This is a genomic window from Xenorhabdus sp. PB30.3, assembly GCF_963895965.1.
GTDB classification, from domain to species: domain Bacteria; phylum Pseudomonadota; class Gammaproteobacteria; order Enterobacterales; family Enterobacteriaceae; genus Xenorhabdus; species Xenorhabdus stockiae.
On the sequence record NZ_CAWQMW010000123.1, the window covers coordinates 1 to 43,722 of the forward strand.

At 44.7% G+C, this 43,722-nt stretch carries 37 protein-coding genes; 19 read left to right on the forward strand and 18 right to left on the reverse strand.

Translation table 11 applies throughout. From position 1 onward, the window contains the following. Positions 1–133: 133 nt before the first annotated feature. Positions 134–841, forward strand: coding sequence for an acetolactate decarboxylase (gene budA / locus AACX38_RS09690; protein WP_099122415.1), 708 nt, complete (start codon positions 134–136; stop codon positions 839–841). A gap of 72 nt (positions 842–913) precedes the next feature. Here budA and AACX38_RS09695 read toward each other — a convergent pair whose 3' ends face one another. Beyond that, on the reverse strand, positions 914–1,909 hold the full coding sequence (locus AACX38_RS09695) for an MBL fold metallo-hydrolase (RefSeq protein WP_228864101.1): 996 nt from the start codon (positions 1,907–1,909) through the stop codon (positions 914–916). A gap of 218 nt (positions 1,910–2,127) precedes the next feature. Continuing rightward, the gene (gene soxR, locus AACX38_RS09700) at positions 2,128–2,595 is read right to left on the reverse strand and encodes a redox-sensitive transcriptional activator SoxR (protein WP_099122416.1); all 468 of its coding nucleotides are present in this window, start codon (positions 2,593–2,595) and stop codon (positions 2,128–2,130) included. Positions 2,596–2,812: 217 nt separating this feature from the next. On the opposite strand from soxR, the gene ygfZ reads away from it, so the two are divergent. Beyond that, a complete protein-coding gene (gene ygfZ / locus AACX38_RS09705) occupies positions 2,813–3,781 on the forward strand; it encodes a tRNA-modifying protein YgfZ (RefSeq protein ID WP_228864102.1) in 969 nt (322 codons plus the stop codon). 26 nt (positions 3,782–3,807) lie between these two features. Here the strand turns inward: ygfZ and cbl are convergent, their stop codons facing one another. Further along, entirely contained in the window at positions 3,808–4,767 is a 960-nt protein-coding gene (cbl, locus tag AACX38_RS09710) for an HTH-type transcriptional regulator Cbl (RefSeq protein ID WP_228864118.1), read from the reverse strand. Positions 4,768–5,041: 274 nt separating this feature from the next. Here cbl and ssuC point away from each other — a divergent pair, with 274 nt between their 5' ends. From ssuC to ssuD, 3 genes are all read left to right on the forward strand, one after another. Next, positions 5,042–5,851, forward strand: a complete 810-nt coding sequence (gene ssuC / locus AACX38_RS09715) for an aliphatic sulfonate ABC transporter permease SsuC (RefSeq protein ID WP_099122419.1) — start codon at positions 5,042–5,044, stop codon at positions 5,849–5,851. Further along, on the forward strand, positions 5,848–6,663 hold the full coding sequence (gene ssuB, locus AACX38_RS09720; RefSeq protein WP_228864103.1) for an aliphatic sulfonates ABC transporter ATP-binding protein: 816 nt from the start codon (positions 5,848–5,850) through the stop codon (positions 6,661–6,663). Before ssuC ends, ssuB begins: the two co-directional genes overlap by 4 nt. Positions 6,664–6,749: 86 nt before the next feature. After that, positions 6,750–7,946, forward strand: a complete 1,197-nt coding sequence (gene ssuD, locus AACX38_RS09725; RefSeq protein WP_228864104.1) for an FMNH2-dependent alkanesulfonate monooxygenase — start codon at positions 6,750–6,752, stop codon at positions 7,944–7,946. A 221-nt stretch (positions 7,947–8,167) separates the two neighbouring features. On the opposite strand, the gene AACX38_RS09730 is transcribed toward ssuD, so the two are convergent. The 8 genes from AACX38_RS09730 to sfsA all read right to left on the reverse strand — a co-directional run bounded on the left by AACX38_RS09730 (position 8,168) and on the right by sfsA (position 15,799). Beyond that, positions 8,168–9,124: a sulfonate ABC transporter substrate-binding protein gene (locus AACX38_RS09730; protein ID WP_099122422.1), complete on the reverse strand. Its 957-nt coding sequence runs from the start codon at positions 9,122–9,124 to the stop codon at positions 8,168–8,170. A gap of 203 nt (positions 9,125–9,327) precedes the next feature. Next, a complete protein-coding gene (gene panC, locus AACX38_RS09735; RefSeq protein ID WP_099122423.1) occupies positions 9,328–10,185 on the reverse strand; it encodes a pantoate--beta-alanine ligase in 858 nt (285 codons plus the stop codon). 104 nt (positions 10,186–10,289) lie between these two features. After that, a complete protein-coding gene (gene panB / locus AACX38_RS09740) occupies positions 10,290–11,081 on the reverse strand; it encodes a 3-methyl-2-oxobutanoate hydroxymethyltransferase (protein WP_228858876.1) in 792 nt (263 codons plus the stop codon). 261 nt (positions 11,082–11,342) lie between these two features. Continuing rightward, entirely contained in the window at positions 11,343–11,825 is a 483-nt protein-coding gene (folK, locus tag AACX38_RS09745) for a 2-amino-4-hydroxy-6-hydroxymethyldihydropteridine diphosphokinase (protein ID WP_099109975.1), read from the reverse strand. A gap of 1 nt (position 11,826) precedes the next feature. Next, positions 11,827–13,185 (reverse strand): polynucleotide adenylyltransferase PcnB, encoded by a 1,359-nt coding sequence (gene pcnB / locus AACX38_RS09750; protein ID WP_228864119.1) that lies wholly within the window; start codon positions 13,183–13,185, stop codon positions 11,827–11,829. Positions 13,186–13,476: 291 nt separating this feature from the next. After that, entirely contained in the window at positions 13,477–14,379 is a 903-nt protein-coding gene (gluQRS, locus tag AACX38_RS09755) for a tRNA glutamyl-Q(34) synthetase GluQRS (protein ID WP_099122426.1), read from the reverse strand. A gap of 57 nt (positions 14,380–14,436) precedes the next feature. Next, on the reverse strand, positions 14,437–14,892 hold the full coding sequence (gene dksA, locus AACX38_RS09760; protein WP_099109972.1) for an RNA polymerase-binding protein DksA: 456 nt from the start codon (positions 14,890–14,892) through the stop codon (positions 14,437–14,439). A gap of 196 nt (positions 14,893–15,088) precedes the next feature. After that, a complete protein-coding gene (sfsA, locus tag AACX38_RS09765) occupies positions 15,089–15,799 on the reverse strand; it encodes a DNA/RNA nuclease SfsA (protein ID WP_228864105.1) in 711 nt (236 codons plus the stop codon). A 99-nt stretch (positions 15,800–15,898) separates the two neighbouring features. Here sfsA and hrpB point away from each other — a divergent pair, with 99 nt between their 5' ends. Both hrpB and mrcB read left to right on the forward strand, forming a co-directional pair. Further along, positions 15,899–18,409 carry an ATP-dependent helicase HrpB gene (hrpB, locus tag AACX38_RS09770; RefSeq protein ID WP_228864106.1) on the forward strand — a complete coding sequence of 837 codons (2,511 nt, stop codon included), beginning with the start codon at positions 15,899–15,901 and terminating at the stop codon, positions 18,407–18,409. A gap of 34 nt (positions 18,410–18,443) precedes the next feature. Then, positions 18,444–20,924, forward strand: coding sequence for a bifunctional glycosyl transferase/transpeptidase (mrcB, locus tag AACX38_RS09775; RefSeq protein WP_228864107.1), 2,481 nt, complete (start codon positions 18,444–18,446; stop codon positions 20,922–20,924). Positions 20,925–21,001: 77 nt separating this feature from the next. Here the strand turns inward: mrcB and AACX38_RS09780 are convergent, their stop codons facing one another. Further along, positions 21,002–21,745: an NAD-dependent epimerase/dehydratase family protein gene (locus tag AACX38_RS09780; protein ID WP_228864108.1), complete on the reverse strand. Its 744-nt coding sequence runs from the start codon at positions 21,743–21,745 to the stop codon at positions 21,002–21,004. Between the two features lie 222 nt (positions 21,746–21,967). Between AACX38_RS09780 and AACX38_RS09785 the strand changes: the two genes are divergently transcribed. Continuing rightward, positions 21,968–22,708, forward strand: coding sequence for a sulfite exporter TauE/SafE family protein (locus AACX38_RS09785; protein ID WP_228864109.1), 741 nt, complete (start codon positions 21,968–21,970; stop codon positions 22,706–22,708). A gap of 50 nt (positions 22,709–22,758) precedes the next feature. Here the strand turns inward: AACX38_RS09785 and hemL are convergent, their stop codons facing one another. Then, positions 22,759–24,042, reverse strand: coding sequence for a glutamate-1-semialdehyde 2,1-aminomutase (gene hemL / locus AACX38_RS09790; protein WP_228864110.1), 1,284 nt, complete (start codon positions 24,040–24,042; stop codon positions 22,759–22,761). Positions 24,043–24,267: 225 nt separating this feature from the next. Between hemL and erpA the strand changes: the two genes are divergently transcribed. After that, entirely contained in the window at positions 24,268–24,612 is a 345-nt protein-coding gene (erpA, locus tag AACX38_RS09795) for an iron-sulfur cluster insertion protein ErpA (protein WP_099109965.1), read from the forward strand. Between the two features lie 313 nt (positions 24,613–24,925). Here the strand turns inward: erpA and AACX38_RS09800 are convergent, their stop codons facing one another. The 3 genes from AACX38_RS09800 to mtnN all read right to left on the reverse strand — a co-directional run bounded on the left by AACX38_RS09800 (position 24,926) and on the right by mtnN (position 27,208). Beyond that, the gene (locus tag AACX38_RS09800) at positions 24,926–25,333 is read right to left on the reverse strand and encodes a glycine-rich domain-containing protein (protein ID WP_228864111.1); all 408 of its coding nucleotides are present in this window, start codon (positions 25,331–25,333) and stop codon (positions 24,926–24,928) included. A gap of 286 nt (positions 25,334–25,619) precedes the next feature. Continuing rightward, entirely contained in the window at positions 25,620–26,420 is an 801-nt protein-coding gene (btuF, locus tag AACX38_RS09805; protein ID WP_228864120.1) for a vitamin B12 ABC transporter substrate-binding protein BtuF, read from the reverse strand. An 89-nt stretch (positions 26,421–26,509) separates the two neighbouring features. Then, a complete protein-coding gene (gene mtnN, locus AACX38_RS09810) occupies positions 26,510–27,208 on the reverse strand; it encodes a 5'-methylthioadenosine/S-adenosylhomocysteine nucleosidase (protein ID WP_099109962.1) in 699 nt (232 codons plus the stop codon). Positions 27,209–27,466: 258 nt separating this feature from the next. On the opposite strand from mtnN, the gene dgt reads away from it, so the two are divergent. After that, the gene (gene dgt, locus AACX38_RS09815; RefSeq protein ID WP_228864112.1) at positions 27,467–29,014 is read left to right on the forward strand and encodes a dGTPase; all 1,548 of its coding nucleotides are present in this window, start codon (positions 27,467–27,469) and stop codon (positions 29,012–29,014) included. On the opposite strand, the gene AACX38_RS09820 is transcribed toward dgt, so the two are convergent. Further along, on the reverse strand, positions 28,998–31,355 hold the full coding sequence (locus AACX38_RS09820; RefSeq protein ID WP_099122440.1) for an ATP-binding protein: 2,358 nt from the start codon (positions 31,353–31,355) through the stop codon (positions 28,998–29,000). The genes dgt and AACX38_RS09820 overlap by 17 nt on opposite strands. Positions 31,356–31,408: 53 nt before the next feature. Here AACX38_RS09820 and rlmD point away from each other — a divergent pair, with 53 nt between their 5' ends. From rlmD to AACX38_RS09865, 9 genes are all read left to right on the forward strand, one after another. Further along, the gene (rlmD, locus tag AACX38_RS09825) at positions 31,409–32,752 is read left to right on the forward strand and encodes a 23S rRNA (uracil(1939)-C(5))-methyltransferase RlmD (protein WP_228864113.1); all 1,344 of its coding nucleotides are present in this window, start codon (positions 31,409–31,411) and stop codon (positions 32,750–32,752) included. 9 nt (positions 32,753–32,761) lie between these two features. Beyond that, positions 32,762–34,999, forward strand: coding sequence for a GTP diphosphokinase (gene relA / locus AACX38_RS09830; RefSeq protein WP_228864114.1), 2,238 nt, complete (start codon positions 32,762–32,764; stop codon positions 34,997–34,999). Between the two features lie 6 nt (positions 35,000–35,005). Further along, positions 35,006–35,836, forward strand: coding sequence for a nucleoside triphosphate pyrophosphohydrolase (gene mazG, locus AACX38_RS09835; protein ID WP_370630629.1), 831 nt, complete (start codon positions 35,006–35,008; stop codon positions 35,834–35,836). Positions 35,837–35,846: 10 nt separating this feature from the next. Next, positions 35,847–36,137 (forward strand): YciI family protein, encoded by a 291-nt coding sequence (locus tag AACX38_RS09840; RefSeq protein ID WP_228864115.1) that lies wholly within the window; start codon positions 35,847–35,849, stop codon positions 36,135–36,137. Between the two features lie 212 nt (positions 36,138–36,349). Continuing rightward, positions 36,350–37,987, forward strand: a complete 1,638-nt coding sequence (gene pyrG, locus AACX38_RS09845; protein ID WP_099122443.1) for a glutamine hydrolyzing CTP synthase — start codon at positions 36,350–36,352, stop codon at positions 37,985–37,987. A gap of 76 nt (positions 37,988–38,063) precedes the next feature. After that, a complete protein-coding gene (eno, locus tag AACX38_RS09850; protein WP_099122444.1) occupies positions 38,064–39,365 on the forward strand; it encodes a phosphopyruvate hydratase in 1,302 nt (433 codons plus the stop codon). A 353-nt stretch (positions 39,366–39,718) separates the two neighbouring features. Then, positions 39,719–41,104, forward strand: a complete 1,386-nt coding sequence (locus AACX38_RS09855) for an SLC13 family permease (protein ID WP_099122445.1) — start codon at positions 39,719–39,721, stop codon at positions 41,102–41,104. Positions 41,105–41,254: 150 nt separating this feature from the next. Continuing rightward, positions 41,255–41,533: a type II toxin-antitoxin system TacA family antitoxin gene (locus tag AACX38_RS09860; protein WP_099122446.1), complete on the forward strand. Its 279-nt coding sequence runs from the start codon at positions 41,255–41,257 to the stop codon at positions 41,531–41,533. Next, positions 41,533–42,057 (forward strand): GNAT family N-acetyltransferase, encoded by a 525-nt coding sequence (locus AACX38_RS09865; RefSeq protein WP_228864116.1) that lies wholly within the window; start codon positions 41,533–41,535, stop codon positions 42,055–42,057. The genes AACX38_RS09860 and AACX38_RS09865 overlap by 1 nt, the downstream gene beginning before the upstream one ends. A 45-nt stretch (positions 42,058–42,102) precedes the next feature. Here the strand turns inward: AACX38_RS09865 and AACX38_RS09870 are convergent, their stop codons facing one another. After that, positions 42,103–43,587 (reverse strand): aldehyde dehydrogenase family protein, encoded by a 1,485-nt coding sequence (locus AACX38_RS09870; RefSeq protein WP_228864117.1) that lies wholly within the window; start codon positions 43,585–43,587, stop codon positions 42,103–42,105. Between the last annotated feature and the right edge of the window lie 135 nt (positions 43,588–43,722).

The window sequence follows — 43,722 nt, forward strand, 5'->3', positions numbered from 1 at the left end:
GACAATGACTTAGTGCTAAGGATATTAATCTATGACATGACAATGTTCTAAAGTTATTATTTTGATCTATCTAAGATATATCTAATATAACCAATAGATTTTAAATTGCTGATAATAGCAAGGGAGAGGCCATATGAAGAGCCTGATTATAAATCAGTATTCCACCATGCATGCTTTGATGTCAGGGGTATTTGATGGAATGTTTGCAATAGCAGAAATCAGTCAAGGCGGCTCATTTGGTATTGGTTGCTCACATGCGCTGGCAGGTGAAATGATCGCACTGGATGATACCTTTTTTGAAATTCAGGGAGCAGGTAATGTACGTCGGTTTAGTGAGTATGACCAGCTTCCTTTTGCTCAGTTGACATACTTTAATCCCAGTGAGCAGTTTCCCGTTTCGGATATCAGCAAAAAAGATCTTTATTCAGAATTGTCGGCTCAGGTAAATATTGATAATATTTTTGCTGCTGTAAAAATTGAAGGAATATTTAAAAAGGTCTGGCTACGTCGGACTAATTATCAGAAAAAACCATATAAGACTTTTATTGAAGCGATTGTCGAACAATCAGAAGAAACATTACACAATGTCTCTGGTGTGTTGGTTGGTTTTTGGACGCCTGATATTTTTCACGGTATTTCTGTTGCGGGGTTTCATATTCATTTTATCGATGATGAACGAAAAAATGGTGGGCATGTTTTTGATTTTGAGTTGCAAAGTGGTCTGTTAAGTTATGAGCCAAAACAGAATATAAATATTCATTTGCCAGATAATAGTGAATATATTAATGCTGATCTCACTGTTAATGATTTGGATGAAGCGATCAGAAAAGCAGAAGGCTGATTAAAAATTCATTGTTTTATTATTTATTCATGGAGGGAAAGCTCGAAATTTCTCCCTCCATTATATTATTAATTATTTAATTTTTAGAGTGGTTGTATATTCAACAGGAACCCAGTCATATTTTTGTTGATTCTGACGAAGATGACCTATCCCCGGGAATGGCAAATGAGCGGCACCAATTAGCCATTTTTCATCTGACGCTTTTTTAAAGATCGATTTACGTGCTTCAATGGCTTTATTGTTATCTATATCAAATTCAATCGAAACTTCCGGATGTTCCAATTGTACTGCGTAAAAATGTATCATATCCCCCAAAATCAGCATGTTATTTTTACCTGAATTCAGCAGGTATGAAGTATGCCCCGGGGTATGACCAGAAGTCGATATTGCTTTGATACCGGGGATAATGTTCTCCCCGCTTTGAAAAGTACGCAGTGCTTTTTTTGCAACATACGGTTCGATGGCATTCAATGTTTGAGTGATAAATGAACGATTTATTTCAGTGGCTGAAGCGATGGTTTCAGGTGCTTGCCAGAAGTTTTTTTCTTCCTCAGAAATATATAGGGTCGCATTCGGGAATACAATTTCACCACTCGGGGAGGTGATGCCACAGGCGTGATCCGGGTGCATGTGTGTCAGTAATATTGCTTTAACCGATTCTGGCTGATAACCAGCGGCACGGATATTATTCACAATATTTCCCGCAGTAGGGCCAAAGCAATTGCTGCTACCCGCATCAATCAATATCAAACCTTCTTTGGTGTTGACAAAATAGGCTGTGATCGCGGTTTGAATACCCTCTTTATTTTCAATCTGGAACGTCCGTGTAATCAGACTTTTGATATTGTTGATATCAAGCCCTTTCAATAAAGAAGGAGAAAGGTCAACATAGCCATCATAAACAGCTGTCACCATTAAATCGCCAAGCATATGGTGGTAATAACCGGGCACCTGATTTACAGGTTGCTCAGCAGGTTTGGCCAATGCGGTGGGGGTCGCTGTTGTTGTTATGAGACCTGTTAGTGCTAATGTTATTGCGAGATATGATGTTTTTAAAATATTTTTCATTATGTGCTCCGAAGAAATTTAACGGAATAAAATGGTATTAATTTATGCAGCTTTAAAATTATTTCAGGGAAATAGAGTAGGGAGATAAAATAAAATCCTGATAAATTAATTACAGAGGATGATATAAAATAAAAAAATAAATAACATGGGTTTATTGAGTCAAAAATAGATCTTCCATTATTAAAAAAGATAATTTTTTTGATAAGTTATTTTTTACGTCAGTCATATTCTTGTTCAAACATTCTTGCTCCTGTTCCCGTTTCTCCCAGAATATCATTTGGGTTGCGCAACGGGCATTCTGTCAGGGAAAGACATCCACAGCCAATGCAACTATCCAGATAGTCGCGTAGATGGGTTAATTTTGTGATGCGTTGTTCCAGCGTATCTCGCCATTGTGAGGAAAGTATGCGCCATTGTTCGGCTGTCAGTTTACTGTTAGGAGGGAATTGGCTAAGGACTTTCTGTATTTCTTTTAATGGGATGCCGGTGCTTTGTGCGACTTTGATGATTGCGATGTAACGCAGTACAACAGCGGGAAAGCGGCGCTGATTTCCTGAATTACGTGAACTTTTTATTAATCCTTTCGATTCATAAAAATGCAGTGTTGATATCGCCACTCCACTACGTTTTGCTACTTCTCCAACCGTTAATGCCCTATTAATATCAATATGCTTATTTTTTTCCATTTCTATTGACCTCAGGTTAACTAGAGGTTTTATAGTGATATTTGATTTTTTTGTCAAATTTAAAAAGGTTGTATTGTTATTACATATTTTGAAAAGGGTTGTATTTTTTATTTTTATTTCATCTGTGCCTATCAGCATTATTGTTTTTCTTCTTCAATATATGACTGTTATTGAAATATAACGGATATAAACAGAATATTTATCGACAGGAGCCATTATGGTCAGCCAAATTCTTCCGAAGTCACCTTCCCTTTTCCCAGCGCATTCAGCCAGGCTTCCATTGACACTTATTTCTCTTAATGACTGGGGATTGGTTACTGTTACGGGGATGGATAGCCAGAAATATCTTCAGGGGCAACTGACTGCCGATATCAATATTCTGGCTGAAAACCAGCATGTCCTGACGGCTCACTGTGATGCCAAAGGAAAAATGTGGAGTAGTCTGAGGTTATTCCATCGTGATAAAGGATATGCCTATATTGAGCGTCGCAGTGTAATTGAGATACAGCTTGCTGAATTAAAGAAATATGCGGTGTTCTCTAAAGTTGTGGTGGCTGAGGAAACGGAAAGTCTGTTATTCGGCGTTGCGGGTGAAAATTGCCGGACTGCATTGGCAGTATTTTTCCCTGTTTTACCAGATGTGAATAATACGGTTATTCAGCATGGTGCGACTACGTTACTTTATTTTTCATCACCGCAGGAGAGATTTTTATTAATCACAGATACTGTGATGGCCGCAGAGTTAATGGAAAAATTTCCGGCGCAGCTAAGTGGTAGTGAACAGTGGCTGGCATTAGATATAGAAGCTGGTTTTCCAGTGATTGAGGCTGCTGTCAGCGCACAGCTCGTTCCTCAGGCTGTTAATCTCCACAATATTGAAGGTGGTATTAGTTTTGAAAAAGGGATGTACATGGGGCTGGCGACAATTGCCCGCACCAAATACCGTGGTGTTAACAAACGGGCCATGTATTGGCTGGCCGGTGATTCCAGTTATCTTCCGGTGGTCGGGAGTGAATTAGAATGGCAGTTGGGTTCCCGTTGGCGTAAAACCGGAATGATCCTCTCTTCCCTCAGATTGGCAGATGGTACCGTTTGGGTTCAGGCAGTACTGGGTAATGAGATGGAGGCTGGCAGTATATTCCGTTTGCCGGGAGATGCCGGTTTTTTGTTTACCCTTAAAAATTAGTTAATTTTTAAGGGCTTTCCAATGTCTCAAATTTCAAAATCAAGCCAGGTCGGAATATTTTTATTACCTGCAACGACGCTGTTTTTAATTTTATCCAGCGATAAATCAGGGTTACACAGTAGTATGAATTCCCAGAGATAGTCACGTTGTAACTGGCCATGTTTAACTGCCATCCAGACCGTGTTGGGGGAGAAAAGGTGACGGGCCTTGAGTGTGACTAAATCTGGATCAAGGTTATGCTGGCTGGCAGTTTCAGCAACTATTCCGATTCCCAGCCCCAGTTTTACGTAAGTTTTGACTACGTCAGAGTCCTGCGCACTGAGGACGATATCTGGGTTGAGCCGCGCATTGTGAAATGCTTTATCAATCTGAGAACGCCCGGCAATACCATATCGGTAAGTGACTAATGGGTAAGTTGCCAGTTGTTCCAATGTAATATCAGTGCTCCAGACCAGTTCATGTTCCGCAGGAACCAGTAAAGAGTGATGCCAGTCAAACCATGGAAATGCAGTAATATTGCTATTCTGGGTCAGCATTTCTGATGCAATACCAATATCTGCCTCACCGTTAAGTAACATTTTCATGATTTCTGTGGGCGAACCCTGATTAAGTATTAACCGGATCCCCGGATAGATTTCACGGAATACTTTTATCACTTGGGGAAGGCTATAACAGGCTTGGGTATGAGTAGTGGCAATGGTCAGTACTCCCTGATGCTGTCCGGTAAAGTGTTCAGCTAATCGTTGAGCCTTGTCAGCATCATTAAGTATGCGGCGCGCAATGGTCAGCATCTCTTTGCCCGGCTCTGTCAGCCCAAGGAACCGCTTACCATGACGAATGAATAACTCAACACCTAACTCTTCTTCCAACTCGCGAATATGACGGCTAATGCCTGATTGTGATGTATAGAGCACTTTTGCCACTTCCGTCAGGTTAAAATGGCAGCGTTCTGCTTCACGGATAATTCTTAGCTGTTGAAAGTTCATTGCACCAAGGTTGTCAGAAAAATATTTCGTCAATATAGAAATATATTCTCTGGCTAGTAAATAATTTAATTATAAAAGTTATTCTTTTAAGTAATAAATAAATTGTGAATCATGAACCAATAGTAATATACCTGTCGCGCATTACACGCTGTGTGTTGCGTTCTATTGCCACTTTTTAGATTTACAAAGTAAAAATATTTATTTCTCTTCATTCGCTTCGAGATTTAAAAATGAAATAACTGATTCTGATCCTGGCTGCATAAGTGGGGTTTCTATGCGTATTTTCTTTTTAGGTGGTAACCGGACATCGTTATCTAAGTCTCGTTTCCTGCCTTGGTTGCTACCGGGATTACTTGTTGTGTGCTGGCAAGTTGCTGGTTATGAAGGCTGGCTATCGGATCGTATATTGCCCCCACCTGAAAAGGTACTGCAAGCAGGATGGACGTTACTGCAAAACGGGGAACTCTGGAGCAATCTTTATATCAGTACCTGGCGTGCTTTGAGTGGGTTTGCCATTGGTGGCAGCTGTGGACTCGCATTGGGGGTGATAACGGGGTTGTCAAAAACCGGGGAACGCTTGCTGGATAGCACGGTTCAGATGTTGCGTAATGTTCCGCATTTGGCACTGATCCCGCTGGTTATTTTGTGGTTTGGTATTGATGAGCGTGCCAAAATATTTTTAGTTTCTCTGGGGACTTTCTTCCCTATCTACCTTAATACATCTCATGGGATCCGACATCTTGATCGGGGATTAATTGAGATGGCTCGTAACTATGGGCTTAATGGCTGGCGTTTGTTCTGGCAGGTTATTTTACCGGGAGCAATGCCTTCGATCCTCGTTGGTGTTCGTTTTTCACTCGGTTTAATGTGGCTGACCCTGATTGTTGCTGAAACTATTTCTGCTGATGCCGGAATAGGTTATCTGGCGATGAATGCCCGTGAGTTTTTGCAGACAGATATTGTGGTATTGGCGATTATTCTGTACGCGCTGCTGGGTAAACTGGCTGATATGGTGGCATATGGGTTAGAAGTCTGGTTACTGCGTTGGCATCCGTCATGGCAGACAGGAGGAAGAAACTCATGAAGCATCTGTCGTTAGTTCAGCAAGGGTTAAGTCTTACTCTGGAGGGTGTCAGCAAACAGTTTGGTGAGCGTGAAATCCTTAAATCTCTTAATTTATCCATCCCAAAAGGCCAGTTTGTGGCTATTGTCGGACGTAGTGGCTGTGGCAAAAGCACGTTACTACGCCTGCTGGCGGGGCTGGAATCTGTTTCCGCAGGTAGTCTGAGTGCTGACGGTGATCCCCTGAGTGCATCTGAAAGTGAAGTGCGGATGATGTTTCAGGATGCGCGTCTGCTTCCCTGGAAAAAGGTGATTGATAACGTCGGGCTGGGTCTTAGTGGTAACTGGAAATCGGAAGCACTGGCAGTACTGGAAGCTGTCGGTCTGGCTGATAGATCAAATGACTGGCCTTCGGCATTGTCGGGAGGACAAAAACAGCGTGTGGCTTTGGCTCGAGCGCTGATTCACCGCCCCCGTTTATTATTGCTTGATGAGCCGTTTGGCGCACTGGATGCCCTGACCCGTCTGGAAATGCAGCAGTTGCTAACGCGACTCTGGCAGCAGTATGGGTTTACCGTCATTTTAGTGACTCATGATGTTCATGAAGCCGTTCTGATCGCAGATCGGATCTTACTGATAGAGCAGGGGGAGATCGGTATGGATCTGGAGATCCCTCTTGGACGTCCCAGAACAATTACGATGCCAACGCTATCAGCATTGGAAGCTCAGGTTCTTGAGGCGATTATGGCACCGGGTGAGCAGGGGAAGCATGATCGCCATTCGGATTGGCTGCATTCCGGTAAAACGGGTAACCCTGAAAGTGCTGCCAGATAATCAGGCATCGTAATAATTACGAGCAATCATATAAAAGAAAAATAAATAAAAATCTATCCGCGACACTATCTATCAAGGAAAACACAATGACAGTTTATGGCAATAGTGACATTAATCTCTTCTGGTTCTTACCTACCCACGGTGAGGGGCGTTATTTAGGTACTGCCAAAGGTGGGCGTGCTGTTGATCTTCCTTACCTGCAACAAATTGCTCTGGCTGTGGATAGCCTTGGTTATCACGGTGTTTTGATCCCAACCGGAAGAGGCTGCGAAGACCCGTGGCTGGTGGCTTCTGCTCTGGTACCCGTCACCCGTAATCTGCGTTTTCTGGTCGCGGTACGACCGGGATTACAGCCACCTTCACTCGCTGCAAGAATGACTGCCACGCTGGACAGGCTTTCTGAGGGGCGGGTTCTTATTAATGTCGTGACCGGTGGTGATCCGGTGGAAAATAAAGGTGATGGTATTTTCCTTAGCCATGCTGACCGTTATCAGCTGACCCGTGAGTTTCTTGATATTTATTCCCGTATGCTGGCGGGTGAAAAAGTGGATTATCAGGGGAAACATTTACAGGTAGAAGGGGCAGAATTATTGTTTCCGCCTATCCAGAAAAATGGCCCTCCGCTCTATTTTGGTGGTTCTTCTGAAGATGCGCTTGATGTGGCAGCACAACAGGTTGATACCTATCTGACCTGGGGAGAGCCACCTGAACTGGTTGCGCAGAAACTACAACAGGTCCGTGAGCGCGCAGAGAAGCAAGGCCGGACACTGGAATATGGTATTCGTCTGCATGTTATTGTCCGTGAGACAGAAGAGGAAGCATGGGCTGCTGCTGATCGCCTGATTGCTCATTTGGATGATGAGACTATCGCTCAGGCTCAGAAAATTTTTTCCCGGATGGATTCTGCCGGACAGGCACGGATGAATTCACTGCATCAGGGTTCAAGGGATAATTTACGGATTGCGCCGAACTTATGGGCTGGTGTTGGTCTGGTTCGTGGTGGTGCAGGAACGGCATTGGTCGGAAGCCCTGAACAGGTAGCTGAACGGATCCGCGAATATCAGGCATTGGGGATCAGTAATTTTATTTTCTCCGGCTATCCTCACCTCGAAGAAGCACATCGGTTTGCCGAATTGGTCATGCCATTGCTGAAAATAGATTCAGTGCAGGTAAACAAGGCGAATTCAGCGCTCCGTTCTGCCAAAGCAGGCGCTTTTGGTGAAAGCATTGGGGGCGCTGAGCGGCCTGTCACAGAGGAACCTCAGAAAGAGTATGCTGAATAAAAGTGCTAGATCGTGGATAAGCAAGATTATCAAGCATGAAGACTGAAAGGGATAATTCAGGCATCCGTTGCCGCTCCCTGTATAGGGAGCATTGGCAAACGTAAAAATGGGGTTATCAATCGGTGTGGCTGTGGATTCGTCGTACTGAATAGTGATGATGGCCATTCGGATCTATCAGGGTACTCGTCAGGGATGACTTCAGACCCCAATCAGACGGTCAACTATGGTGTATTGACCGGAATATTATCTAAAGACCAGCTTGCACTACGAACATTTATTTTTACAGGCAATAATCTGAGACGGGTAAAGGTATCAGCAAGAACCTGTTGCTGGTTAAAAACAGTCGGAGTCATACGCTCAGCACCATAAGTAAAACGTGCAAGCGTCCGTTGCCAGATAGCTTTATCAAGTTTCGTGGCGTTAGCAAGAATGGTAGCAGCTTCGTCAGGATGCTGATTTGCCCAGTCACTGAGAACAACTAATTCCTGAATGATTTTTTCCGCTGTTTGCGGATAGGTATCAACAAATTTACGGCTGGCAAGATAGAACGTGTAATGAGGTACCAGCCCTTCACCATTAGTTATCTGGCGTGCTCCGGTATTGATTTCTACTTCGGACAGGAAAGGGTCCCAGGTAGCCCAGGCATCAATGGCTCCGCGCTGGAAAGCGGCACGGGCATCGGCGGGGGGTAAATAAACCGGTTTAATATCCTTATAGCTCAATCCGGCTTTTTCCAGCGCCGCGGCAAGCAGATAGTGCACATCAGAACCCTTGTTTAGCGCAACGCGTTTTCCCTTCAGGTCCTGAATAGTTTTAATGGCTGAGTCTTTCGGAACCACAATAGCTTCGGTTTTCGGGTGAGCAGGGGCGTAGGCGAGATAAACTAAATCGGCTCTTGCTGCCTGAGCAAAAACAGGGGGAACATCACCGGTTGATGCCAAATCGATACTGCCAACATTAAGCCCTTCAAGCATTTGTGGCCCGGCAGGAAATTCTACCCAGCGTACCTTGATACCTTCTTTTTCTAATGCATCATCCAGTGTTCCACGGGATTTTAGCAATGTAAAAATATTCGATTTTTGATAACCAATAGTAATTTGCTGAGGTTGTGTAGCCAGTGCATTGCCAGAAAGGGCGAGTAATAACAGTAAACTGCTAAAGCGTAATTTGTGTGCCATGCTTGATTTTCCTTGTTAACCGGATGCATTGATAGAGACGGGGATAACGGTATAGAAAGATAACAAAGCTGGTTTATGAATATTAAATAATAAAATTGCGTTTACTAGTGCTGATTTTGAATAACGACCAGTCAGACAGCTGTTTTCATATGAGGATGTGGATCGTGTCGGCGCGACTGCTGATACACATCCTCGAAGCAAAATTAAGCGGTTAAATCAACCTGCTGATTATCAATCAGGCGTGTTTTGCCTAACCATGCTGCCATCAGGATCACCGCTTTTTTACTCTGTGGAGTCAAGGGTTGCAGATTTTCTGCATCACAGATAAACAGCTCATCCGGTATAAAACCTTCTTCACGCAGATCCGTGGATATTATCTCAAGCAGTTGTTCAATATTTCGCTCGCCACTTTTCAGTTTTTCGGCGGCACGCTGCATAATCTGGTTTAATTGCGGCGCTATTTTTTTCTCTTCTGTAGAGAGAAGGCTGTTGCGTGAGCTTAAGGCCAGCCCCTTTTTATCACGGACGATAGGCACAGAAACCAGAGTGATATCATAAGCCATGTCAGTGATCATTTTGCGGATAATCTGTAACTGCTGAAAATCTTTTTCACCGAAATAGGCCAGATCCGGCTGGGTCAGGTTGAACAGTTTGCTGACAACCGTGGTGACTCCCCGGAAATGCCCCGGGCGGCTGGCACCTTCAAGCATATGAGAGAGTTCAGGGACTTCAACAAAAGTTTGGCTGCCATTCAAGCCATGCGGATATATTTCGTTGGCATTGGGAGCAAACACTATATCGACATTACGACGGCTCAGTTTTTCGCAATCTTCCTGTAGGGTACGCGGATAATTGACTAAGTCATCTTCGCGATCAAATTGCATCGGATTAACAAAAATACTCACAATTACTACATCAGCCTGAGCCTTGGCGGTATCAACCAGAGCCATGTGACCATCATGCAGATTACCCATTGTAGGGACAAAGGCAATTCGTTTTCCTGCCTGACGCCAACGGCGAATTTCACGGCGTAAAATGGGGATTGTTTCTATGATCAGCATTGCTCTACTCCTTTAATTAGCAGTCATAATTAGCAATCATGCTGGGTTATACTCGTTATTTTTCTGAAAACTTACTGTTTTTCTGGAAATCTCGCGGGTATAAATCAGTTGAATGAATGAGCTTGGTCAGGGTACGTGCCATTTTCTACCTGTTCGATGTACAGGCTGATGGCATCTCGTATGTTGCCGGTCTCTTTAAGGAAGTCCTTAGCAAATTTGGGTGGTTTGGCGGTAATGCCTAAAGCATCATGCATAACGAGGATCTGACCATCTGTATGGTTCCCCGCACCAATGCCAATAACCGGAATTTCCAGCGCTTCGGTGATTTTACGGCCCAATTCTGTTGGTACACACTCCAGCACTAATAGCTGCATGCCTGCTTTTTCCAAAGCGATGGCATCGTCGAGCAGTTGCTGAGCTGTCGCTTCATCACGCCCCTGAACTTTGTAACCTCCCAGCACATTAACGGCTTGTGGAGTCAGGCCCAGATGTCCGCAAACAGGCACAGAGCGCTCAGTCAGCATTTTTACTGTTTCACACAACCAGCTTCCGCCTTCAATTTTGACCATGTTGGCCCCCGAACGCATTAATTCAGCCGCATTATTGCAGCTTTGCTCCGGTGTGGCGTAGCTCATGAAAGGCATATCTGAGATGAGAAAAGTTTGGGGAGCACCGGTGCGGACGCTTTTGGTGTGGTAGGCAATATCTTCAACAGTAACCGGTAAGGTGGAATCAAACCCCTGAACGGTCATGCCGAGTGAATCACCAATAAGTATGACTTTGATGCCCTGTGCAGCAAAAAGGTGAGCGAAGCTGGCATCATAGGCTGTAATTGTTGCGAACTTACGTTTCTCTTTTTTTAACTGGCTAAGATGAGCCAGAGATGTGGGTTTCATTGTTATCTCCTGAATATTCATACCCGTTGTTGGGTATAGAGCCTTGTCCATTCGGGTATCTAAGCTGATACCCGCTGGAACAGGTTCTGATTATCCAGAAATAGGCCATGATTGTATGAGATATTGCGTTACTTTTCCTTCGTATACCCGTCGTCTTTTATGTTGTCTCTTTGTTGGCTGGGCAAATTCGCTGCCGACGAATTTGTCATTCCCTTGCTGCCTCGATACAACTTGAAATTCATTGGGTACAAAACTGCTGTGTTACAACCAAAACGTCAGGCCATTTTCTGGAACATGTTTTAATCGTTCTGCTAATGTTTCTTTATCAGGAAACACAAGATCCGGGGCTATTTCTGCCAGCGGATAAAGCATAAATTCACGCTGTTTTAAACCGTAGTGGGGAATGGTCAGGCGTTCAGTATTAATAATGTGATCACCGAACAGCATAATATCTAAATCAAGCGTTCTTGGCCCCCAACGTTCGTCTTTACGAACCCTACCTTGTGCCAGTTCTATTGCCTGAGTGTGATCAAGCAATATTTCCGGTTGTAAATTTGTATCTAATGCAACAACCAGATTGAGGTAATCAGGCTGATCCTGTGGCCCCATAGGCTTAGTCCGATAAAATGAGGAACGGTTAATAAACGTTGTATCAGGGATCGATTTAAGTGCAGCAAGTGCATTATTAACTTGCTGCAAGGGGGAGGCCAGATTACTGCCAATGGCGATATAAACCCGGGTCATACTAGTTGTTGTTCCTGTTATGACGAAGGTGGTTGCCACGGCGGTGACGGGTTCTGCGACGAACGGGCTCGCAGCCAAGCTCGGAGATCATGCCCCGCTGCTGTGATGCGGTAGATTGCTGGAATTCTGTCCACCAATGTACCAGTTCTTTCAGCTCATGGCGTGGCTCAATGCTGGCGCGTAATTCTAATAAATCGTAGGCTGCCCGGAATTTCGGGTGCTCCATTAATTTATTTGCCCGTTTACCCTGACGGCGCGGCAGACGAAGCTGCAACAGCCAGATATCACGCATTGTTGTGGTATGACGCTTCGGAATGGCGATAGAACGACACTGTTCATCAAGAATATCATTCATGGCCAGGGCGAAAGCATCGTAATACTGTAAGCCCCCTTCCTGAGTCAGCTTCTCGGCATGTTCAATCAGTGGATACCACAATATTGCCGCAAATAGGAAAGCCGGATTGACCCGTTTGTCGTTCTGGAGACGGTAATCGGTATTCTTTAATACCTGTTCCAGCAGTTTTTCCATCGGCGAATCACCGGACTGGGTGAAACTGCGCTGGATTAACGGGAATAGTGGCTCAAACAGCTGGTATTCACACAGTAGTTTATATGTGCTGTAACCGTGCCCTGATTGCAGTAGCTTCAGGGACTCTTCGAACAGGCGCGCTGACGGAATATCCCGTAGCAGGAATGCCAGACGAGGGATTGGCTCTGCCGTGTTCTTTTCGATGGTCATGTTGAGCTTGCTGGCGAAGCGGACTGCACGCAACATCCGCACTGGATCTTCCCGATAGCGGGTTTCCGGATCACCAATCAGGCGTATGATCCCTTTTTCCAGATCCGCCATTCCACCGACATAATCCCGTAATGCGAAATCTTCAATCCCGTAATAAAGGCTATTAATTGTAAAATCACGGCGTGCAGCATCTTCTTCCACAGAACCAAAGATATTGTCTCGCAATAGCATTCCGCTCTGGGCTTTATGAGACTGATTACGATCATTGCTTTCAACTTGTTCATGTGGCCCACGGAATGTGGCAACTTCAATAACATCCGGCCCGAACATAATGTGAGCGAGACGGAAGCGACGACCAACAAGACGGCAATTGCGGAATAATTTGCGAACCTGTTCAGGGGTAGCATTGGTCGCGATATCAAAATCTTTGGGTTTTTTATGCAACAGTAAATCACGGACACCGCCGCCGACTAAATAAGCCTCAAAACCCGATTTATTCAGGCGATATAAAACCTTCAATGCATTATCACTGATATCTTTACGTGAAATAGAATGCTGTTCCCGTGGAATAACGGCAATTGGGGAATCAGAAGGTTTTGCCTTTCCGGATTTATTCTTCATTTTGATGTTTTCAGCATTTGATGAAGATGTGCGATTCACTCTGCGGCGTTTAGGCAGAGTGCTGCTCTTTTTATGAGCAGGATGGTCAGATATGGTGACTGGCCTTTCACTGGCTGCCTGTATTTCGCGTTTTATCTTGGTTTCGCGGATCAGCAAATTACGGCAGAAAGTTGCTACTCGGTTAAAAATGGTACACCTCGATAGTGACGGATAAAATTAAAACAAAAACAGCCGCTAATCATAACTTACTGGGCATTCTTTGAGAATGCTTGCAGTATCAATAGAAACACTTTATTTAAATTGTCCATTGATTATGTCCTGAGGCGGAACATGATTTATATTCCAGCCAATAATTGCCTGTTTTAGCAGTTGTTCCGTGGTGATATCCTGCCAGCCAGCAATCGTTGGCTGGTTTAAAAATGATAACGCTTCCACCAGCAATGGACGTGGATCATCAAGAGGGATCGGTTTTGCATGATTTTGCTTGGAAAGTTTATTTCCCTCTTTATTTAATACAAGAGGCAAATGTACATAATCCGGTGTTGTAAAATTCAGATACCGATATAAGGATATTTGGCGAACCGTAGGTTCAATCAAATCTGCTCCTCTGACAATTTCAGTGATGCCTTGATAGTTATCATCAATAACAACGACAAGATTATAGGCGAATAATCCATCTTTGCGATGAATAATGAAGTCCTCTTCAGCCATTTTTACCGGTACGGTAACATTACCTTGTAATTTGTCGTAAAAATCATACACAGGGTGATCCTGTTTCAGGCGAATAGCGGCATTATGGGCTGGCAGTTGTAGATGCTGGCAGTGAGCATCATAAAATCCGCCCAGCTGATGAATGCGCTGGCGGGTGCAGGTACAGTAATAACTGTTTCCCTGCTGCTGCAACTGAGCAAGTATCGCCCGATAAGCCTCATGGCGTTGGGACTGGTACAGCACTTCTCCGTCCCAGTGAAGCCCATAGTGCTCTAAGGCACGCAGTATTCTACCCGCTGAACCGGGAATTTCCCGTGGCGGATCAATATCATCAATACGCATCAGCCACTTACCGTGGTGAGCACGGGCCTGTAAATAGCTACCCAGAGCTGTCACCAGAGAGCCAAAGTGGAGATCGCCAGATGGGGATGGTGCGAAACGCCCGACGTATAATGAGGAGTGTTCGGATTCAGATTGAGTCATGTCAGGATCAGATGAAAGGTATATACGGCGCCTTTCAGCGCCGTACTCACCTACCCATTAGCCAGCCATTTGCTTTTCGCGAATTTCAGCTAACGTTTTACAGTCAATACATAAATCAGCTGTAGGACGCGCTTCCAAACGACGGATGCCGATTTCAACCCCACAGGATTCACAGAAGCCAAAATCATCATCTTCGACTTTTTTCAGCGTTTTTTCGATCTTTTTGATCAACTTACGTTCACGATCCCGATTACGTAATTCAAGACTGAATTCTTCTTCTTGCGCCGCACGGTCAACCGGATCAGGGAAGTTCGCTGCCTCATCTTGCATATGAGATACAGTACGGTCTACTTCATCCCTGAGTTGATTGCGCCATGCTTCCAGAATGAGCTTGAAATGCGTTAACTGGGCATCGTTCATGTATTCTTCGCCAGCCTTCTCTTGGTAAGGTTCTACCCCAGCGATGGCGAGAATGCTCAAGGACGAGGTTTTACGTTTTTGCCCTTCTTGCATAATGCTTCTCCTTACACACGCACTATCAAACGAGCCCCCTGACAGTAGGGGGAAAAAAATAGGCCGCTATAAATAGCAGATGACTGCGAGGTTGGCAATTATTCCTACCATTAGTTTTGCAATGGTGTGAAGACAGCCGTGTTTACTGCCTAAATATGCTGCAAAACTCACCTCGTCAGCATGATCTGTTTACAAATCATCCCATTGATACAAAAGGCAATTTGTGACTTAGAACCATCCTGTTTTCTGTCATGCTGGCCCCGTAACAGATTACTTCGACCCCTAAATTGCATGCTTGTTCCAAAAGAAAAGCATAATCGTGGTCAATATGTTTTGCTGCCATAACGTGACTAATGCCGGAATGTAGCACGGCAAAGCACAGGACAGCCCGCTGTCCCTGTTGTGCTATCAATGATAGTTCACGTAAATGTTTTTGCCCACGAATTGTCACAGCATCAGGAAAATAACCATTATTTCCCTGCAACAGGGTGACGGATTTCACCTCAATATAGCAGTTAACTTTTTGTTTTGACTCTAACAATAAATCTATCCGGCTTTTCTCTTTTCCATAGCCCACTTCACGGCTGACTTTTTCGTAACCGGATAATTCTGAAATGAGATCGTTTTCAATGGCCTGAAAAACCAGATCGTTGGCTCTGAGGGTATTGACACAAATCCAGTGCCCGTCCTGAGTCTGTGTCAGTTCCCAGCTATTGGGATATTTACGTTTTGGATTATCAGAGGTGGAATACCAAACGGTATCACCCGGTGTTGCGCATCCGGTCATTGCTCCGGTATTGGCACAGTGTATGGTCAGCGTTTCACCTTCCGGAGTCAGAACATCGGCCAGAAAACGTTTATAACGGCGAATTAATGTAGCGTGCTTTAGCGGTGGTGAAAATTCCATAAACTTTCCTTTATACCTGAACCAACAGTTTCATCATGACTTAACCTGCACGGAGTCACATGAACTAAAATTAAACGGAAACTGAAATTAAAGTCGCTAATGCTACAATGGCACCCATTGAAAGTTAATCATTATGGTGAACCTTTGTTATTACCCATTTATGACGTTGTGGACTCAGTCATAGCTCAGCTGGAAACTTCAAAACAGGTATTACTGCATGCCCCGACCGGTGCCGGAAAATCAACCGGACTACCGCTGGCAATTCTCAACAAGTCACGGTTTAGTGGGCGGATCATCATGCTGGAACCCCGGCGTATTGCGGCACGCAGTGTTGCGGAACGTCTGGCAGAACAATTGAACGAGCCTGTCGGCAGAACGGTGGGTTACCGGATGCGTCAGGAAACAAAAGTCAGTGTTCACACACGTCTTGAAGTTGTCACAGAAGGTATCCTGAACCGGATGTTGCAACAGGATCCTGAATTGAGTGATGTCTCTCTCGTTATCCTTGATGAATTCCACGAACGTAGCTTACAGGCCGATTTGGCTTTAGCACTGTTGTTAGATGTACAGGAAGGATTACGCGATGATTTGCGTATTCTGGTGATGTCTGCAACGCTGGATAACCAGCGCCTTTCTTCTTTATTACCAGAAGCACCGGTTGTGGTCTCCGAAGGTCGTAGTTATCCGGTAACGAGAAGCTATCATTCCCTGCCTGCTCATCTGCCTTTTGAGCAATCAGTGGCGTCAACAGTATTACGTTTGTTGCAGCAGGAGCCGGGGTCATTACTGCTGTTTTTACCCGGTGTGAGGGAAATTCAGCGGGTGCAGACTTACTTAGAAGAAAAAATCGGTAGCGATACATTATTGTGTCCGCTATATGGCGCGTTATCGTTAACAGACCAACGAATGGCGATAATGCCCGCTCCGGCCGGAAAACGTAAGGTTGTACTGGCGACCAATATTGCAGAAACCAGCCTGACTATTGAAGGTATTCGTCTGGTGGTGGACAGTGGTCTGGAACGTACCAGCCGGTTTGAACCCCGGACAGGATTAACCCGTTTGATCACTCAGCGTATCAGTCAGGCATCAATGGTGCAGCGGGCGGGGCGAGCCGGCAGGCTGGAAGCGGGCGTCTGCTGGCATTTGTTCAGTCAGGAACAGGCTGAACGGGCAGCGGAACACAGTGAACCTGAGATTTTGCATACCGACTTGAGTAGCTTGCTGCTTTCGTTACTACAGTGGGGATGCCGTGACAGTACTCAACTACGCTGGCTGGATAATCCACCACAGGCCGCACTGGCTGTTGCCCGTACTCTGCTTGTACGGCTGGGAGCACTGGATGATAAGCAGCAGTTAACCGCCCGTGGCTGGCAAATGACAGAATCGGGTTGTGAGCCTCGCTTAGCCGCCATGTTGTGTCTGGCTAAAGAGCAGTATGACAGACAGGATTCAGATCGGGGAATATTGGTAACGGCAGCAAAACTTGTCGCAATCCTTGAAGAACCACCACGTAGGGGACAGATGGATCTCACTCATTGCCTTAACACATTTCAACCGAACTGGCAGCAACGGTCAAAACAGTTACTCAGGGAACTGGCGGGTAATAATATGGCAAATGCTGCCGATAGTAATGTGAAGTATATACCTGAGTTACTGGTACAGGGCTTCCCCGACAGAATTGCAAAAAACCGTGATAATCTCGGGCGATTCCAACTGGCTACAGGTCTGGGAGCTATGCTTGCGCAGGAGGAGCCGCTTTCGGGGGAAACATGGCTGGTGGTTCCTTTATTGCAGCAGGGTAATAAGATGCCGGATGCACATATTTTGCTTGCATGTCCATTAGATATTGAGCAAATCATCCGGCAATATTCTTCTTTGTTTACAGAACAGACAGCTATTGAATGGGATGATAATAAAGGCACTTTGCGGGCATGGAAGAGACTGAAATGTGGACGATTGACAGTCAGATCACAGCCTTTGGCAAAACCTTCAGATGCCGAATTGCAGGAAGCTCTGCTGAACTGGGTTCGGCAGGAAGGTCTGGTAGCGCTGAACTGGTCACAGGAAGCATTGCAGCTGCGTGTTCGTTTACAGCGGGCGCAGGAATGGCTGCCGGAAACACAATGGCCTGCGGTTGATGATGAAGCGTTATTGGCTTCTCTTGAACAGTGGCTACAACCGGTGCTGGAAGGTGTGAGAAATTTGAAAGGATTGCAGCAGATTGAACTGTCAGCTGCTCTGGTGAGTTTACTTGACTGGCAGCAACGGCAAGTACTGGATAATGAATTGCCTACTAATTACACTGTGCCAACCGGAAGCCGGATTGGTATCGAATATTTTTATGATAAACCTCCCGTACTATCCGTAAAAATGCAGGAAATGTACGGAGAACAGCAAAATCCGGCTGTGGCAAAAGGGCGTGTACCTGTCGTTGTTGAGCTATTGTCTCCGGCTCAGCGGCCGTTGCAAATCACGCAGGATCTTGCAGCATTCTGGCAGGGGGCTTACCGTGAAGTGCAAAAAGAGATGAAAGGGCGTTATCCAAAACACTTATGGCCCGATGATCCGGCAAACACAGCACCGACAAGGCGGGTAAAAAAATATATTTAGTTATTAAATAAAGCATTTAACTGGAGAATTCGGTATGTCTGATGATGATCGTCAGCCAATCGGACGTAAGGGTAAAAAATCAAAACATCGTCGTGGGCGTCAGGCAAACAAACGTCATCGGCGGGATGACTATGATGATTATGAATATAATGATGTTGAAGACGAAAATGACACCGATGATGAGGAGGAACTCATGACGAAGAAAGGGAAGAAATCTCCTCAGGTAAAAAAAGGAAGTAAATGGATCTGGCTGCTGTTATTGAAAATCTTGATTGTGCTGGCAGTACTCATTGGCATATATGGTTTTTATCTGGATGGCAAAATCCGCCATCGCATTGATGGTAGAGTGTGGCAGCTCCCTGCGGCGGTATATGGCCGTATGGTAAATCTTGAACCCGGCATGAATTACAGTAAGGTCGAAATGATTCGGTTACTGGAAGGCATGCAATATAGGCAGGTGACTAAAATAACCCGCGCAGGTGAATTTGTGGTCAGAGGCAATAGCATTGAAATGCTGCGTCGGCCATTTGATTTTCCTGATGGCAAAGAAGGCCAGATTCAGGCTCGTCTGACTTTCGATGACAATCAGTTAACCAGTATTGAAAACATGGAGAACCAGCGCCAGTTTGGTTTCTTCCGTCTTGATCCAAAACTTATCACAATGATGCAGTCTGCGAACGGTGAGCAGCGTTTGTTTGTTCCACGTTCCGGTTTTCCTGATCTACTGGTTCAGACCTTACTGGAAACGGAAGATCGCTATTTCTACGAACATGGTGGTATCAGGCCACTTTCGATTGCTCGTGCTGCGCTGGAAAATCTGCTGGCAGGTCGTGCAGTTCAGGGAGGCAGTACCTTAACCCAGCAATTAGTCAAAAATTTATTCCTGACGAATAAACGGACTTTCAGTCGTAAAGCCAATGAAGCCTTAATGTCCGTACTGCTGGAGGCTCGCTACAGCAAAGATCGCATTCTCGAACTCTATCTGAACGAAGTTTTTCTGGGGCAGAGTGGCGATGAAGAGATCCGCGGTTTTCCGTTAGCGAGTCTTTACTATTTCGGCCGTCCGATTAATGAGCTGAGTCTGGATCAGCAGGCATTGTTGGTAGGGATGGTTAAAGGAGCTTCGTATTACAACCCGTGGCGTAACCCTAAAAGTGCACTGGAACGTCGTAATGTCGTATTGAAAATTCTCCAGAATCGAAAAGTGATTAATCAGGAGCTGTATGACCTGTTAAGTGCGCGTCCACTCGGTGTAAAATCGAAAAGCGCTGTGATAGCACCTCAACCTGCATTTATGCAGATGGTACGTCAGGAACTACGAGAAAAGCTGGGTGAGAAGATTGATGATTTATCCGGTGTCAAAATCTTCACTACATTAGATCCAGTGGCGCAGGATGCGGCTGAAAATGCGATAGAAAACGGTATTGCGGCATTGCGCAAAGATAAAAATCGTCCGGTGCCTAATCTGGAAGGTGCAATGGTTGTTGTTGACCGTTTCAGTGGCGAAGTCCGGGCAATGGTTGGAGGCTCGCAGCCACAATATCCGGGCTTTAACCGTGCTATGGATGCGCGTCGCTTAATCGGTTCGCTTGCCAAGCCTGCAACTTATCTGACTGCATTGAGTGAACCTGATAAATATCGCCTGAATACCTGGCTGGCGGATGAACCTATCTCAATACCTCAGGCGGGGGGGGAACCGTGGGAGCCGAGAAACTTCAGCCGTAATTTCAGCGAACGAGTGATGCTGGTTGATGCGCTGGCACGTTCAATCAACATTCCGACAGTCAATCTGGGGCTGGACGTGGGATTGGATCATATCGCCAATACCTTGGTGTTACTGGGCATTCCTGCTAAAGAGATTCAGAAAGTGCCGGCAATGTTGCTGGGAGGTATAAATCTGACCCCGATGGAAATGGCTCAGGAGTTTCAGACCATTGCCAGTGGAGGAAATAGGGCCAAACTCTCCGCACTGCGCTCTATCATTGCTGAAGATGGCACAGTGGTTTACCAGAGTTACCCACAGGCGGAAAGAGCCGTACCTGCTCAGGCAGCTTATCTGACGTTATATGGTATGCAGCAGGTTGTGGCACGGGGAACAGGCCGTTCTCTGACCGGAAAATATGGCAAATATAATCTGGCGGGAAAAACGGGAACCACCAATAACCTGCGTGATACATGGTTTGCCGGAATCGATGGTAAAGAGGTCGCTATTGTTTGGGCTGGATTAGATAACAATGAGCCGACCAAACTGACCGGAGCAACAGGAGCATTGAAGATTTACGAACGTTATCTGGCGAATGAGACTCCATTGGCGCTGGATAATCGTGCTCCGGAAGGTATTGTCGATATGTCAGTTAATGAAGATGGTTCTTTTAACTGCGAAGGTGGTGGTATCAGAATGTTACCGGTCTGGACCGATGATCCACAGGCGTTATGTCAGCAATCCGTACAGCAGCCAATTGAGGAGGGCCAAGAAGAGGCTCCGGGCTGGCTGAAAGAGATGTTTGGACAGTAAAGAGTTATCTTTAATAGGCTGTAATTACATGTAATTCCCCACTTTTACAGGTGGGGAATTTAATTTTGAAGCATATATCAAGATTCGAATAAACGTAGATCAAATGTTTGAAATGCATCATCTTTTGGGGAATATCCCAACACTTTTCTTGTTTCAGTTAAATCAAGGCGTTTAAAACGATTATCAGAAATGCCGTGAGCAATAAAAAACGTAATTTCTTCTGCTTCAATGGCACAAGTAATTAACTGAACTGCATCATCTGGGCTGAGCCATGCACTGAGGTCACGGGCAGTTTTCAGTTCGTGATTATCTTTAAATTCAAATGCACCTATGCGAATTGCAATGGAAGACAAACCTTTCTGGGTTGCAAAATAGGAACAAAGCGCTTCCCCAAAACATTTTGTTACACCGTATATATTGGCAGGTGATGTCGCAATATTGTCAGGTATTTGCTTATCTATCGGATACCCTTCAATCGTTTGTGCACTGCTGGCAAAAATAAAACGGCGGCATAGTGATTTGGCTGCGGCCTGAAGTAGATAATTTGTGGTTAAGATATTGGCAGGTAATAAATCTTCAAACTCTGCATTTGCATAAGGAATACCGGCGAGATGGATAATATTTTCTGCATCAGAAACTAATTCTTCGGCAACAGTGGGATTAGATAAATCAGCCAGTATGAAACAATGTGGGGCAGGAATGTGATAGTCAGGGTGTTTTTGATCTACAAGAGTGAAAATATAACGATCTTGCATTGCCAGAAAAAAAGTCCGTCCTATACGCCCACTTGCTCCAGTTAACAAAATAGTACGTTTTGACATTATTTTTCTTGATCCTGTCTAGTTTCAGATGAAATGTTGTTGTGATTTTATACACGAAATTTTTGACATATGTATGAAGTAAGCATATTTTAAATTTATTTTTCTCAGAAGTGATTATTTCTATTCTGTATGGTTTTTTAGTCCTGAATGCTCATAATCAAAGTATCATGGGTTATGATCCATTACAGGATATTTTTAGTAAAATATAAAAAATTTCAATTTATGAATATTATTATCTTATCTCTACTATTTATTACCGCTGCTTTATTACATGGCATCAGCGGTATTGGCTTCCCCATTGCCAGTACAACGGCATTAAGTCTATTTATGCCATTAAAAGAGGCCGTAGTTTTAGCCTTATGGCCAACATTATTGGTCAATTTGTTAAGTGTCATATCCGGTGGGAAAATTGGCCCGATATTACATAAATACAGTTTGCTGGCACTATTTTCCTTAGTCGGCAGTTTTATTGGAGCAAAACTTTTATTTCTGGTTAATCCGGCTTATTTGCAATTACTATTAAGTGGAATTATTGCATTTTACATTATCAATAGTATCCGTAGCACGAACCTCCGTTTATCTACAAATCCGGTTATTTTGTCACTATTCGGCTTGGTGGCGGGTATTATCGGTGGGGCGACAAATGCCATGTCACCTATATTGATAATGTGCCTGCTGGCAATGAGCAGTGATCGTCATGAAATCGCGCGGGCGGCTAATCTCTGTTTTTTGCTCGGCAAAATCAGCCAATTGATCGTATTACGTAACGAAGCCTTTGAACTATTCTCTTCGGATTATTTATGGCCAGTATTGTTACTGACCGTATTATCTGTCCTTTTTCTCTTTATTGGTACTCGTCTGAGAACTCGGATCAGTGCACAGCATTTTCGCTGGCTGATGCTTATTCTGTTGGGAGTACTGGCAGTAATGTCTGCAATTCAGGCGATACGGGTGTTGGTGTGAAGATTAACCTATAACACCGTAATAATAATTACGGTGTTATGGGAAACAGATTATTTCAGCTTAGCGAAACAACGAGCAGCAGCATCAATGGTACGCTGAATATCTTCCTCTGAATGAGCGATAGACATAAAACCGGCTTCGAATGCGGATGGTGCCAGATAAATGCCTTCATCCAGCATTAAATGGAAGAACTGTTTGAATCGTTCAACATCACATTTCATCACATCCTGATAGCAGGTAACGCTTTCCGCATCGGTAAAGAAAATACCGAACATACCGCCAACGTGGTTAATAACCAGAGGAATATCAGCTTTGGCAGCTGCATTTTTTAATCCCATTGCCAGTTTATCCGTCAGTTCACTCAGGCGTTGATGGACTCCAATTTGAGCAACTTCTTTCAGGCAGGCTAAACCTGCTGCCATCGCAATCGGGTTTCCGGAAAGGGTTCCTGCCTGATAAACAGGGCCGGTTGGGGCCAGTTTTTCCATAATTTCCTGACGGCCACCGAATGCACCGACAGGCATCCCGCCACCGATGATTTTTCCAAGAGAAGTGAGATCAGGCTTAACTCTGTAATATTCCTGTGCACCACCTAAAGCAACACGAAAACCTGTCATTACTTCATCAATAATCAACAGAGCGCCGAATTCATCACACAGTTTACGCAGCCCCGGCAAAAACTCAGGTTGCGGTGGGATGCAGTTCATATTGCCGGCAACTGGCTCGACGATAATACAGGCAATTTCTTCCGGGAATTTTTCGAATGCTTCACGCACTGAATTCAAGTCATTGTAGACACAGGTCAGAGTGTGTTTGGCGAAATCAGCAGGAACTCCCGGAGAATTTGGCTGTCCGATAGTCAGGGCACCGGAACCGGCTTTTACCAGCAGGCAATCCGCGTGACCATGGTAGCAACCTTCGAATTTGATGATTTTATCGCGCTGAGTATAACCACGAGCCAGGCGGATGGCACTCATCGTTGCTTCCGTGCCTGAGTTCACCATACGAACCATATCCATTGAAGGAACCAGCTCTGTTACCAGTTTTGCTATTTCTACTTCGGCAGCTGTAGGAGCACCAAAACTCAGACCACGTTCAGCAGCTTCAATGACAGCGTTGCGGATAGTAGGGTGATTGTGTCCCAGAACCATCGGTCCCCATGAACCGACATAATCGATATAGGCATTACCATCGACATCATAAAGATAGGCACCATTGGCGCTCTGGATAAATACAGGTGTACCGCCAACGCCATTGAAAGCGCGCACCGGAGAGTTTACACCGCCGGGGATAACGTGTTTTGCCTGAGAGTAAAGTGTTTCGGACTGGCTCATTAATCAATGCTCCTGAAAGACAACAGATATGTAGATTTGCCATTCTAAATCACCCTAATAGGTAAGCCAAATTAGAAGTAAAGGATAAGTATGTCTGGCAAAACTTGAACGAATCAGTCAGGTATTAGATAATCGTCGCTAACTGATCTGAAGGTTTATGCCCCCTATTGGGTATACAGTAACTTTCCGAGAATTTTTACCGGAAAACCGGACTGGAGTAAAAATATGAGCGATGATGCTGCATTACCTTTGCAGTTTACTGATGCCGCAGCCAACAAAGTGAAAGTATTGGTTGCTGATGAAGAGAACCCGAATCTGCGTTTGCGGGTTTATATTACAGGTGGTGGTTGTAGCGGTTTCCAGTATGGTTTCACTTTCGATGACCAAATGAACGAAGGTGATATGACAATTCAGAAACAGGGTGTTGAACTGGTCGTTGACCCGATGAGCTTGCAATATTTAGTAGGCGGCTGTGTCGATTATACCGAAGGTCTGGAAGGCTCCCGCTTTATCGTCACTAATCCGAACGCAAAAACGACTTGTGGTTGTGGCTCTTCTTTTAGTATCTGATTGGGTACATTGAACATTCTCATTTCAATGTATACACAATGGATTTCAAGATGCGTCGCGGCGGTAAGGGAGTTCATCCCCGGGAGCATAGATAACTATGTGACTGGGGTGAATGAGCGCAGCCAACAAAGAGGCAGCTTGAAAGACGAAGTGTATAAAACTTAAGGGCAACGTTCACGTTGCCCTTAAGGTGTTATCAAATTTATGGATTTTTCACGTTCAGTCATTTTTTCATTGCGCTTATTGTTCTAAGTAATTTCATTTATATAAATTTAATTATTAGAGGTAGATGGTAATTAAGTTTATTTAATGATTAAAAGTCAACTTCGTACATATAGTCCCCGAATTCTTTGAAATAAAGCTCTTGAGTTATCATAAAATCTTTATTTAATTCTTTGAGATAATTATCATCCCTCAATCCGAAATAGGGGGAGTGATGCATAAAGTGACCATAAATATTTTGACAATCTTTTTGATAACGCTGAGTATCAAGAATATGATGATGCCATATTTCATCTACTTCGATAGATGGAACAATTTTTATATTCTTGCCTTTATATTTATATAGAAGAAACATAAAATTTTTATACTGTTCCATTGCATCCTTTGCTCCCTCTTCTGTCCATACTTTAGCTATATTCGGGTCTTTTTGGGTGATTTTCTTAATAATCCACGTAAGATCAAGGAGTTTGACATTTTCAGTAAATTCTTCTTTTGTCATTTTAGTAATCCTTTTTATTTTACATAGATAACGCAGGAATAGGAGCTAATCCTATTCCTGTTTTTTATTTACAAAAAAAGTTTATGAGATTATTCACAGGCTGATGGTTTAGCTATTTTGCGTGTTCTTTTCATAATTAATACCTCTAATAACATAAGTTATTTTTGTGATATCAATTTTATATTAGTAATAATTACCAGTATAAAATCGATGTGTGGATTATAACCAGAAAAAAGAGATTTTAAAATATAAAAATAATGAAGCAGTAATGTTTGAGTTCTTATTTTTAAAACAGTGTTAATTGCTGACACAATTGCTCAGTTGCGAGAATAATCCTTGGTCCGGCACGGCTGAACCAGTCATCGTTGATGGTGACAATTCTGACATTTAACTGTGGTCGCCAGAATTCGGCTACTCGCTGTTTTTGATCTTCCGTTCCGCCCATCACGATGACTTCCGGTTTGCGCACCAGAACCTGTTCACGGTTAACCTGAGGCCACGGTACGGGGCTATCGGCAAAGATGTTTCTGCCTCCACATGCAGAAACAATTTCACTCTGAATGGTATGGCTGGATGAAGTGAAAATTGGATTTATACCAAATTGGATAAATACTGGTGTAGGGTTTGCTTTGGCATAAGTTTGTTTTAGCTGACTGAATTTTTGCCGGATATCCGCAGCGGCTTTTTTGGCTGTATCCGGATGTGAACTATAGGCTGCCAGCCGCTCTAAATCAGTGGCAACATCCTCTACTTTTTTCACATCAGAGTAAAAAATCGGAATACCGAGTGCAGCGAGTTGCTCCAGTGGCCTTTGTGGATTACCGCCGCGCCATGCCAAGATTAAATCAGGTTTCAGGGCGATGATCCGCTCAACATTGATACCCTGCCAGTTTGCGACCTGCTCCAGTTTTTTTGCTGCTTCAGGATAATCGGAGTAAGCACTGACAGCGACAAGCTGATCACCCATGCCTGCGGCATAGGCAAGTTCAGTGGTGGAGGGGGCAAGGCTGATAACACGGGACGCTGCTGCGTACAGTGGCGCACTGAAAACACTTAAAAAGCTATACAGCAGAAATAAGAATACCATCCAGACCGAGTGATAAGCGGTGGTTTTCAAATAGAATTTCATTAAGTGATGTTCCAGACTTTAGAGCCTATAAAATAGGCTCTAATCAATTACTGCTTGCTGAGTTCAGTCAGCATTGCGTTGATCATCCGTGTGGATTCCTGTGCCGCGACAACCAGAAACTCATCAAAGCTAATATGAGATTCCTGATCTGCAACGTCAGAAATAGCGCGAACAACAACGAAAGGCACTTTATATTGATGACAAACATGACCAATAGCTGCGGCTTCCATCTCAACCGCTGCAACGTTCGGGAAAGTCGCCCGGATACGTGCCAGTGGTTCTGAACCGTTGATAAAGGCATCGCCACTGCAAACCAGACCACGGACGGCGTTCAGTTCCAGAGACTGAATACATTTTTCAGCTAAAGTAATTAATTTTTCATCAGCAATAAATGCGGCAGGGCATTGCGCCATCTGGCCCGGTTCATAACCAAAAGCGGTAAGATCAGCATCGTGGTAACGTACTTCTTCAGATACCACAATATCACCCACTTTCAGTTTCGGATCCAGACCGCCTGCTGAACCAGTGTTAATTACGATATCCGGCTGACAGTGTTCAATTAACAGAGTAGTGCCAAGTGCGGAAGAGACTTTACCGATACCGGATTTCAGCAAGGCGATATCAACACCATTCAGTTTACCGGTATAGATCTCACATCCACCGCGCGACAATGTTTGCAGACCTTCGATCTGGTCGCGTAACAAAGTCACTTCCTGTTCCATTGCACCTATTACACCTACTTTCATGTGTCATACTCTCTTTTGTTATTAGTTTGTGCCTATTCATATATACCCTATGGATTTCGAGTTGCATCGCGGCGGCGAGGGAACACATCCCCGGGAGCATAGAAAACTATGTGACTGGGGTGAGTGAGCGTAGCCAACAAAGAGGCAGCTTGAAAAACGACGGGTATAGGCCTGATTAATGTGGCAGTGTATCATTATATAATCGCCTGCCGGAGGTTCCGACCATAAATAATCATATCATTCGATATGGGGGGATTGATGCCTAAGATTGATTTCAAGCAAAAACTGAATTTTCAGCGTAAGTACAGAAACGCTTCCATCCCTGATGCTAATGAAGATCAGATAAACCGGCAGTTTGAAAGTGATCGCGGGCGGATCATCAACTCTGCGGCTATCCGGCGGTTGCAGCAGAAAACGCAGGTGTTTCCGCTGGAGCGTAATGCGGCGGTGCGCAGCCGGTTAACGCATTCACTGGAAGTGCAGCAAATTGGTCGTTATATCTCTAAAACGATTATTGCCGAACTGACTAAACAGAATTTGCTGGAAAAATATGGGCTGAGTGAGCGTCTGAGTGCTTTTGAAAGCCTGATTGAGATGGCTTGTCTGATGCATGATATCGGTAATCCCCCGTTTGGTCATTTTGGTGAGGCGGCGATTAAGGACTGGTTCTCCCGCCGGTTAGATCCTGACTATTTACCTGAGACTGAATTACCTGAGACCGAACAGGCCAATCGGCAGGATAATTGTCAGGTTGCAGCACTGTGTTTGAGTGGAGAAGAGAAAAAAGATCTGTTCCGACGCCAGTTGAGGATGGATCTATGCCAGTTTGAAGGAAACGCGCAGGCTATCCGGCTGGCACACAGTCTGCTTAAACTGAATCTGACGTATGCTCAAATCGGCTGTATTCTCAAATATACCTGTCCGGCTTATCGTCTCGAAGAATCTCCGGGAGAATTCAGTTACCTGATGAAGAAAAAAGGCTATTACTGGTCAGAAGATTGTTTTATCCGTGAATTAAAGAAAGAGCTGCAATTGGGAGATTTCTGCCGTTTTCCACTGACCTATATTATGGAAGCTGCCGATGATATTTCTTATTGTATCGCTGATCTGGATGATGCGGTTGAGAAAGGTATTTTTAATGTTGAGCAGCTGGTGGAATACCTGAAACAGGAATGGAAAGAGAATGGTGGTCACCATAAAGGCGATTTGTTCGAATCGACGGTAATTCAGGCTTATAAAAAAACAACCAATAATGAAGCCCGCCGCAATATCCACGAACAATTTTTTATGTATTTACGGGTATTTATTACCGGTAAATTAGTCCCTTATACGGCACAGCGTTTTATTGAGCATTTACCGGAAATTTATGCCGGAACTTTCAATTATGCTTTACTGGAAGCCAACGGCGAAGAGCACCGTTTACTGAGTACCTTAAAGAGCGTGACGCGCAAACGGGTATTCAATCACCCGGAAGTGGAAGAACTGGAATTACAGGGCTACCGGATTATTACCGGTTTGCTGGATGTTTATAGCCCGTTACTGGAACTATCCCGAGAGGATTTCTGGGAGTTACATCAGAATAACTTCCACACAAAATACTTTATCGAAACCCGCCTGTTACACAAGCTTTCAACTAAACACCGGCTGGCTTATAACGAAGCGGTAGAGGGAATTATTGCCACTGACGAAACTGAAAAAGACGTGATCGAATTTTACTATCGGGCACGTCTGATTCAGGATTACATTAGTGGCATGACAGACCATTATGCTTATGAGGAGTATCGCAAGTTTATGGTATCGAAGTGAGTGCTCTGGCGGCTCTCAGTATGTCAGGAGCTGCCGCAATAACATGGTCGATTTCGTCAATAAACTCCAGTAGTTCAGGCTCTAAATCAGCCAGAGAAATATTCTGCTTTAACTGTTTTTCGATCAGTTCGCAAATCATCTTTAATTTAGGTACGCCGTTATAGCAGCAACTGCCGTGCAGCTGATGAACATGATGCAAAAACTGTTTACGGTGGGCTTCACCTTCCACGGTCAATGCCTGCTCAATTCTTGTTTTCATCTCCGGCAGAGATTGCACCAGCATTGCCAGCATTTCCAGCGCCAGTGATTCTTTGCCGGCGGTTTGCTGTAAAGCCAGTTTCCAGTCTATGGCTTGTGGTTTTTTGGTTGGACTATACTGATGCAGTAAGTCTTTTAAGCGAGCCTCATCCAGTGGTTTAGACAAACAGTCGATAAAAGGAGAATGTCCCTGATTGCAGGTTTCATCGCAGATAAAAGCGGTGACAGCAACAATGGGGGTTTGTTTATGTTCCGGCAATTGATGAATTTGCTCTGAAGTCTGGATTCCATCCATATCTGCCATCTGAATATCCATCAGGATGAGATCCAGAGAATGTTTTTTCGCCATTTTCAGGGCTTCCATACCACTGCTGCACAGAATAGTGTTATCCACTTGTTCGCTTAAAAGTGTGCCGATTAATTTCAGATTAGCCGGATTATCATCGACAGCCATAACCGTCATAGGCAGGCGGAATGACGAGTGGGGCTGAGATAAATGTGCAGGCACTGAATCTAACAGGAACTCCTCTTTTTCCAGCCAGATATCAAAATAAAAGACCGTCCCTCTGGTGGGTTCACTGATGAAATCGATTTCTCCGTCCATTTCATTAACCAGTCGCTTGGTAATGCTTAACCCTAACCCTGTGCCGCCGTAATGACGTGTAATGCTGGCATCGGCCTGATTGAATGCCTGAAACAGAATGGGGCGGTACTCTGATTTAATACCAATCCCGGTATCAGTTACGGTAAAATCGATTTGCACCATATGGTGCCTTTGCTGGCGCAGCTTTATTTCCAGTGTGATATTGCCCTCATCTGTGAATTTAATCGCATTGCCAATTAAGTTAGTGAGTATTTGCTGCAAACGGATGGGATCACCAATCATCAGGTTTGGTAGCTGGTCATCGATATAGTGGTGCAGGGGAAGATTTTTCGCACTGGCAGAAGGTGTCAGTAATTCGATCACCTCATTGACGGTATCACGCAGTAAGAAAGGTATTTGATCTAATATTAGTTTATTGGATTCCAGACGAGAAAAATCCAGAATGTCATTGATGATTTTCAGCAGATTGTTGGCGGAACGTTCAATGACATGAAGATATTCTGCCTGTTGATAGGTTATCGGTGTTTTCAGCATCTGGCGGGTAAAACCGATAACACCGTTAAGCGGGGTTCGCAGTTCATGAGACATATTCGCCAGAAATTCGGTTTTTATCCTGACTGCTTCCTGTGCCCGTTTTTTAGCGATAGTCAGTTCCACATTTTGAATTTCCAACTGTTCCATTGTAATTTGTAGGTCAGAAGTCGCCTGATCGATATGCAACTGCATTTCGTCTTTATATTTTGACAGCGATTCCGCGACGGTATTAATCCCATTCTGAAGTGCGGATAACTCGCCCGGCATGGCTCCCGTTACTCGTGTATTCAACTGCCCCTGCCGGATACGGTTAACGGCTTTGACCATACATTCCAGAGGCTCTGTAACTTTACGCACCAGAATATGGGCAAACAATGCCGTTCCGCCGAGGCAGAGGATCAGCAAAATGATAGAGGTTGCAATCTCCTTGTATTGCTGGAGTTGAGCGGCCCGTAAATCCAAATCAATGGCGATATAACCGATGGGGACGGGTTTATGTGGTGTTTCCGGCCACCCGTTAGAAGCGCTGCTTTCCGAGATAATCGGCATTTTCAGGATAATGCTGTTGCTGTCTTCTTCTTTAGTCAGTGTTGTCGGAATAGGATCATTCGGCCTGAGTCGCAACAGGTTGACATCATATTTATCATTGGAAATTTCGAACAGCTGATGGTGTTCATCAAAAATTGCAATGGCCATAACGATTTCAGAATTCCGGCGATGGAGGCGATTTATCAGTGATTTTACGCCCTTACTGTTATCCAGATTTATTCCTACCTCGCTGGCAATGGACAGAGGCTCAATAATGCTGATCCCACTGCGGACTATCAGGCTCTTCAACTCATAATAGCGGTATGAGATAAATGATATACTCACAAGTGTTCCGACCAATAAGACAGGAACCAAAATCAGGCTCATCATACGGGTGCGCAGGCTATATTTGGTCATAAGCATCCATTGTGGGAAAATCAAAACTCAATTTTTCAAAGTCAGTCAGAATCATGGTGCAATTTTACTCCCCAAATCGCCGCTCCGTAAACCGAAGCATTATTTCCGTTACCGCAGACAATCTTGATGCTCAGGGGCAGGGTATTGCCCGCCATCAAGGAAAAACGATCTTTATTCCGGGGTTACTGCCCGGTGAGCAGGCGCAAGTTCAACTGACAGAAGAGAAACGCCAGTTTGCTAAAGCCAAAGTGGTAAAACGTTTATCAGACAGCCCGTTTCGTGTGAATCCGCGCTGTCCACATTTCAAAATGTGCGGGGGTTGCCAGCAGCAGCATGTCGCACCTGAGTTACAGGCAAAAACGAAAGCCAGTGTACTGGAACATCTGATCCAGCGGGAGACTGGTATCAGTATCAGCGCGCAGCCCATTATTCACAGCCCTGAGTATGGGTATCGGCGCAGGGCAAGGCTTGGCCTGCAATATCAGGCCAGACAGGGTCAATTAGTGATGGGATTCCGTCAGAGCCAGACCAATGATTTGGTGGATATCGGACATTGCCCGGTCATGCACCCTGAACTGGAAAAATTATTGCAGCCTCTATCCCTGTGTTTAAACAGCCTGAAAGTGGCGAAACGACTGGGACATGTTGAATTAGTGCTGGCAGATAATGGCCCGTTAGTTGTTTTACGTCATCTAGCCCCCATAAAGCATGAAGATAAAGAAATACTGCGGGCTTTTGCGAAGCAAAATCAGGTGATGATTTATCTGGCTGGCGATGAAACTCCTCTTGAGCCGTTGTCTCCTGAAGAAGAGCAATCTGAGCCGTGGTATCAGGTGGATGGTTTAAAATTAGTATTCAGCCCGCAGGATTTTATTCAGGTGAATGATGCGGTTAACCAGAAAATGGTCGCTCAGGCCCTTTCATGGCTGGATTTGCAGCCGGAAGACCGCGTACTGGATCTCTTCTGTGGTATGGGAAATTTCACTCTGCCAATAGCGGCTAAAGTTCAGGCGGTTGTTGGTGTGGAAGGCGTTGCGGCATTGGTTGCAAGCGGGCAATATAATGCTCGGTTAAATGGGCTTAGTAACGTCAATTTTTTCCACGAAAATCTGGAATCGGATATCCATCAGCAGCCGTGGGCCGCACAGGGCTTCAATAAAGTATTATTGGATCCCGCTCGTGCAGGTGCTGCTGGTGTCATGTCACATATAGTAAAACTGGCCCCTGAAAAAGTGGTTTATGTTTCTTGTAATCCCACAACCCTAGCGCGGGACAGCAAAGTTCTGCTGGAGGCCGGTTATCATCTTGTCAGTGTGCGGATGCTGGATATGTTTCCGCACACCGGTCATCTGGAATCTATGGCTTTATTCAGCCGAGAGCCGATGACTATCGAGTAGGGAGAAATTATGGTTGCAGTAAGAAGTGCTCATCTCACACCGGCAGGTGAATTTGCTGTCGATAAGTGGATTGCGAGTTTAAATATTGTTAATCCACAATCCAGTGAAAAATTAGCCGAAACATGGCATTACTGTCACGAAAAAGTTCAGAATCACCCTAATGCCGAGTTGCTATTGTGGCGTGGGGTTGAAATGGTGGAAATTCTGTCCACACTGAGCATGGATAATGACAGTATGCGTGCGGCACTGCTTTTTCCCCTTCTTGATGCCCGTCTACTTAACAGCGAAACTGTGACAGAAACGTTTGGTCAACCCATCGTGGATCTGGTTCATGGTGTGCTGGAAATGGATGCTATCCGCCAGTTGAAAGCCACGCATACCGATGCTACCTGCTCAGTGCAGGTGGATAATGTACGCCGGATGTTGTTGGCAATGGTAGAAGATTTCCGCTGTGTGATTATTAAACTGGCGGAGCGGATCGCCTACCTGCGGGAAGTTAAGGATGCGAGTGAAGATGAACGGGTATTGGTTGCAAAAGAGTGCTCCAATATTTATGCACCTCTTGCCAACCGTTTAGGGATTGGTCAGTTAAAGTGGGAGCTGGAAGATTTCTGCTTCCGCTATCTGCATCCCGATGAATATAAAAAAATTGCCCAACTTTTACATGAGCGCAGGATTGACCGCGAACAATACATCGAAAAATTTATCACGACGCTGCGCCGTTATATGCTCAAAGAAGGGATTTCGGGAGAAATTTACGGGCGTCCCAAACATATTTATAGCATCTGGCGCAAGATGCAGAAAAAATCGCTGGCGTTTGATGAGTTGTTTGATGTGCGTGCCGTGCGCATTGTCGTTGAACGTTTGCAGGATTGCTATGCTGCATTGGGAATAGTGCATACTCACTATCGCCATTTGCCGGATGAGTTTGATGATTACGTTGCCAATCCGAAACCAAACGGTTATCAGTCAATCCATACTGTGGTGTTGGGGCCAAACGGTAAAACACTTGAAATCCAAATCCGCACCCGCCAGATGCATGATGATGCTGAACTGGGTGTGGCTGCTCACTGGAAATATAAAGAAGGTACGGCGATTGGCGGGGGTAAATCCGGCAGCTATGAAAGCCGGATTGCATGGCTGCGGAAACTGATCGCATGGCAGGAAGAAATGGCCGATACCGGAGAGATGCTGGATGAAGTCCGCAGTCAGGTATTTGATGATCGTGTTTATGTTTTCACGCCAAAAGGCGATGTGATTGATTTACCGACGGGTTCAACACCGCTGGATTTTGCCTATCACATTCACAGTGATGTCGGTCATCGCTGTATCGGGGCGAAAATTGGTGGTCGCATTGTACCATTTAGTTATCAGCTCCAGATGGGTGATCAGATTGAAGTTATTACCCAGAAACAACCGAACCCAAGCCGTGACTGGCTGAATCCTAATCTTGGCTATGTCACGACCAGCCGTGGGCGGGCTAAGATCCACAACTGGTTCCGTAAACAGGATCGCGATAAAAACATTATTGCCGGGCGCCAGATGCTGGATAGTGAACTGGCACATTTGGGTGTCACAGTTAAAGAAGCAGAAAAAGAGCTGATCGCCCGTTATAACGTGAACTCGCTGGAGGAAGTGCTGGCAGGGATTGGTGTCGGTGATATCCGAATTCACCAGCTGGCGAATTTCCTGCAAAGCAAATTTAATAAAACTACAGCGGAAGAGGCAGATCGGGAAGCGCTCCGTACTTTAGAAAGCAAGACGTTTACTCCTCGTAACAATAAAAAAGATAATGGTCGGGTTGTTGTGGAAGGGGTAGGTAACCTGATGCACCATATCGCCCGCTGCTGCCAGCCGATTCCGGGGGATGAGATTACCGGATTTATTACACGCGGACGCGGTATTTCCATCCATCGCGCAGATTGTGATCAGTTAACTGAACTGGAAGCAAGTGCGCCAGAACGTGTGGTGGATGCGGTATGGGGAGAAAGTTACTCCAGTGGTTATTCTCTGGTGGTGAGAGTACTTGCCAACGATCGCAGCGGATTATTGCGTGATATCACCACAATCCTTGCTAACGAAAAAGTGAATGTATTAGGTGTCAGTAGTCGCAGCGATGTGAAGCAGCAACTGGCCACTATCGATATGAACATTGAGATTTACAACTTGCAGGTGCTGGGTCGGGTTCTGGCAAAACTGAATCAACTGCCTGATGTGATTGAAGCCAGACGTCTGCATGGAAATTAAACAGTTATGGATAAAGTAAATACCACGGTAGTTGCAAGTATGACTGATAGTATGAAAAGCATTGAAAGACTGAAAGAGATTATGGCGCAGTTGCGCCATCCTCAGCACGGTTGTCCGTGGGATAAGGTACAAACTTCGGCTACCATTGCACCTTACACGCTGGAAGAGACTTATGAAGTCATCGATGCCATTGAGCGCAATGATGCCAATGCCCTGAAAGAAGAGTTGGGCGACCTGCTGTTCCATATTGTGTTTTATGCCCAAATGGCGCAGGAAGAACAACAGTTTGATTTCGATGATATCTGCGAAGCTGTCTGTAACAAACTGGAACGCAGGCATCCACATATTTTCAATCAACAGGCAGGTATCAGCAGTGAAGAAGCTATCGGTAGCTGGGAGCAGCGCAAAACCGCAGAACGAGCGGAAAAAGACCAGCACTCCGTTCTGGATGATATTCCTGCCAGCCTGCCGTCACTGATGAAAGCCTATAAAATCCAGAAACGCTGTGCTTCTGTCGGGTTTGACTGGGATACCGTCGGCCCGGTGTTAGATAAAGTTTATGAAGAAATTGACGAGGTGATGGATGAAGCTAAACAGGCAGTTGTGGATGATGAGCGCGTAGAAGAAGAGCTGGGTGATTTGTTATTTGCGGTAGTTAACTTATCCCGTCATTTGGGGCATAAACCTGAAATGGCACTCCAGAAAGCCTGCCAGAAATTCGAAAATCGTTTTCGCAATGTTGAAAAGCTTATCCTCGATAGTGGATTAACAATGGAAACTGCCACATTAGAGGAAATGGATAAAATGTGGGAACAGGTGAAAAAGCAGCAGGTTTAGGAGTAGATACATGTTTGTCGTAACACTCACATATATAAAACCATTAACGGAAGTTGAGCATTTTTTGGAGGAACACCGTATCTTTCTGGATACGTGTTACCTGAAACGTCATTTTTTAGCTTCAGGACCAAAAGAGCCAAGAAATGGAGGCGTTATTTTAGTTAACTCCATGAGTCGGAAGGAGCTTGATACTTTGTTAGAAAGTGATCCGTTCTATCGCGAAAATATTGCTGAATATTCAATCATTGAATTTCATCCTGTAAAGTTTGATGCTTGTCTATCTGACTTTATCCGCAGTTAACGCTTTCCCTATAAATAGGGTATGTAAAATTCCGGTTTATGTTGATATAACCGGACTTTTTTTGATCTGGGCAGTGATTAATTTCTCCTGGAAATTGCTACACTTAAATAGATAAAGGAGATATGGTTTGTAGCGCATTTAAGGTTAGGGTATACTGCTTTCCCGTCCTGTTATATTCATCATCCTTTTAAACCTAAACTTTCAGGTTCAGCATGAAAACTAATTATATTTTTGTGACCGGCGGGGTCGTATCCTCTCTGGGTAAAGGCATTGCCGCAGCCTCTTTGGCGGCCATACTCGAAGCCCGTGGACTCAATGTCACCATTATGAAACTGGACCCGTACATCAACGTTGATCCAGGTACAATGAGCCCAACCCAACACGGGGAAGTTTTCGTAACCGAAGATGGCGCTGAAACTGATCTCGATTTAGGTCATTACGAACGTTTCATTCGAACCAAAATGACTCGTCGCAATAACTTTACGACGGGTCGTGTTTATTCTGAAGTTCTGCGCAAAGAACGCCGTGGCGATTATCTGGGCGCAACTATTCAGGTTATTCCTCATATCACTAACGAAATCAAAGACCGCATCATCCGTGGCGCAGAAGGCTATGATGTTGTGCTGGTGGAAATCGGCGGTACTGTCGGTGATATCGAATCCCTGCCATTCCTTGAAGCCATTCGTCAGATGGCAGTAGAAGTAGGCCGTGAGAACACGCTGTTTATGCACCTGACTCTGGTGCCTTATATGGCAGCAGCCGGTGAAGTGAAAACCAAGCCTACTCAGCATTCAGTGAAAGAACTGCTTTCCATTGGTATCCAGCCTGATGTTTTGATCTGCCGTTCAGATCGCATTATTCCGGCTAACGAGCGGGCAAAAATCGCTCTGTTTTGTAACGTACCAGAGAAAGCAGTTATCTCTTTAAAAGATGTTGATTCTATTTATAAAATCCCGGCCCTCTTGAAATCTCAGGGCTTAGATGATTATATTTGTAATCGATTCAGCATCGAACGCCCGGAAGCGGATCTGTCCGAATGGGAACAGGTCATTTATGAAGAAGCTAATCCGTCGGGCGAAGTGACCATCGGTATGGTGGGCAAATATATCGAATTGCCGGATGCTTATAAATCCGTGATTGAAGCACTGAAACACGCTGGTCTGAAAAATCGTCTGACCGTCAACATCAAACTGATCGATTCTCAGGATGTTGAAACCCGTGGTGTTGAAATACTGAAAGGTCTGGATGCCATTCTGGTGCCGGGCGGCTTCGGTGGCCGTGGTATCGAAGGCAAGATTATGACAGCACGTTATGCCCGTGAAAACAAAGTCCCTTATCTGGGAATTTGTCTGGGAATGCAGGTTGCTCTGATTGAATTTGCGCGCAATGTTGCGGGCATGGAAGGGGCTAACTCGACTGAGTTTGAACCTGAATGTAAGTTACCGGTTGTAGGTCTGATCACCGAATGGCGTGATGAGAACGGCAACGTTGAAGTACGTAGCGAAGAGAGTGATCTCGGCGGAACGATGCGTGTTGGTGGCCAGCTGTGCCGTCTGACTGAAAACAGTCTGGTGCGTAACCTGTATGGTCAGGACGATATTATCGAACGTCACCGCCATCGTTACGAAGTGAACAACTTATTGTTGAAACGCATTGAAGATGCAGGCCTGCGTATTGCTGGTCGTTCAATCGATAATAAGCTGGTGGAAATTATTGAGAACCCAAATCACCCGTGGTTTGTGGCATGTCAGTTCCATCCTGAATTCACTTCAACGCCTCGCGATGGCCATCCGTTATTTGCCGGTTTCGTTGAAGCCGCAGGCAAATACCAGAAAAGCCAGATGAAATAAGATATAGGGCGATTGATGGAGTTTTTTTGAGTGACCATCAATTGCCCGGAATTTAACTTGTACTGAGGAAAACCTAATGTCCAAAATCGTTAAAGTGCTCGGCCGTGAAATCATCGATTCCCGTGGTAACCCAACGGTAGAAGCGGAAGTACATCTGGAAGGCGGCTTTGTAGGTCTGGCTGCGGCACCATCAGGTGCATCAACAGGTTCCCGTGAAGCATTGGAACTGCGTGATGGTGATAAGTCCCGTTTCATGGGTAAAGGTGTACTGAAGGCAATTGCTGCGGTAAATGGCCCGATTGCGCAGGCTCTGGCTGGTCAGGATGCGAAAGATCAGGCGAATATCGACAAAATCATGATCGAGCTGGATGGAACTGAAAATAAATCCAACTTCGGTGCTAACGCGATTTTGGCTGTTTCTCTTGCAAATGCTAAAGCGGCAGCAGCGTCAAAGGGTATGCCTCTGTACGAGCACATTGCTGAACTGAACGGTACTCCGGGTCGATTCTCTATGCCTCTGCCAATGATGAACATCATCAACGGTGGTGAGCACGCTGATAACAACGTAGACATTCAGGAATTCATGATCCAGCCAGTAGGTGCGAGCACGCTGAAAGAAGCAGTACGCATCGGTTCTGAAGTTTTCCATAATCTGGCAAAAGTTCTGAAAGCAAAAGGCATGAACACTGCAGTGGGTGATGAAGGTGGTTATGCACCAAATCTGGAATCCAACGCAGCTGCTCTGGCCGCTATCAAAGAAGCGGTAGAACAAGCGGGTTATGTACTGGGTAAAGACATCACTCTGGCGATGGACTGCGCAGCTTCTGAATTCTATAACGAAGAAACGGGTAACTATGAACTGAAAGGCGAAGGTAAAACTTTCACTTCTCAGGAGTTCACTCACTATCTGGAAGGTCTGACCAAAGAGTATCCAATCGTTTCTATCGAAGATGGCCTGAACGAATCTGACTGGGACGGCTTTGCTTACCAGACTAAAGTTCTGGGTGATAAAATCCAGCTGGTTGGTGACGATCTGTTCGTAACTAATACCAAGATCCTGAAAGAAGGTATCGAAAAAGGTATCGCTAACTCCATTTTGATTAAATTCAACCAGATAGGTTCTCTGACCGAAACTCTGGCTGCAATCAAAATGGCAAAAGAAGCAGGTTACACAGCGGTTATCTCTCACCGCTCAGGTGAAACTGAAGATGCAACCATTGCTGATCTGGCAGTAGGTACTGCGGCGGGTCAAATCAAAACAGGTTCAATGAGCCGTTCTGACCGCGTTGCTAAATACAATCAGCTGATCCGTATCGAAGAAGCGCTGGGCAACCGTGCTCCTTTCAATGGTCTGCAAGAAGTTAAAGGTCAGGCATAATTGCTGATTTGCTTCAATAAATAGTAATTTTATTTATGATTTGGCGAAAGAGTTATACCCTTTCGCCTTATTCTTCTTTTCTTTCTCTGCCGGATAATAGATAATTATTCAGGTAACTCAAAAACCAGAAATGTGACATAACTCCATAAAATATGCTGTTTTTTTGCTCTTTTAATTATTAATTAAGCAAATCTCGCGTAGCAGATCCCAAAATCGCACACCTCGTATTTTATTTATCGTTCAGACTCCTTATTATTTCACATGTAATGTAATTCTTTAACATTTAGAGCAATGATTCATTAATTATTATTTATACATTACGGAGTTATGTTTCATTGTTGTATGGAGTCTTCATGGACGCTTCAGAATCTTTAACCCCAGCGGTCGGGCCGATGCCCTCAAATAAAAGAGGCTTTATTATTCTTGCGCTGGATATCATCTTGCTGATTGCTTTGCTGAAGTTTTTGCCTTATAGCGAAAAAGCAAATGCAGGTTTGGCATTGATGGCATTTGTCGGCGTGTTATGGCTTACCGAAGCTATTCACGTCACAATTACTGCACTGTGTATTCCAATTCTGGCGGTTGGAATGGGATTGATGAATACCGGTGACGCGCTGAAATCTTTTGCAAACCCAATTATATTCTTATTTTTTGGTGGATTTGCACTGGCGACAGCGCTACATATCCAAGGTCTGGACAGACTGATAGCCAACCGTCTTCTGCTGATTGCCCGTGGACGTTTGTCAGTGGCGGTGATGCTGATATTTGGTATCACAGCTCTGCTTTCTATGTGGATCAGCAACACGGCAACTGCTGCAATGATGTTGCCGCTTATTCTGGGTATTTTGGCCAATCTGGATGTACGTACCGAACGTAATACATTTGTCTTTGTGTTACTGGGTGTAGCGTATAGTGCCAGTATTGGCGGTTTGGGGACTTTGGTCGGCAGTCCGCCTAACGCAATTGCTGCGGCGCAGCTGGGCATGGATTTTGTGACATGGATGAAATATGGCGTACCAATGGTGATTATTCTGTTGCCGGTTATGGTCATGCTGATGTACATCATGTTGCGTCCGAATCTGAATCATAAATTTGATCTGGAACTTGAGCATCTGGAATGGAATGGTAAACGTGTTATCACCATGTTTATTTTCCTGCTGACAGTTGTGTGCTGGATTTCCAGCTCTATCATCAGTGATGCTCTGGGTGGCATTAAAGATCTGGATACCATCATTGCGGTGAGTGCGGCTATTCTGATTGGTATCACTGGTGTATCAACATGGTCACAGATCCAAAATAACACTGAATGGGGCGTGTTGATGCTGTTTGGTGGCGGCCTGACATTAAGTGCTGTCCTGAAAAACTCTGGTGCCAGTGAAGTGATGGCAAATGGTATGGCGACAACATTTGGTTCAAGCCCGTGGTTTGTGATCATTGTTGCTATCGCAGCATTCATTATCTTCCTGACGGAATTTACCAGTAATACAGCCAGTGCAGCGCTGCTTGTTCCTATTTTTGCCACAGTTGCAGAAGCTTTAGGAATGCCGGTGATTGTGCTGACTATGATTATTGGTATTGGTGCATCCTGTGCATTCATGCTGCCTGTAGCAACACCACCGAATGCGATTGTTTATGGCTCCGGCTATATCAAGCAGACGGAAATGGTACGTGTGGGTATCGTATTGAACTTGGCATGTATCGCAATTATTTCTGTCGTTGCCTGGTTCTTCTGGATTTAATTGATATTCATAGCAAGAAAAATGAGGATGCCGGTTGGCATCCTTTTTTTTTAGGAAAAAATATTTCTGCTGATTAATTTCTGTATGTATTGAAAGTGTACATAAAAGATTTATAATTGTACGAAACATATACAGTTAAGGAGAATGATCATGCCTCAGATTATTGTGGAAACCAATGAGAGGATCTCATTACGCATTAGTACCGATGCGAAATCTTTGCTGGCACGTGCAGCAGCAATTCAGCAAACTAATTTAACTGATTTTGTCGTTAGTCATGTATTACCTATTGCTAAAAAAGTTGTCGAAGATGAAGAGCGAATGCATTTAACTGAACGTGATAGCAAACTTGTAATGGAGTTACTGGATAACCCCCCAGAACCAAATGCTAAATTGTTGGCAGCAGCTTTCGCCATGCCGGAGAGAAAGTAATGTTTAGCGATTGGCATGAGGAAGCCATTAGCAAACATCATAATCGTGCGGCGTTTGATTGCGGTGATGTCCAGTTAAACCAGTATCTACAGCGCCATGCACGACAAAATCATGAGAAAGGTGCAGCAAAAACTTTTCTGGCCATTGATAATCGTGATCCCACACGGATTCATGGTTTTTATTCTGTCAGCCCTGCTTCACTTCTTTATGAACGAACTCCTGATGTAATTACATCGGGGCTTGGCAGATATGATGTTCCAGTATTTCGATTAGGTCGGCTAGCTGTCGATAAGTCTATTCAGGGGCAGGGTGTTGGAGGTCAATTACTGTTATCGGCAGGGCGACGTTGCTTACAGGCAGCGATGCAGGTTGGTGGTGTGGCAATGCTGATAGATGCGAAAAACGATGATGTATGCAGTTGGTATAAAGGATATGGTGCAGTGCCATTGAATGATGAGCCACTTACACTGGTATTACCGCTCAAAACCATTTATGCAACGTTGTCAGTCTCTGGAAAACTCTAAAATCAATCGACTCCTTTTACGGAGCGATTGATTTTATATTACGACTTAATCTTCTTTGGTACTGATGTAGATATTTTTAACTTCAGTATAGGCATCCAGAATCATTTTATGCGTTTCCCGCCCAAGTCCTGATTTCTTATAGCCGCCAAATGGTGTGTGAGCCGGAAGTTCATGGTAGGTATTAATCCATATACGGCCTGCCTCAATGGCTTTTGCGACACGCAGGGCACGGTTGATATCCTGTGTCCAGACTGCTCCCGCCAGACCATATTCTGAATCGTTAGCCATTTCCACAACTTCGTCTTCATTACTGAAAGGAATGACACAAAGCACTGGCCCGAAAATTTCCTCCTGAGCTACCCGCATATTATTAGTGACATTGGTAAGGATCGTTGGCTGGACAAAGAAGCCATCGTCATAACCTGCACCAGTAATGCGTTTACCACCGGTAAGAATGGTCGCACCTTCCTGTTTAGCGAGGTCAATATAGCCCAGAATCGTATTCATCTGCTCTTCACTGACCTGACAGCTCATCTCTGTGGCCGGATCCATCGGGTCACCGACGCGGATAGATTCAAAGACGGTTTTTAATGATTGCAGGAATGAATCATAGATATCTTTATGCAGGAATAGACGAGCACCAGACTCACAAGCCTGCCCCTGATTCAGCAAAATAGCGTGGGCTGCACATTTGACCGCTTTTTTCATATTGGCATCAGGGAAAACGATATTGGCAGATTTGCCTCCCAGCTCGAGCGTCGCGGGAATAAGTCTTTTAGCGGCGGCAGCGGCAACGTTGTAACCGACTTCTGTTGAGCCTGTAAAGGCTACCTTGTCAATGCCTTCATGATCGAGGATAGCCTGACCAACAACAGAGCCACGGCCTGTGACGATATTGACAACGCCCGCAGGAAGAACCTGATTAATGATACGGCCTAGTTCTAACAGCGTGATAGGCGTCAGGCTGGCCGGGTTGATAACGATAGTATTACCCGCCGCCAGAGCAGGAGCAATTTTCCAGGCTGCCATCAGCAGAGGGAAGTTCCAGGGAATAATTTGACCAATGACACCTATTGGCTCTCTGATAACCAGACTGAGAGTATTTTCATCAATGACATCAGATGCATCAGAGTGAGCACGGATCACACCAGCAAAATAACGGAAGTGATCGATAGCGAATGGGATATCAAAATTACGGCATAAAGATTGTGTTTTACCCCCATCTAAGGTTTCCAGGGTGATAAAACGTTCTGCTTCAGCTTCCAGTAAATCGGCAATTTTCAGTAGGAGGGATTGCTTTTTTTCAGCTGAAGTTTTTCGCCATGCCGGTAAAGCTTTTTTTGCCGCCCGGACAGCCAGTTCAACATCCTGAGCATTTCCTGCTGCATATTCAGTTAGTAGTTCTCCGGTTGCCGGGTTATAGCTTTTCATGGTTTCTTTTGAAGTGCTATCTACCCATTCGCCGCCAATCAGCATTCTATAAGATTTGGCAGGTAATAATTCTGTTGCGATATCATGTAACTTCTTCATTATATTCTCCAGATACTTTGATTTTTGGTATGCTAAACCATATATTCAAAAAAATTATTGAGCCTATTCTTAATTTTGGATTTAAATATATAAGGCCTGTATCAATAAATAAGAGAGTGATGTTTATATTTTAAC

Excerpts from the sequence above, each read along its gene's own strand:
- relA (WP_228864114.1), top strand. The coding sequence starts at position 32,762 with ATGGTTGCAGTAAGAAGTGCTCATCTCACACCGGCAGGTGAATTTGCT.
- hemL (WP_228864110.1), bottom strand. The coding sequence starts at position 24,042 with ATGAGCCAGTCCGAAACACTTTACTCTCAGGCAAAACACGTTATCCCC.
- AACX38_RS09820 (WP_099122440.1), bottom strand. The coding sequence starts at position 31,355 with ATGACCAAATATAGCCTGCGCACCCGTATGATGAGCCTGATTTTGGTT.
- mtnN (WP_099109962.1), bottom strand. The coding sequence starts at position 27,208 with ATGAAAGTAGGTGTAATAGGTGCAATGGAACAGGAAGTGACTTTGTTA.
- erpA (WP_099109965.1), top strand. The coding sequence starts at position 24,268 with ATGAGCGATGATGCTGCATTACCTTTGCAGTTTACTGATGCCGCAGCC.
- AACX38_RS09860 (WP_099122446.1), top strand. The coding sequence starts at position 41,255 with ATGCCTCAGATTATTGTGGAAACCAATGAGAGGATCTCATTACGCATT.
- budA (WP_099122415.1), top strand. The coding sequence starts at position 134 with ATGAAGAGCCTGATTATAAATCAGTATTCCACCATGCATGCTTTGATG.
- AACX38_RS09865 (WP_228864116.1), top strand. The coding sequence starts at position 41,533 with ATGTTTAGCGATTGGCATGAGGAAGCCATTAGCAAACATCATAATCGT.
- pcnB (WP_228864119.1), bottom strand. The coding sequence starts at position 13,185 with ATGAAGAATAAATCCGGAAAGGCAAAACCTTCTGATTCCCCAATTGCC.
- AACX38_RS09855 (WP_099122445.1), top strand. The coding sequence starts at position 39,719 with ATGGACGCTTCAGAATCTTTAACCCCAGCGGTCGGGCCGATGCCCTCA.
- AACX38_RS09870 (WP_228864117.1), bottom strand. The coding sequence starts at position 43,587 with ATGAAGAAGTTACATGATATCGCAACAGAATTATTACCTGCCAAATCT.
- cbl (WP_228864118.1), bottom strand. The coding sequence starts at position 4,767 with ATGAACTTTCAACAGCTAAGAATTATCCGTGAAGCAGAACGCTGCCAT.
- ygfZ (WP_228864102.1), top strand. The coding sequence starts at position 2,813 with ATGGTCAGCCAAATTCTTCCGAAGTCACCTTCCCTTTTCCCAGCGCAT.
- eno (WP_099122444.1), top strand. The coding sequence starts at position 38,064 with ATGTCCAAAATCGTTAAAGTGCTCGGCCGTGAAATCATCGATTCCCGT.
- AACX38_RS09780 (WP_228864108.1), bottom strand. The coding sequence starts at position 21,745 with ATGTCAAAACGTACTATTTTGTTAACTGGAGCAAGTGGGCGTATAGGA.
- panB (WP_228858876.1), bottom strand. The coding sequence starts at position 11,081 with ATGAAACCCACATCTCTGGCTCATCTTAGCCAGTTAAAAAAAGAGAAA.
- ssuB (WP_228864103.1), top strand. The coding sequence starts at position 5,848 with ATGAAGCATCTGTCGTTAGTTCAGCAAGGGTTAAGTCTTACTCTGGAG.
- hrpB (WP_228864106.1), top strand. The coding sequence starts at position 15,899 with ATGCTACAATGGCACCCATTGAAAGTTAATCATTATGGTGAACCTTTG.
- gluQRS (WP_099122426.1), bottom strand. The coding sequence starts at position 14,379 with ATGACTCAATCTGAATCCGAACACTCCTCATTATACGTCGGGCGTTTC.
- sfsA (WP_228864105.1), bottom strand. The coding sequence starts at position 15,799 with ATGGAATTTTCACCACCGCTAAAGCACGCTACATTAATTCGCCGTTAT.
- folK (WP_099109975.1), bottom strand. The coding sequence starts at position 11,825 with ATGACCCGGGTTTATATCGCCATTGGCAGTAATCTGGCCTCCCCCTTG.
- panC (WP_099122423.1), bottom strand. The coding sequence starts at position 10,185 with ATGCTGATCATAGAAACAATCCCCATTTTACGCCGTGAAATTCGCCGT.
- dksA (WP_099109972.1), bottom strand. The coding sequence starts at position 14,892 with ATGCAAGAAGGGCAAAAACGTAAAACCTCGTCCTTGAGCATTCTCGCC.
- AACX38_RS09730 (WP_099122422.1), bottom strand. The coding sequence starts at position 9,124 with ATGGCACACAAATTACGCTTTAGCAGTTTACTGTTATTACTCGCCCTT.
- soxR (WP_099122416.1), bottom strand. The coding sequence starts at position 2,595 with ATGGAAAAAAATAAGCATATTGATATTAATAGGGCATTAACGGTTGGA.
- mrcB (WP_228864107.1), top strand. The coding sequence starts at position 18,444 with ATGTCTGATGATGATCGTCAGCCAATCGGACGTAAGGGTAAAAAATCA.
- btuF (WP_228864120.1), bottom strand. The coding sequence starts at position 26,420 with ATGGTATTCTTATTTCTGCTGTATAGCTTTTTAAGTGTTTTCAGTGCG.
- rlmD (WP_228864113.1), top strand. The coding sequence starts at position 31,409 with ATGGTGCAATTTTACTCCCCAAATCGCCGCTCCGTAAACCGAAGCATT.
- AACX38_RS09695 (WP_228864101.1), bottom strand. The coding sequence starts at position 1,909 with ATGAAAAATATTTTAAAAACATCATATCTCGCAATAACATTAGCACTA.
- mazG (WP_370630629.1), top strand. The coding sequence starts at position 35,006 with ATGGATAAAGTAAATACCACGGTAGTTGCAAGTATGACTGATAGTATG.
- AACX38_RS09840 (WP_228864115.1), top strand. The coding sequence starts at position 35,847 with ATGTTTGTCGTAACACTCACATATATAAAACCATTAACGGAAGTTGAG.
- dgt (WP_228864112.1), top strand. The coding sequence starts at position 27,467 with ATGCCTAAGATTGATTTCAAGCAAAAACTGAATTTTCAGCGTAAGTAC.
- pyrG (WP_099122443.1), top strand. The coding sequence starts at position 36,350 with ATGAAAACTAATTATATTTTTGTGACCGGCGGGGTCGTATCCTCTCTG.
- ssuD (WP_228864104.1), top strand. The coding sequence starts at position 6,750 with ATGACAGTTTATGGCAATAGTGACATTAATCTCTTCTGGTTCTTACCT.
- AACX38_RS09800 (WP_228864111.1), bottom strand. The coding sequence starts at position 25,333 with ATGACAAAAGAAGAATTTACTGAAAATGTCAAACTCCTTGATCTTACG.
- ssuC (WP_099122419.1), top strand. The coding sequence starts at position 5,042 with ATGCGTATTTTCTTTTTAGGTGGTAACCGGACATCGTTATCTAAGTCT.
- AACX38_RS09785 (WP_228864109.1), top strand. The coding sequence starts at position 21,968 with ATGAATATTATTATCTTATCTCTACTATTTATTACCGCTGCTTTATTA.